We start from the raw sequence: 57,671 nt of genomic DNA, 5'->3' as shown, positions 1-57,671 counted from the left end.
CCATATCCCAAAGAGCCAAGATTATAATCGGGGATAATATTCCCTGTAAGAACAGGTACACTGCAAACGATTAAGTAAACTGTAAATATACACAGGATTGGTTTATAGTACTTATGAGCCTTAATACCGTTCATAATCAATAACAGCAACACAGATAAAATAAATATATAGAGGAGTCCAAATTTTTCCACAGGAGATTTAAAGATATAAAAAAATGGGAGATGTTTGAACATTAAATCGTAAATAAAACCAAACGGACTTGCATTCCCTTTTACAAAAAATAATACAAGTAATAATGTGCTAAAAATTGCTAGATTTAATGAATTTCTCGTTTTTTTACTTTTAACCATCAGCACGAAATAAATTATCATAAAAATAGGGACAAGAGTAATTAATCTCGCAAGCATGGTACTATACCACCACGTAAAGAAGTCCCATGAAGGGTTAATTCCAATCATTGTTGTAATAGAAAACATCCTGGCAAGGATAGGCCTATGCCCGCTTACTGTTGTGTTTAACCAAGAGTGCGCCCACGAGGCTGAATATATTTCTTTCGCGGTTGCTACTGCCCCAACAAAAAGGTTCAAAATCCACCAAAGATTGAATGCAATAAATGATACAATTACAATGCTATATTTTTTGAGTATTTCTAAAAGGATAAATTTTTTATTACGATAATAAGACACCATAACCATGGAAAACACAACTGAAATGTGTATTATTACCAGTATTGGGGGATTGCTATAAGTAAAGGAAAAACACGCTGATATAAGTCCAAAGAAAAAGAATAATTTAAAATTGCTATGATAGTACTTCAAGATAACCCATAAAAACATGGGCATTACAGTCACACCAAAAACATTCCATTGATTTATGCAAGTCAGATAATAAAGTACAAAAGGATTAAAAACATAAAAGAGCGCTATAGCAAACGAGGTAAAAGGAGTTGCTTTTATTGCCTTACATACTAAATACATGGCTAAAAAGGGAAAGAAATAAATTGAAAATATTAAAACAAAATTCGTGATAGGTATACTTCCTGTCAACTTTTCAATTAAGCAAAGCAAAAGAATATTAAGACCTGTCCCGCTCGGAGACATATTTTGTAAACCAACGCCATAGACGGGAAACCACATAAAAGTAAATTTGCTTAAATGAGCGGAAAAATCCAAAACATAGTCGCCTTCCATACCTAATATAATTGTATTGTTTATATAATAAGGGGCTAACGCGAGTGCTAGTAAAACTATGTATAATATTAAAAAGAAAATATATTGATTAGGTTTTATATTCATTCAGAATCTTTCCCCTTTTTATTCCTCTCGGCTATTTTTATACATATACCGCATAAAACTTCTGGAACTAGGTCTAACTTATCGTTATAATCACAAACAGCTGTTCCCATATCTTTTGGTTTTAACTCCTTCTGCCTAAAAAACAAAATAAATTCTTTTAGGCTTAACGGTGAATTTCTGCCAAGCCACCTAACGATTCTAAAACGGCTTATTCGATAAATAAATTTTGCTCTTGGATTTTTAATCAATTTTAGGCTTCGATCAGGATTATAAAAACAGACCTTTTTGACTTCTCTGAAATACTTGCTCAATAAACCATAGAATTGATGGGGCATGTATTCTCTAACGTGAAATGGATAAAACGGATCATTATATATCTTTTCACCCGGAGGAACCATTGCAAGTTTATTAGGTGTTGTACAAATAAAAATCCCATTGTTTTTCAATAGCCTATGTACCTCGCTTAAGAATTTTTCATCATTTTTCATATGCTCAATAGACTGCGACGATATAATAACATCAAATGAATTAGATTGGAATTTTAAATCATCACCTGACATTCTATAAAAAGTCATATTTTTTTCGGAAAATAGTTTATTTGCTTTGTCTACAACTCCTTGATCAACATCTATGCCAGCCACATGTTTAGCCACATCACTGAGATACAGATCTACATAACCTTCACCGCAGCCAATATCTAATACGTCTTTATTTTTGACATATTCTATACAAAGTTTATACGTTTCTTTCATAAGCGAGGGTAATGATTCAAATGAATCTGAAATAGGTCTTTCTCCTGTATTCATCTCAGCCCTTTCTTATAAGCTAACATTCTTATTCATATAACAACGCCTTGGTTGTTTTTTTATAAAAAGTCTTTATGAAAATTTTTAACCCCGATGATATAAGTCTTATCGTATACATCAGACTTTCTACAGACCGTATTTTTCTCAATAAATGCGCTGGTTTAACGATATAGGTTATTAAGCGATAAATAAGAAATCTTCTATAAGCTTTTTCTTGGATCCGTTTTAGTTCTTCGGGGCTGAAATTCTTCGTAGGCGTACCTCCGTCGTTGACTATCTTGTTCATTTCCTCGTATTTTTTTTCATCAAAGACGTTATCCTTAAAGATATGATCGAAATTAAGTAAGCCTTCTTTTTTGAAACAGTTGTAAACATCAGAAGTAACTAAAGGAGCAAGTAGATAAAATGTTGCAAAATCTGTTCCTGACTTTTGCGCAAATTTTATAGTATCCTCCATTGCTTTCCCCGTTTCATATGGAAACCCCAATATGTTTGTACAGATCGTCCACATACCTATTTTATTTGCGTACTCAATTATCTCCTTTGCTTGAGAAAGCGGAAAGGATTTACCTAAAAATTTCCTTGTTTCAGGATTACCTGATTCAATACCAAAGGTAATTCGATAACAACCTGATTTATACATTTTTTTTAAAATTGGTTTGTCTAGTGTCCAATGCGCAATCCCGTTAGGCGTTGTCCATCTTATATTCAATTTTCTATTTATAATTTCGTCACATATACTGCTCCATCTTTTTTTATCAATAGAGGCGCTATCGTCTAAAAATAAAATTTCCTTGACCCCGTAATTCTTATAAAGTAATTCCATCTCATCAACTGTCTTTTTTGCGCTTTTAGCTCTCCATGTTCTCCCCCAAACTGCTTTAACTGTACAATATATACAATTGCCAGGACATCCACGGCTGGAGATGATTCCAATAGCAGGATATCTCATCAAAAATGGCGTTGTATAAGCAACATTAGCGTATTGTTCGACATCTAAAAGCGAATAATCATTAGGCAGCTCATCCAGATCTTTAATTAATTCTCTATCTTTGGTCTTTAGAATACTTCCATCGGAATTATAGGCAAGTCCGCTTATATTTTTAAACCCATTGTTATTGGAAAGAATTTCATCGCATAATTCATGGAATGTTATTTCTCCCTCGCCCCTTACTACAAAATCAACGGTTGGTTCTTTTAACACCATATCGTAAAAAGCAGTAGCATGATTACCGCCCAGTACAACTTTTATAAAAGGATCTATTTTTTTTATTAATCTGGTTATTGATATGATATCAATATAATGCCTTGAATACACACATCCCAGACCTATTATCTTTGGAGCCTCATTTTTTATTATAGATATTATTTCTTCATCGCTAATTCCGCATCTTATCCTGTCATTTTTTACAATAATTTTATCGAAATCAAAGATTCCTAATTCGTATATTTTACAACTTATGTCTTTGTCTTTTAAATATGAGCCAAGACATAATAGATTTATTGGCAGCGTCGCCAATATCCTATCTGGAGATTTTGCATCTGAAGTAAAATACTGATTAAAAAGTAATACTTCCGCCATTGTTTTAAAGTTTTAGCTTTGGATTATATCCCAAAATTTTCATGGCTTTCTCAGAAGAAAAGCACATATCGCCTTGGGAATTCTGCGATATTAAGTTAATAATCGGCGTTACTGATACGAATCGCCGAAATCGAGAAATGACTTTAAAAGGATAAATCGGAATTCGAAAAGCAAACACTTTTTTACTCACTCGTTGAGAAGCAGCGCGCAAATAATTCTCTGCCGTGATATTCTCTCCTCCTAAAATATATTCTTCCCCGGCTTGACCAACTATCGCCGCCTGAATTATGCCCTCAACCAAATCATCAACAACGACATAATTAAAAATTCTGTCTTTAGAACCAATGAGACTAATCAAACCTCCTGGAATTCCTCCGCCTACCCTTCTCCACAAAAAATTTTGCCATCCTGTAGATTGAACCGGCGCTGAGGAAGAAAAATCCTTTAAATCTATAACTGCCGTTGGATAAACAATAACAACGGGTAAAACTTTCTTCATCTGACGGACGAGCGCTAATGCTTCTATCTTTGTCTGAAGATAATTGTCACATGTACAGGAGATTTTTTGAATCCATTTCTCATCTCTTTCAAGCTTTCCTGTTGCCTGAAAGGCCATCGCCGTGGAAACATATACAACCCTCTCAATACCTGAATTTATTGAAGAATTTAAAATTGTTTTTGTTCCTTCAACATTAATTCGTCGAAACATGTCTTTTCTTTTATCGTTAATATTCTGGTAAACAGCCAGATGGAACAAATAATCACATCCTTCAAGCCCTTTTCGAACAGTCTCTTCATCAAGAATATCTCCCTTAATAATTTGGATGTTATCAATCCCATCCCAAGGATAATCTTGCCTTCTTGATAATACTTTTACACAAAAACCAAGTGATGCTAAGCGAGCAACTAAAGAGTGCCCGATCTTTCCTGTTCCACCAGTAACAAAAACAGTTTTTTTATTCATAGCCATTTACATTCCTTAGTCCTCAATGGCCTGGGAAGTTCAAAATAAGAATTGCATTCTAATTTATAAGTGTTGCACTTCGCACATTCGGGAATTTGTGAGTAATCATCTTTTCGCATACTTTCCAATATCTTAAATGGCTTGCTCTTTTTGTTCATCAATATATCAAAGGGGCTTTTATTTATGATATTGCCCAGATAAAGAAAAGTTATTTTTTGGTTCCCGGAATAAAAACTAGGATCACATGGATAAATATCTCCATTAACTTTTATTGCGATTCTCCATAGAGGTTGAGTGCAGGGATATCTCACATCTGAATATTTGGACGTACATTCGCCTAAAAAGAAATTAGCCTGATTCATAATAGGGTGAACATAACACTTGTCGTTGTATCGCATTATGTTCGACCATCTCTTGACAGCTTTTTGAAATAATTTTTGATTATTGTCATAGTCAATATATTGAACGAAGACATTCGGCAGTTTTTTGCCACTTTTGTTACGCAAATTTATTAAATTTTCAATATTATGACAAACTTTATCATACCCATCCACACCCATATGTTGTTGATAACTTGAAGCGTTGATAGCATTTAAACTGACAGTAACTTCATCAATTCCCAAGGAAATAAGTTCTTTACAACAACGGTCATCAAGTGAAAGTCCATTAGTCACAAGTACGATGCCAATTTTTTTTGAAATATATTTAATGTCCTGAAACAAGTCAAATAAGCCCTTATATAAAAGCGGTTCACCTAAACCCATAGGCACAAAATAAATACGTCTTCCATCATTATGAAATTTCTTAATCTCCTCCATAACACGTTTGATAAGATCTTTTCCCATATCGCCAACATATAGCTGCCCCTTTTTAATAAGAGAGTCCCGAGTACAGATATCACACTTAGCATTACATCTGGTTGTCAACTCGCAGCTAAATCGTATCTCGTGCCTATGCAATCGAATACGAGTTAAAAATTTATATGGCAGAGAATTTAAAATCTTCTCTTTTGCAGCAGGAGATAAAAACCTGCGTATTTTCCCTATCATCTTTTATTGCTCACTAAATCTCCGATTACATCTTTGCCATCTACAGTAATTTTTGGCGATAAGAAAACTCCATCTAAATGACAGCCTTCTACATTACCGCCAAAATATGTGTCATTTCCAAAACCGATATGAGCTGTCCCTGTTTTTTTCTCATCTTCCAGCACTGACCGCCCTATAATAGCATAACTATTAGTACCAATTCCTACTTCTGCAACATTACGCAAGTACTCATCATTTTCAAATAATTTCTCGAAATTTTCTCTAGACTTGCCCTCAACTTTCACTACCCGGCCTTTATCTACGAAAACTTTTAGCGGTTTTTTCTCTAATCTGCCAAGTACATCAAAGCTAATATCGAAAACTATTTCTCCATAGGTCTCGCCTTCTGTTACTCCTAAAGAAATTTCGCCTGCCGGTAAATTCCCGCCAGACCCGGGCTTATCATAACACCCAGTCTCATCAAATACATCTCTAATTACTGCTGAAAGATTCGTACCTTGGTCTGTTTTTATGGTCAAAGAAGCTCCGAGCTTAAAGCTTTTCTTATAATCCGCTGTAAAAAGCCTGATGTCTTCATAATTAGCACATAACGCACCTTCCTTCATCATTTCCAATGTCAAATTATAACATTCCACTACCCGTTTTTTGCTCCGGTACTTGGCCTTTCTTCTCGCTGGAACCTGGTACCAGGACTGGCTGGCTGCCAGAATTATTACATCAAAATCTTCGATTAGCTGACAAACGTTCTCGGGAAAATCATGTTGAAGTTCCAGGGGTAGAGTTTCTACATTGACTTTTGAACATTTATCATAAAATACCCTTCTTATTACCTGGATTGCATCACTCTCCGCAAGCTCGTCCGTCAGTATAAGAACGCTTTCTTCTTTTCTTACTCCAATAGTTTTCAGAAAATTATAAGCTCCAGGGTATTTTCCTTTCATTGTTATCTCCGACGCTCTAAAAGCCTTTCAATAGAAATATTTTTATTGCGTAATTTGTCATAGGTTTTACCAATGGTAAAAATAGGAAGAATATCTATATGTATTAACCGCCCCGCTTTAAATTCCTCTATGAACTGTTCAAAGACCAAAGAGCCTTCCAGCCAGATTGCTGCCATAGCGCAAACTTCTGCCCCTGCCTTTTTTGCCAGTTCTATAAGTCCGAGCATGGTACTGCATGTGGAGATAACGTCATCAAATAGCACTATCTTTTTACCTCTAATGCGGGCAATGTTGAAATCATCTAAGTACAGAAGCTCTTTTTTTGCGGATGTTATTGATTTTATTTCCGTGGAAATGTAATTCTTGTCATACGGCTTGATGCTTTTCCTGGCGATGGCAAAATTTTTGTGACCCAAATTTCTAGCAACTTCATAAGCTGCGCCCAGAGATTTAGCTTCTGCTGTTAAAATACAATCTGCTTTAAACTTAGATATTTTTTCTGCCAGCTTTCTCCCAATTTTTTGAGTAAACTCTATATCTGTGCCGAAAGAGATATGCTCATTTCCAACAATCCAGGTCTCAGGAGCAACTTTATATAATGGACATAATCGCTTTAATCCATCTATATTTACTTCGTAATGCTTTTCATTTTTATATCGTCTTATTTTAATTAGTTTTTTCATCCAGCCAATTAAGCTCCATTCTGCAATTTAGACATAAAACTCGCCAGTAAGAGAAATAGTGTGTCAGCTTTTTCTTTTCCGATTTGATATATCTCTTCTAAATTAACAGGGTTGAAGCTATCCGGATTGGAAAGGTCACTGATGCAAACGATACCTAAAACGTCCATGCCATATCTGCGAGCTTCCAGAACTTCCGGCACCAGAGACCAACCAACAGCATCTGCACCCAGAAGTTTTAACATTTTTAATTCAGATCGGGTTTCAAAATTAGGACCAGTTAGATAGGCCAATACTCCCTTATGCAAGGTAATACCCAATTCAGAAGCGGACCTTTCTAACAGCCTGATTAAATGCGAAGAATATGCTTCATACATATCTGTAAATTGACCGGATGTTCTCCCTGAATCCCAAATCAAAGGGTTGACACCGGATACATTTAGGTGATCTTTGACAAGCATAAAATCACCTATGTTAAAATTCTCGTTAATACCGCCGGATAAGTTAGTGGTTATTAATTTTTTTACTCCTAATTCGGCTGCCACGCGCACGGGATAAGTAGTAAAACTAATTTCATAACCTTCGTAAACATGATACCTGCCCTGCATCACTAATACATCCCTGCCGTTTATTTTCCCGGCTATAAGATTACCGCTATGAGTAGGTGCACTTGTCTTCTTGAAATGAGGTATATCCTGATAAGGTATTTCGACTCTTATTTTCATCTTATCTGCTACTTTCGCAAAACCGGATCCCAATATTATAAGGATTTCCGGCACAGTCTTTATTCTATCTCTAAGAAAATTCAGGGTTTTCGTCATACTCATCCTATTTTAAACTTCCATGTGTTTTGAAATATGGATGTTCATCTATCCGTACAGGCTGTTTCATGTTTTTTATAGGATTAAGGAATTTCCCAATAAATTCCTTATCATAACTTCGCAAGCATAATGTTTTACTATGCACATTTTCGTTATAAAATTTTAACATGCGGTTCCAGATGATTGATAGAGATTCTTCGCGAAGATTACCAAACGAGATAGGATTAAAGGTACATGGCAGTACATCACCATACGGCGTAATATATATCTTCTCAATAAAAGCCGGACAGCCCGGCTTTAAGCTGAGATTTGCGCTGAAGTCTATTTTAATCTTACCATGTTTTTTGATTAAGCTGATTACTTTTATTGCGTTTTTTCCAGATAGAAACATTGAATCATTGCCTGCCCATTTTCCGATACTACCGCAATGGGCAATACAAAGAAAAATCGATTTGCTTTGCGCAAACTGAATCAGTTCATAGACTTTTTTAAAATTAAAATCTCCAAGTGTAAGACTAATACCAAACTTGACTTTTTCTTCCTTAGCCCACTGAATTGCATTCATAACTACCTGAAAATGACCCTCATGCCCACGAATTTTATCATTCTCCTCTGCAGAAATGCTTTCCAGACTAACAACAATACTGTCAATACCAATGGATGAATAATATTTTATTTTCTCACGAGTTAAATTAATTCCATTGGTTATTAAATTAACAATTTTATTTTTTGGCTTTAATGCGATAATTACATCGTCAATATCTTTACGAATGAGCGGTTCTCCTCCAGTGACATTTACAGAAATACATCCGAGTTTGTCAAGCTCCCTGCCAAGAGATTTATATTCAGAAACACTCATTCGGTTTTTCTCTTTTTCGCAATTGTAGAATTTTGCGCAAGAGCACATTATACAATTGGAATTACACATGAATGTTGTAGCAATCTCTGCTACTCTTAAATGGGGCTTTTTAAGAACAGCTCTATCGAACACGCCCCGCACAGCTCTGGGTAGCACTCCAAGTTTTCTTAGAGACAAAAAATCTATATATCCTAGAATAATTTCAAACATAATATTTACTTAAAAACATCAAGAGATTCTGGAGGCGTATTCTTTTTTTCAATTATTTTCCTGAAGAATTCGGGCTTTAAACTTGCAATCTTTGCTGCAATTAATTTCCATAGTGGCCCTACGAAAACCATTTCTTTTGGATTCTCAATTACTGACAGAACGCTCTGAGCTATAAGGTCTGGAGATATTATATCTTTAAATTTTCTAAAACTTTCAAAATTTGGGCTTTTCAAAAAATCAGTATCGACTGGACCTGGAAATAATATTGAGGAAATCTTTACATTTGTCTTCTCTAACTCATAACCAAGACTTACTGAATAAGCCAGGAGAGCTGCCTTGCTTGCACAATATGCTCCCTGATATGGAGCAGTATATATTCCTGCAATCGCACTAATATTTATTATATGCCCACTGTCGGCTTGCATCATACCAGGCAACAGAAGGCGCATAAGAATAACAGCTGCTGTGTAATTAACGTTCATTACATCAAGCTCTGAATCAAGCGAAATATCCTGCCAAAAACCACGAGCAGCTATTCCTGCATTATTAATTAAAAAATCAGGTTCACCAAATTTATTTTTAAATTCAAGCACTGCATCTTCTATGGCTTTTCGATCCCTCAAATCTGTATTTAATATCAAAGCTTCGCCACCAGCTGAATTCACACAATTGGATACCTCTTTAAGTTTATCTTCAGAACGAGCTATCAAACCAATTTTCATATTGTAACCGCTGAATAGTAGGGCTATAGCCCTACCAATTCCCTTCGATGCGCCAGTAATCAGCACAGTCTTATTTCGTAGTTTATCTATCAAAACTCCACCTGACATTGAACTTTTTCCCCTTCAAAATTGTAACAAATTTCCATCGGATCACTATTGTTATCATCATCTCTGCTTAGAATAAAAGGAATAGATCTATATAATAACCCCAACTTAAACATATTCTCATCGCTTATATTAAATTGAAAAACTTTTTTTAACACATATCCTTTATAACATTCGTTATTCTCTCTGATTTTCATCACCTCAACTTCTAGATACTGTTGTGATTTTAAAGAAGGAGCCTTAACGTACATAGCGACACCACGCCCAAATGGACAATTTACAATAACATGTTCATCATGCCCCACCCAATTAAGCCAGCCGCCTTTCGAAAGGGTAATTATATAAGGATAGATACTATGAAAAGCAAGAGGACAAATATTATCGGGTAATATATCGCCCAATACGAATTCTTTACCACCGCAAACCAAATTCAACTTTATCTCATTACAGAATTTACAAATATTTTTAAAATCTTGCATAAAACCTCCGATTACAACAACATCATTTATCTTCTTTAATAGTTACATTATATGTTACGCCGACACAATCAGGACAGTGCACTTTAATTGAGTGTAGCAAACCATTATTTTTCTTGGTATTTCTCATACGCCTTAAATATGGATATATAGTTGCAAACCCAGCAGGACACAATTCATCTTGCTTATCTACATTAAAGTAAAAGGTATCTCCCATGTGATATCCTTTTGGACAATCGGAACCTGTTTCAATAATCTCAATAGCAACTTTTCTAAAAGGACCATCCAATGGCCTATATATAACTTTACATAATTCTTCAACAAGCTCCTTAACCATGCGTATCGGCGGGATAAAAATATCTTCTACTCTAATCAATACTTTTATGCCGTTTGCTGCAGGACACCGAACAGTCATACTCCGCACTCCTTTTCCCCTTAACCATCCGCGCGTAGGCTTTCCGCTGTAAAGCACAGCCAGGCATCTTGGATAAGCTGTGTAAAAAAGTTCGCGGCATAAACCAGCAGGAGCAACCGCTGATGACGAATATACCTCTCCTATTTTCTTATGATATTTGCACTTTGTCTCTATATCAACAACTTCCACTGTGTACTTTATATCATCTATACAATATTTACAGTTCATGACTTTAATTCCTTTAAATTTATAGCGCAAAATTTGTTATGGCGTTGAACAAAGCGCTGGGATTAAGACCTGTAATAAGACTTTGCTCTATAGTCCCAAGCTCTTTACAAGCTACGCAGTCTAGATTTTCCAAATAATTCCAAGCTTCTTTAAATCCTACCTCATATAGATTTTTCCCATAACCCCATTTTTTTGAACAAGGGTATACATAACCGTCACTGGTAATAAAACATTGGCTTCTCCCAAGCTCACAGGGATAAAAACTGCCTTTTGGAATTTTGTGAAGGTCTTTCTTATAAATGATTGTCTGTCCTTGAAGAGGCCATTTTGATGCATATTCTACCGCCACGTCTGAACTAATTATAGGAAATCCTTTATTCCTTAAACTTTTATAACTTCTGTAGAAATTCATGGTTTCCTCTCTGGAAAGAAGAAAATCAGGATCCATCTTCTCTATTCCTGGCAGACCGTTCTCTGAATAGTTCAGTTTTATTTTCAGTCTGTTGCAAAAATCTGACAAAAACTCCAATGATTTACCCTGCATTGTCCTTTTGCATAGTGTCGCATGTACTCTTACGCTTAGACCGTTTGTTACAGCGTATTCAATCCCTTCAACGATTTTCTCAAAAGATCCTTTACCGCGACTTTTATCATTAGACTCTTTATTTCCATCCAAACTTATACAAAGATGATCTACTTTCTTTAATGCTTTTATCCTCTTCTTTACGAAAAAACCATTTGTGGTTATCTCCATAAACATTCCTTTATTACTGACATAATTAATGAATTCTTCGATATCATCTCTCATAAGAGGCTCGCCACCTAAAATGTTTATCCAGCGGCATCCAGCCTCATAAATTTGATCAATAGTGTTTTTTAACTCATCAATGGTTGGCTCGTGTACGTTTTTATCATTTAGAATATCCTTAGTGTAACAATAAAAGCATCTCAGATTGCAATATTTCGTTACCAAAAAGCTTGCTCTGACCGGAATACGCTTCTTGCTAAATTTACACTTCAACAGGCTAAACATTGCCTTACGCCCTCTAATAAGTGTCGTAAGCTTCGAACTCATATCCTTTACTCCTTTTTTACAGGTATCATCACAATCAGTTAAACTGTAACTTTAAGAAAGCAATAGCTGCTTTGCCCAGTTTCTTGACATCATCTATAGATTTAATAGCGCATAACTGCTTTTTGACCATACCTAAGCTAAAATAGGTTCTTCTGAAGGCTTCCTTTTGCTTCTTCAACAAAATTTCTTTTGTCAAACCATAGGGGACAAATACAGGATCCGCAGTAGAAATTATAAGTTTCTGAAAATTTGAGCGATCAAAAGTGCCATATTTTTCAGCTGTATTCCATAATTCAGTTCCTGGAAACGGAGTCATCAGGCTGAAAACTGGATAATGTGCTTTCAGGGACTTTGCAAATTTTATTGTTTTCTCTATTGTTTCAAGCGTTTCACCTGGATTCCCGAGAATAAAAAATGTTTTTAACACTATCCCTGCTTTTAGAACCGCCTCGCAGGATGATTTAATCTCATCCAGAGAGACCCCCTTCCCTATCAAACGAAGTACCTCAGGATCTCCGGACTCTGCGCCTATGGCGCAGATCCAGCAACCTGCTTTTCTCATTTCATTAAAAATGGTTTTGTCTTTTATGTTTGCACGCGTAGCAGAGTACCAGCTAACATCAAGATTTATCTTTTGTATCAGACCGCATATTTCAAAAACTCTCTTTTCTTTAAGAGTAAAGGTATCATCAACGAAACATAATTCTTTAACACCGAATTGCTTAACCAAATAATCTATATAATTAACCACGTACTCCGGACTATGATATCGCACTGTCTTGCCAAAAGGAGTCTCACAAAAAACGCAATTATATGGGCACCCTCTTGATGTTATCAATGTCATATACGGCGATCTCTTGGATTGCAAAGGATAAAATTTATATTTTGAAAGCGGAGGTAACAGATGAACGGCTGGAAATGGCAGGCTGTCTAAATCATCAATCCGTTTTCTCGGTTTGTTTATTATTATTTTGTCATCACTGGTCTTATAAGCCAATCCATCTATTTTGTTTAGCTCATCAGAATTACCTTCAATATGTTGAACTAATTCTAATAAAGTCTCTTCTCCTTCCCCTATTACGCAATAGTCAACTGCGGTTTCGGTTAATATCTCTTCAGGAAGAAAACTGGGATGTGGTCCGCCTAAGACTATTTTTTGTGATCTTTTCGTTTTTTTTATTTCAGAAACCAAACTAGATACAGAAAAGTAGTTAGATGTACTGTTATATATTCCTATTAAATCTGGAGAATCGCTCATAACGTCTTTGACGATATTGCTGAGACTGCTCCCTAATACATTAGCATCAATTATCCTTACTTCTTTGTATCCATATTTTATTAAATAGCTGGCCAAAGCGCATAAACCCAGTTGAGGCAGAAAAGAAGCTAAGTCGCTGTAGTTTCCATATGCTTCATCCAGAGTAAGCGGCGGATTTATTAAAGTTATTTTCATTTTTACTCTTTTCCTATTCGCATACGTTTTTCCTGAATTTGAAATAAGGATTGACAAATGTCAAAACTCTTCTAAAACCCTGCGCTTTAAACAAGGTTAACAAAGAAAGACTATAGTATAAATATTTATTAGTCGGAAACCTTTTTTGAATATCATTCTTTAGCATCCGTTTCAACCATTTGGCAGGCAGTAAATTAATCAATCTAAAAAGTAAAGCGTACTGAACCTGCTCTTTAGATTTCTTTTTATCAACGATGGTTCCTTTAAATGCCTGATCGCCAATCAGTTCATTTTTCATGATTTTAGAGAACTGCTCAGAGCCAATAAAACCATTATCATAGGAATACTTTGTAATATCGGAATCAGGATAATAATTAAGGAAATATATTGATACCCATTTTACTTTGTTATTGATAAAAAAATCCAAAGATTCTTCAATATGCTCTTTTGTCTCACCTGGTAAATTAAAAATATGGTCTAAGCTGTATTTAACTCCATGCTCTTCCAGATGGTTTATGGCTTTAGCAACTTGTTTTTTAGTTTCTCTTCTTCTTAGTACATTCTTTTTATATTCTTCATTTGCAGTCTGAAATCCCATACATACAACATTGCATCCAGACCCGGCTAATAATGACGCTACCTCATTATTTATCACCGCAGGAAAAGCTATGCAATTATAAGGAAGATTTATTTCTTTGCTATATTTCTCCACAAATTCCGATAACCATTTAGGTGTTGTAATAAAAAAATCGTCCCAGAAAGAGATCTCTTTATATGGCCATTTTCGCAAAGCTTGTTTTATCTCTTTAATAATAGAGTCCACGCTTCTTTTCCTGACTTTTCCAGCTCCTCCTCTGACCGTTAGTCTGGTATATTTCCCGGAAGAACAATAGCTGCAGGAATTGACACATCCACGGCTGGTTGACATATTCAACTGAAATGGAACACCTGGATATACTTCCTTATCATAAAACGGAAGAGCATCTAGGTCATCGACAAAGCTGGACATTTCGTTGTGAACAACAGTCCCTCCTTTTTCTCTGTAAACGATATTTGGCACATCATAATACTTTCCTAAAGCTATTTTTTCAATAAGTTCCACAATTACAGGTTCTGCTTCTCCCCTGAATACAAAGTCGCAGCAGGTATTCTCTATAAAAAAATCTGGACTCATAGTCGGGAACACACCTCCTGTTAAAATAGGAATATCTGTTCTTCTGCGAATGGCTTCAGCTGTGTTTTTATAGAACATGTAATTTGAGCTTAAAACAGAAAACCCTATAATATCAGGTTTCCTTCCAATTATCTCATCAGCTATCTTATTAAACGAATAATATTTACTGGGATTACGATAAATATCGATGCCTTTCATTTTAGAAAATGTGTAATATAACAACTCCACATCATGACCACTCTGTTTCAATACAGATGAAATAGATGCGATGCCAAAATTAAACGAAAAATTATCAATAAATAATATTTTCATAGTTTTAATCTGAAATTGTCTCTACCTTTCCGGTAAGATGCTTAAACAGCTGTTTGAAATACCATCCCATAATCCATTTTGCATAGTAGTCCTTGCGCACAAAAGAAACAAACACATCAATGACGATGATAGCAAATATCTGGAATGGGATATACCTGAATATGCGATATATCCCAGAGTTTATCAGAAAATTCATGATTCTCTGAGAAACAATAGGAAGTAAACGGAACATGATATGGTATGTCTTGAGTATTCTCATTCTCTGCGGCTCCATTGATGAGCCTGTTGATAAGTAGTTATTCTGAAGCCCCTGAACAATTTTTATTTCGTTTCCTTTGTTTATATAGCCTTTCAATATGGCCATTCTGGTAATATCAACGCTTGGCAAATACTGAAGCCAGAATACGGACGAACGTATGAGTCTGCGATATTTTGCAAGAGTTTTAAGAGCTAAAATCAGGTCGTCCTCCGACTCTCCCGGAAGACCCAACATCAGATCTGCGGAAAAATTAATACCTGCTTTTTCAATATTATCAAGCGCTCTGATAATCTGCTCGTTAGTCTCGTTGCGAAACAGCACTTTTTTTCTTACTTCGGGATTTAATGATTCAATTCCTATTTGAATATGATGACAGCCTGCCTTTTTTAATTTGACTGCCAGGTCTTTTTGAAACAACAGAGGATGTCCCATTATTCTGAAAGGCAACTGAATCTCTTCAGGATAACGCGCAAGAAACTCATCAAACCATTTGCTGTTACCTGAAAGTACATTATTTTTTATATCAACATAACGGATACTATAACGTTTTTTCATTGCCTTTAATTCGTCTAATACAGCATCAACAGATTTTTCTCTGAGAAAATGTCCTAATCCTTCTTCTTTTTCCCATTTCCAGAGAAAATTCTGCGTACAATAACTGCAGTGGGCAATACACCCCTTAGATGTAACAGTAAGGTAATAGTCCTTCATTGGGATAAACTTTTCATATATGGTTTTGTCTACAGCTGGAAAAGCTTTGGGGTCCATTAATAATCTAGGCTTGTTACGAATTACCTTGCCGTTTTTCTTCATCCACAAATTGGAAATACTTTCTGGCGATTCCTTCTTTTCAAGCGCTTCAAGCAATTCCATGAAAGGGGTTTCCCCCTCCCCTACAATCATGTAATCCACCTCGTCTCTACTGATAACTTCCTCCGAGCAGGAAGTAGGATGCATTCCACCCCATACAGTAATGCACATGTGGCATTTACGTACTTCACGTACCACTTCAAGACCCCATTGGTAATTATCGGCGAATACAGACATAGCAAGAATATCAGGCTTCTCCCTGATTATTTCTTTTATCATTCTCTTTTTTTCAGTGAACATACGGCTGAGAAAAGGAACGGAAAAATATTGCTTATCATCAAATAGTGAACGATCAAAAGCCACCTTAACTATATGCCCAGCCTCTTTAAGAACTGTCGAAAGATAGCTGACTGATATATTCTCAGCACCCATAACAGGAAAAATTATCTTCATATCTCCTTTTTCCTCAAGACGAATCTGAAGAGATTGCCCCGTTTAAATAAAAGATTAAACATAGCAACAAGCAAAGATTGTATTCTTTTATGTTTTGACAGCCATAGCCTATGAGAAAATGTTGAGTAGGTCTCAAGCAGGAGTACTTTATATCCTGGAAAGCATAGTTTGCAGAACTCATCCGGTATGAACCCGCTTTGTAAATCAATAGACTTATCATACTGCTCCAAAGGAGAGTGATACTCTACCATCTGAAGTATCTCTTCACGGCAGACGCCGGGAGCATTTGGATATCTGTTACGGAGCAGATCATTGAACTCACGCACGACTTCATTGCTAATACTTATACTTCCGCCTATTCCTTTATATAAAGCTGCTCCTGCATAAAACAACTTCTTTTTAAATGCTTCCTTATTTGGCTCATGGCTTCCAATCACAATTCCATCTTCTGCGAGAAACCTGTCAATGATATCTGCAAGCTTATCCGGATGAACAACATGATGAAAAACCGAGCTGGCAGTAATTATGTCAAATGTTCCATTAACATCATCTAAACTGGTTGTAAAGGAAAATCCGGGATATTTCCCAAGCGTTTTCTTAGCTTCCTCAAGTATGTTTTTAGAAATATCCATACATACAAAATCACTAAAATTGACCCCCATTGCGACAAATCTTTCACCCACAAAGCCATTGCCGCATCCGATATCAAGCACTCTCAGATCGCATTTTTTGTCCATTATAAACTTCGAAATACACTGATCCCACCACTGTGCGTCTCCGGCATAAATCTCAACATGGTCACAATGGTACTGCTCAGCTTCAGCATCATACTTCAACTGGTTGAATCTACTGACAAATGTTTCTTTCTCTGACTCAAGATCAGAATCCTCAAGCGCTTCAGTAAAGACCTGTCCTCTTGAATTATAGGGATATCGGATTCCAAGAAAGTATGCGACTGTACAGCAAATATCCATAATTGTTCCCGGCCGCTGTATATGGAATCCTTTTTTGATACCCTTCCCATAAATCAAAAAGGGCACATATCTTTCTGAATCAGCTATAAGATAGCTGTGGTCAATTGCCGCTATTCCATGATCAGAACATACAATAACCGCTGTATCATCTGACATGTTATTTGATTTCATCCAATCTATAAAATCTCCTATACGCTTATCAATCCTCTGAAGAGCTTCCTTGTATTGCCTAGACTTACTGCCGTAGGCGTGAGCAAGAAAATCCGCTTCGCTGAAATCTGCGACAAAAAGACGTATCTCTGGTCTATTAAGCATATCATCTTTAAGCCAGTCTACCATTATATCGTCGGAAAGATATACGGAATGGCGGGGCAATGAGACTATACGTGTCTGCCAGTACTTCTTGCAAAAATGTTTAACATGCATTGAACCGTATGCAATAGACGGGACAATATCAGGCAAACCCTCTGTTACAATTGATTGTCCGAAGTTGTTGCTGCGGACGCCGTGAACACTGGGAATAGTACCCGTAAATATACTTGCAAATGCAGGATTGGTTAACGCCCGATATACAGTCTCCAGTCCAAATGCATGGCTTGTACCCTCCTTGGTTAATCTGGCTATTGCAGGTAAATTTAATGAGTCAAAAACATCTTTTCTTACACCATCTATATTCAGAATCACTACCCGTTTAAATATCGGGTTAGCCCTGACATCCGGCTTATGGAACTTGCTGAAAAGGTTTTTGGGTCGCATTGAACGGGCAAGCAAAGCACAAAAAAAGAGAATTACTCCCGCTGCCCCAAGCAAGGTATAATCCTTTATTGCTCGGCATGAAACGGCTGCAGCTATACAAAAGGATACATAGAATGAAAAGAAGACACTCATAGAAAAAGAAACTGTTGTTGGAGCAACCGTAAATAATGAATTGTATATTTTTATAAAAGCAACTCGTATATCACGGGCAACTATTGAATCAGGTATGCCCATAAAAACAAACTGTATTATAAAAAACAGGGCTGTATTTACAATAAAAAGAGCCATTATTAATGACCCTGAAAGATCTAATACAATTCCAAGTATAATAAGTACAGGAATAGCAAGTATCACAAAACTGGGATAAAAATCAGCGATTTTTGCCGTAATCAACGCAAACAACAGAGATAGCACCAGCACTATAACATTGACTTTTCCCGGAAAAACGATGACAAAAGAGCTGATTCCTACAAGAATAAAATATGTATCAATCGTGTTAAAGAAGTATAAGATTCTAGCAAAGATGCTTTCAAGCTCTTCATTGTAAAATTTAGATATTATTTTCAAAGCAGAACTAATCCTATGCCTATTGTTGCCTATGAGCATGGTAAGACTTCACCAAATCGAAAGACTGTTTAATATGATCTTTAGTTGATGCGCCGATGACTAATGATTTTATGTTATGAAATGAAAAAAGATATTCATACGCTTCACGCAGAGAAATGGCTCCGGATGCAAGCGTTCCTATTGCTAAAATCTCGCACTTACCATCGTTTATAACTTCTTCACATGCTGCCTTGCTTGGATTCATATAAAATCCTTTTTTGTTAACCGATGTCATTATCAACGGGTAATCAATCCCTAACATCTGGAGTTTATTAAGAAGTTTTGGCAGATTTAGAGTCCCAAAACCGGGAATAACATTATATTTATCCTTTATATAAGAATAGTAGTGTGAAAGTATTTGGTCAAGGCCAAGGCCAAGCGCTAAATCAACAACTATGGTATGTAGAAATATGGCTTTTATTTTCAAACCTCTAAAAAAAGCCATCTCTAAATCTATTAATACTTCTAACATCTTGAGAATATCTTTTTTCATCAGACCTTTTCCGCCCTCAATTATAAGACTGGCTTTCATACCGAAGCTGAGCTGACTCAGGATAGATTTCATTAGCCCTGTTATTCCACCCTGCGTTGTTGCTCGTCTTACATATTTAGCAATATCAGGAATATTGGGGTAAATATTAAGATTATTCTGAAGAAGATCGTCGTTTCTAATAATATTAAGAATCCTTTCCACTTCTGCATGGGTTGATAACATCATGCCTTGCGCCCCTTGAGAGATCGCATATTCGATTATTTTTTTAATTTCGTTATCATCCTGAAACTTGATTGCCTTGAGTTGTCCGAGAGCTTGAGATAAATGATTAACGCCTGAAAATTGGTTATCTCCTAAAATTATATTGTCAATCCTTGCAGACATACTTATAATTCCTCCAAATCCATCGTTATTCCCTGACCATTCACGGCTGAAGACTTATAGATTGTTTCAATTATTTGCTGTGTAACACCCGTATGAGGCAGACTGTTTAAATGATCTGACTTGTGAGTTATACATGCGATGAATTCTTCTAACTGCAGAGTGTAAAACTCTTCGAATATTTCAAAATTTACGGGGGGCCTCAGGTCTACAGCGTACTGAACTGTCCATCCTTTTTTGTATGCCCCACCGCCTTCATTTAAAAACAATCTAACTTCGTCTGTTGTTACTATCACCTCACCTTTTGTTCCTATCAGATGTATTTTCATGCTGGGAACGCGGTAGTTTGGCACTGCCCATGAAGATTCAATCCATCCCGTCAGCCCATCATTGAAGCTATATACCGCGTGCACATAGTCCTCTACCTCTTTTGAATACCAATTAGATGTTCTTGCCATAATTTCATGAGGTTTTCCCAGATACCAGGCTAACATATCAATAACATGAGAAGTGGAATCTATGATGACTCCCCCGCCTGATTCGCTTTTCTTGAAACGCCATCCTCTCTCAGGCTTACGAATGTCTGAAGAGTACATTACACCGTTAAAAAGAATAATTTTACCGAGCAGACCGCTATCAAGTATTTCCTTTACCTTCTTAAAAGTGCTTCTGTACCTGTAACAGTAGCCTGTAATTATCATCAAATCACTATTTCTCAAACTTGCTTCCCTTAAGGTGTAAAAATCTTCTAAATTCTGCGCCGCTGGTTTTTCAAGAAATACGTGGCATCCATTCTCTATACAATCTATTGCTATCTTTGTATGTGTGTGAACCGGCGTAGATATTACGACAAAATCCAGATTTTCATTCATTAACATGTTTTTGTGGTCTTTATATGTTTTAACATGAGGCATTAAAGTCTGGATAGAACTCAGGATAAGTTTAGAGTTATCTACAATCGCAGCAAGTTCAACGTTCTTAAGTGAATTCAAAATACTGGTATGCAGCATCCCCATTTTACCAAATCCCACAACTCCAAACCTTAACATGATTAATCCCTTATTTTTTACGAAATCAGGTAAACCCCACCACTTTACCCTCAATTTAGATTTTATATCAAACAGATGAGGCTGTCAACGTCTAGTGTTGTAAAAATAAAGAAACCGAAGGAAGCATTGTCTTAAAAATTCATGTAGGAAAATCCTGGGGAACAACCACTATAGAACGTTTGCGAATCAAAGAAATAAAAAAGTCTGGCGATTAGTTCAAATAGTTAATTCTTTAAGCTTAAACCTTGTCTAAACCATTCTAAAAACAGACTAGGGTATTTCGGTATAGAGTAAACGATATTATTTTTCATTGCACATTCCCAGGTACAAAAGCAATCCCTTTTATTTAGAAACTTAAAAAAATCATAAGCTTTTTTTGTTTTTAAAACTTTATTTATATCGTAATTGAAATCGCATACATTACCAAAGTCAACATCCAACATCTCACAGGGGAAAATTCTACCGTCATTACCTATTTCTATAAGCTTTTTTCCTACCAAACAAGGTATTAAGCTCTTCTTTTCTTCTTTTGTTTTGGCGATTAACTTAAAGCAGACATTATCCAGTGCCCTAACTATGCTGGATCTTCTGGAATTGATTGCGTTTTGCTTTGCGATTGTCTCGGTCGCTTTCATATAGGTATCCAAATCAACTTGGTCTGCGCTTTTTTCCAATGTATCCCCGCGAACATAATTCAGGATCATTTCTAATTTTAATCCTTTAGTTATATAATCAACAATATCAAATATATTATCTCTGTTAAAGCTAGAATAAGTGGTTATAGCAAGTATTTTCAGGTTAGGGTAATACTTTTCTAGGTTTCTTATTTTATCTATAGACTCTAACACTCTCCCAAAGATTCCCGGTGCGTTTCTTATTGAATCATGTTGATCCCCAAGACCATCGATAGAAAAACTCACTGTAAGGTCTAAACCAGGACAAGTTCTCAGTATTTTTTTTATCTTGCTAACAACTGAGGTAACTGCAAAGCCATTGGTAATAAAATTTAGCATTTCTAAGTGGTTATTCTTAAAGAAGCTTTGAGTTATCTCCACAATGTCTTCTCTTAAACTGGGTTCTCCACCACTATAGGTCATGTATTTTATGTTACCCCAAGATTTAGACATCTTTTCAATCTCTTCTAAACTAAGATCGTCTGATACACCCTGTTCTTGTACCTTCTTCCAATTAAAACAATGTTTACAGCCAGCGTTACATTTAGCAGTTACGAAGAATATGACATATGCCGGAGTTTTTGATAACAAAAAAGTTATCTTCCTTAAGGTCGAACACACCTTTGTAAAATAATGCATTAATCCTGCTTTAATAACCCCTAGACCCATTGCAAAATACCAAAGATAAGTTATGGGGATTGAACGAATGAAAAAGAATAATCCTTTCTTTCTAGTGACGTAAATACCCTGATCAAGGTCAGAAAGAAGTTGGATTATAATGGTAGCTAAAAACAAAAGGAAAGTCCAACCTATAAACGACGAAATAAGAAGTTCTAAGATTCCAATTACCGAAAGCAGGGAATTAATGCCCTCTTTTAAAGTCCCATGGCCTCTATCGAGTTTGAAGTTTCTTTGAAGGACAAACCTTCCATAGACGTAACTTCTTCTAAATAACTTCTTAAATCTTGATAAAAAATTCTCAAAATTATGGTGTATACGAAATGAGGAGTCTAGAAATATCCTGTAATCGTGCTGTTGGATGACTCTTCCAATCTCATATTCTTCCCCGCCAGCTGACTTAAAAACGGTATTAAATCCTCCAATCTCAAAAAATACTGATTTATCAATTGAAAAGGACATTGAACGAACAGCTGTACTATATGGCGCCATTAAGCAAGCTACATAATTCCAGATTACTGCCATCAGTTCTGGAATATATCCTGGAGTCAAAGAGCAAGGAGATATTTGGCATTGGCATACTTTAATATCTGTCCTTTGGTGGGCTTTGGCAAATCTTGACAAGGTATCCCGCTCAACTTCCACATCTGAATCAAAAAAGACCAGTATATCGCCTTTGGCATTATTAGCCCCTTTATTTCTAGCATTGGCTACACCAGCATTTGTTTTTAGATCTACAATTTGACAGGGGAATTTTCTCGCTATCTCTAAAGAATCATCAGTACTAGCATCATTTACCACTATTACCTCAAAATCAGGGTAATCTGAGCCAAATATAGACCTTAAACACCCTTCTAGGTATTTCTGGTCATTATAAACTGGTACAACTACTGATAGCATTAGGTTTGTCTTCATTGAATTTCCTTACATGCTTTCATGAAATCAGGTAAAACTTATTCTAAAAATATCTGTCTTTTATTTTCTCATAGACATCTTCTGCCGAAATAAGTTTAAGACACTGATTGTTTGTACAATCACTCATCTTGTGGTTGTATGTGTTAAGGCAGGGACTGCAAAATAGATTCTTATAGAAAACTAAACTTCTATCTGACATCGGACCGTAAAGATTTGGTGTTTCCGGACCAAAGAAACCAACTATAGGAATTCCTATTGCCTCAGCGATATGCAACGGTCCGCTATCGCTTGTAATTAGACAGTCCATCTTAGATAGGACGTATGAAAATTCCATGATATCGAGCTTGCCGGCTGTAACATGAACCCCTCTTTTGTCCGGGAGCGATTCATAAAAAGATATTACTACAGGCAAGTCCTCTTTTCCGCCGACAAGATATATCTGCAGATTATTACAATCCTGCTGGATTAAACCAATCAGCTTTCGAAAGTTTTCCTCAGGCCATCGTCTTCCCATGAAAAGATTACCTGCATTAATATTTACCGCAATTTTTGGGCGATTATCCTTTAGTTCCGGAAATTTTTCCATAACCGAAAGTTTCTTCTCTTCAGGAACATTAGGCGCTAGCAAACTAATATCTTCGGGGTTTTTTATGTGAAGAGCATCCAAAAATTTAAGAAAGATCATCCGAATATGACTGGAATGGTCAAAGACAACCGTGCAGGAATAGCAACGGTTTCTTCTGGGGAAAAAACTCTTAAATCCCAAAGAGTATATACTACCCGATATTTTAGTTATTAAGGCTGAAAAATACGCGAAGAAGTCCATATCTATTACCAGTGAATATTTTTGTCTGTAGGACAGGATGAATCGAATTGTTTGTTTGAAAAAATTTAAAATTCCCTTTCGTGAATCCATTACATGTACATTTCGAAATAATCCAAGACTCTCAACTATCTGCTTATTATCTGAGAATGTGAGGATATCCAGCGCTACGTCAGAATATGACTGCTTTAAAGAGTGGAAAAAAGGTGTTGCCTCCAAAATGGAACCAAACCCCCAGAATTTTATTATTAGAATATTTTCAAAATTCGCATTTTGGGGAATTTGTTTTGGAAAAGGGGGTAAAAGAGTGATTAACTGAACTAATACCCTCCCCACGAATTTATCCAGAAGTGCAGCCAGTCTGAAATTCATTTTCCTCGTATTATTCCGTTTTAGTCTGTATGAACACATAAGGCAACTTAAAAATCAAACACAAAAACACAAGAATCCAACCAAGAAAAGTTACGACAAAACCTATATTGCTTGAAAGCGGCTTGTACTCCATCCACAAAAAATGCTTGCCTTTATTTAACTTTACTCCTATAAATCCTAGATTTGCTTTATGTATCTGAATCTCTTTTGCGCCTAAAAAAGCTCTCCACCCCTTTAAAGCAGCTGTATTATAAACAAACCAACTATTATCTTTTCCGCATTCTACCTCAAATACCGCCTTTGAACCAATAATTTTTACTATCTTTACCTTATTATCTGTAGCGTTAATATATGGCACATCTGAATAATCCTCAGATTCTGATGACTCTATTAAAACTGACCTCCACATATTATCCGGTATGCTGGACATATGATGTGAAAAATTATATATCAAATCTTCTGAAAGAGGCCACTTATTAAAATAACTGTATTTTTTTAGATTTACTAAATTTTCACTCGGCTTGATCACTTTTACCCACCTGGCAATATATGCCTTGCCATAGGATTGAGTGTTCTCTAAAACTCCCATCTCATAATGCTCATTAAATCTGGGTGTAAATCTGTAAGATTCTGGCAATCTCAAAGGTATAAAGCCCATCTTCTTAAGATTATCTACATCGAAAAGAGCTCCGGGCCCTATATGCTCCTTCTCACTCATCCTAAGATAATATTTAAGGTACATAACGTAATCCACGCCATAAATGTTTAAAAGTTTTTTAATATCCGGCATATTTTTTAACGCCATCGGCGTTAATTTTTTCACATCCTTCATTTTTGGTCTGCCCAGAGTATCGGAAAAATTCTTTGAAATAAGGTGTTTTAATTCTATTGGCCAGCAATGATAGGCTGTTTCTCCTGGATGCCTGTTAGCTAAAAGATCAGGGTAAAGGCTCTTTAAATGGAAGCTAACATCTATTGAGGGAAAAGCCGGACCAAGACCGTAGAAAAGCCCTGCTGACAATTCAGAATTTTTGCCGACCGGCAATAATGTAGACTGAGTACTTCCCGAAGTGTTGACTATAAGATTGTATTTGTCAGGGAGATAAAACTGAACTGCATTATAGGTGTCAACTATTAAAGGCGCCCAAGCTGCGGGAGATGCCCCAATTACTATCTGTATCGGACCATAATTCATATAGAAATTATCTATCTCAGGGGCAATTGCTTCAAAAAGTTGGAGCTGATTAGTATAATTTTTATCAAGAATATTTTTGATCTTTTTATAATAATCCATAGTTTCTTTATAAGTTTCTTTCGAAATGATTTTTTTAAGATACAATTCCGTCTTGTCTTTTTTTGTTGCTTCAACTTTTTGGTTAAATTTATTTAGCTTTCGCTCTAAATATTTGAAACTCGCTTTGTCATGCTGATTGTTTTTTAAATACGTAACAGCAGTGCGAAAGGAGGTATATATATTATCCTTTGATTTTAGTTGTTTATTATTTTTTTCTATTACTAATTTAGTAACACGAGCATCAATGGTAAAAAATGATAAGAGCGCAACAGAAATAAGCATTAATTTAATCAAACATTGCAGGTTAATATCTTTAAACCTTATTGATGAATAAATCAGTAAATATATCCCAGTTAAAATGCATATATCCAAATATATTTTCTCAGGGTGCTTCGGAGATGATGGTAAGAAGTACACAAATATCAGATTCAATATATATACAATGAAAACTATGTTAACAATCTTTAGCCTTTTTAATTTAAGCATATAATCAAGCCCAATCATAGCTCCCACTAAAGCAAAAAAGAAATAAAATATATTCATTCTGATAAAATCATGAACTCTAAGACGACCTGTAAATCTCATTAATTCTGATAACCATGAATGTGTTCCAATAGCCATGTTTATACCTAAAAAAAGCAGTGTCGCCAGAAAAAAGAAAGAATTCCCTATTGATGCATTCTGACTGCAACCTGCTCTGTTCTTGAATAATTTACTTAAAATATGTAAACAAAAAATAATAACTGCGCTATAAATCATTAACATCACAAACTGGCTTGTAAAAAAGAATATTGGCGGATTAGCAATCGGACTAACAAGCCGGGTTGTTATTACATTCTCCCTGATTCTGAAAAAGAAGGTTGACCAATGTACTAATGATGAGTCCCAAGGCAGCCCTGCGTAAGGGTTAGAATCATACAAAGCATATTCTCTTCCTATCAATGAGTTAAACAGAGGTATCAATTTATAGGACAAACTTACCATATGAATGATTGGGAAAATTGCTATATTTATAAAAAATTGGGGGATTGACTTTAGCTTGAAAGGATTTCTCTTAAATAGAAGAAACGCTAAGTAAATATTATATGAATTGCAGAAAGAGAAATAGAGAAAATTTATCTCAGGATGAGAGCTCAGTGTGTATTCAGAAAGACTTGCCACCAGCCCTGCCAGCCCTATACCACTCAATATACCTATAGCAGACTTATTTAGCGAGTAAGCACGATTAAGTAAAAATAAAACCCATGGAAGAAAGAGAAATGGAACCTGATGAATAGAATACTCTGTGCTGTTAAAAGACAAAAATGCTGCATTACCAAGAATAAATCCCAGTCCGCCTATAAATGAAGGTGAAAAGGATAATCTTAGTCCGTAACGAAGCAAGAGATAACATCCATAGGAACCAAATACATATAACCAAAAAAACATAAACTTGATTGAAGCATATTTACCCAGCGTATCTACTAAAGGAATATCAAACAATAAAACAATTAATGAGGATAATTCGCTGATCATGTAGATACCCTGTGAATAGCCGCCAAGCTTGCCCTGCTGTGTAAAATTACCTATGAAATCATATGCCTTTGCATTCTCCCATTGATGCTCGAAATTTAGAAAAAAATCAATCCTGCCCCATGCATCAAAAAAACTTGTATGATAAAGAGGTGAAAGACTTTTGAATGTTACTAGAAATACACTTGCTAAAATTATTAAAACAATAAGCGGCTCTTTTATCTTATCGTAGAACTTTTTATTCCGGCGAATCTTTAAAAATATAATAACTGTTGAAAATATCCAAAACAAACATACAGGATACAGAAGTTTAACATTACAGGCCGATAGCCAGAACGCAGTGAAAGGTAATGAACAAACCAATAGATTATTTGCTATTCCCTCTCTTTTTTGATCAATAATTAAACTAATTAAACTCAGCCCCAGCCACAAAACACAAAAAATCAATAAGAATTGCATGATGGAGATACCATACCAGCTCAGAGGATAACAATATATTAATTTGCTGGAAGCTACTGATAACTGTTTAATCTTGAACCACAGTCCGAATATTGTAGATGAAACAAGAATTATAATGAAAGAACTGAGCAACGGCCTCTTTGCCAGCCTTGAGTATATAGCCTGCCACTTTGAACGGATAATATTAATACCACATACACACTGTGTTAATCGATTTTGCATAAGTCCTATCATTATTCTATTTCATAAATTCGCCAAATTATTTTACCATCAAGACCTTTTATATCAAAAGGAATAGATTCAGGATGAATCTTCATAAAGATATTTCTCCAGGCTTCGTCAGAATACTTAGCCCACATATGGTCATCGAGGTAAGCGAAGCAGTAAAACATTTTATCGCTATTTTCTTTGAGAGTGGATTCCATTTGCACCCACTTATTCTTATCTTTATTGTCTGTACTCTGATGTATTCCAAAATCCGTTAAATTGATAATTTGAGGAATATTCTCTGTAAAAAGACGCATCATCATATTTGCATCGGGCAAACCGACAGCACTTGTAATGATTATTTTTGTCTTGTCAGTATAGCCTTTTTTAGAAAAATGTTGATAAATCTTATAGTGGGCTCTATAAGAACTATAAAAATTCTTGCTTGGAAGATATCTAAAAATTATAAAAGATCCTATTCCCATAGAAGAAACGGTTAATAAAATTGCTAAGAAATAAATTGACTTACTTTTTGATGTTATTTTTATTTTCTGACGCAGAAGAAAATGCATCCACTTGCTTTCTCTTTTTCTATACAAAAACGCACCCACTACAGGCACTGAACTTGCTGCCAGAATAAAAACAGGGGGGAGTTCTCCAAAAATGTTCTTCTGCCTTACAAAAATAATAAAACTATAAATGGCGAAATAAGTCAGAAACCAAATGAAGAAAAACACATCTTTCCGTTTCCTGCTGCGAATATGAATAAAGCAAGCAATTGCAAAGAAAAGAGAGATTAGGTAGTTATAGACCATCGGAATTGATGGGAGAGAAGCGCCATGATGCCAGTCCTGGGTTTTCCCATTAATAAACACACCTTGAATATGGTGCCTAGTGTTCAGAACCAGCTTACTCCAGTCAAACAACATAATTCCATGTATTGTGTGAGATGCCGTTGGTCCCCAGGAAATGTAATTTTTAATATATGTAATAAGTGGATTAAAGGATAAATTCAAATAAGAGGAGTGAAAATAATTTAAGGCAGCTCCAGAAAAGATAGCGATTAATGCGATTATAAAAAAGTGCCCAATGTAACAAATCCTTCTTTTTGTAACAACGTTATATATACAAAAAACAAATATTATTATGGGAATTAAGAAAGAACCAACATGAAAAAATAAGAAATTAATTCCCATAACAAAGCCTGAGATAAGCATGAAATACCACCTATTTCGTTCCATAAACAGCAGAAAAAAATAGATGGTCAGCAAACTGAAGAACAAGTTATATGGTTGAGCTGGGTCAGCGCTAAAATTATAAAGAACCCATATATGCGGAGAAAATGCCATCAATATACTTGAAATCAATCCGACCAAAGGACCATAGAATAAATCAGCAATTAGAAAAACAAGCAAAGCTACGCCTATACCCATACATGTGGCCAATAACTTATTTGCAAGCCATAAATTAATGCCTCTAAGATGAAATGTTTTATAGAAGAAATGTGTTGGAAGATTAAAAAAATTATATAATCCCCAATTAACAGAGTACTCTTTTTGGTTATTGAATATTTTTTCAATAAAAGGATCTTGTTCTTTTTCAACCATTTCGCTCCAATGTTCATGACGAGTTTTTTCTTCATAATCAACAAAAAAAGCTGTAAATGAGGCGCCGGCAGCATTTAGATTCAAAGCTCTATATCTAACAAAGCTGACTCCAGCAGCAACTACAAGAGCGAGCATAAAGCAGATATACCGTCTTTCTATTAAATTTGTCTTTTGCTTCATAATCCTTTTTCTTTATTTTCTTGCTTCAATATATATTGACCCGGCTATTTCAGAAATAAGCGGAATTGATTCTGCAAAGTCACCTATGTCTTTCATAAAGGGGACCAAACCCTTTGGAGTCTCTGGATGCAAAAAATCAAAAGTTTTAAGTTTGATATCACGAAATCCGTGTTTTATTAATTTTTTCTTCAATAGCCAGCGAAAAAAAGCTGCCTCATCAGGAGAATCCCCGGCTAATTTTTTAAAAAGTGAAATATTCTTCTGAACAGCAATTTGGGGATTCATCATATTAGGTTCAGTGAAAACCAACAAGCCCTCTTTCTTTAAAACTCGGTAAAATTCAGCTAAAGCTTTATCTACTTCAAGATGATGTAATACTGAACTTCCTATAACTATATCAAATAAATTATCTGCTAAGCCTAAACTGGATGCATTCTGTAACAAAAAGGTAATGTTGCCAATACCAACATTGCTTTTCGCAACTTCAATCAAATCATAAGAAATATCAATTGATACTATCGTTGCCTTTTTATTCTGAAGCGACTTTGTCAGGTAGCCTATTCCACAACCCACTTCCAGCACCTTCATCTCGGGCGTAACATTAGAAACGAGCATCTCAACTCTACGCTTCCATCGTTCTCTACCAGCAGGAGTTTCCCAACCCCAAACTTTACCAGCAAAGTTAACTATTTTTCTCCCATGTTCAATTTCGTTTAGAATACGCTGATCCATATAAACAATATTCTATTGATTTTTTAACATTAATCCACTATTAAACTTTATATTTGTTCCTCATCTGAGAAACTGATATCCTGAAATATATTGAAGCAATGTCATTACATCAAAACTGTAAAAAAGACTCTTCTCAATAGTAAAAATCGAGGCGCATTGGTGACAGTCCAATTTTTTATAATAATTCCATGCCTTCCTCAGGCCTAGTTCGTAAACATTGGGAGGATTAACCTCTTTACCCCATAGCGGCAAACAGGGATAGGCACTACCATCACTATCAATATAAATATTGGATGATGCCAAAGCGCATCTAGGTATTCTCAGTTTAGAAAATTCCTTTGCCTCACTTTTTGAAAGGATAGTGTTATCTACTGGCCAATCTTCCATAATCCTAATACATTCCTTTATCACTCTTGCTGGGGTAGATATTCGCACTCCCGATTTTTTCATTTCGTAATATCTCTTCAAAAATGCTATAACATCTTCTCGACCCAACGAAATGTCCTTCTCAGCTGGTTTTGTGAAAGCTGTTATATCGCAATATCCATAATTGATCATTACATCGTACTTCTTAGATAAAGCTGACATATGTTCTAAAGTGCATATTGTTTCTGGAATCAAACAAGAGTGCAACCTACACACAATACCATGTTCTAAAGCAAGTTCCAGCGCTGCAATTGCTTTTTTGTAAACACCCTTACCTCTAATGCTATCATTAGTATGTTCATCTCCATCTATACTTATTACAAGCTGATCAACAGGTAGTAAATCATTGATTTTTTCCTCTACATAGGTCCCATTGGTGTACAATAGGCAATACCTGTTTCTTTGTTTGATAGCCTTTATTATTTCGCCAATATCTTTTCTTAATAAAGGCTCTCCTCCAAATGGAACAATAACCTGAGCTCCTAGTTTACAAGATTCATCAATCAAGTATTCCAATTGTTCAAAAGTTGGTTCTTTGGTATTCGCGATTTTTTCTTTTTTGTCTAATGGATAGACAAAGCACATTTTACAATTTAAATTGCAGTACTTAGTGACCAGAATTTGAGATGTCAATGGTCTTCTAATACCAAGAAGATTATACATCCACATTGCAAGCCCGATTCTAGCTCTGGATACTGATTTTGGTAACATATCTATTCCCCCATTAGAGATTTGGCACCCTTAAGAAATTTTACTTTAGTCAATGCCGCCAAAGATATCCGCAACATTCTAGTGCCATTGAATAGTACATTTTTCATTTTAGTATATCCATATGTTCTATCAAAGTAATGGACTGGAAGGTCAATGATTTTTAGATTTAATTTTGTTGCGCTAAATAAAAGATCGTAATCTCCCCATAAATCATCAGCTCCCCAATGACCGATGTATTTTTTCATTCGAAAATAATCATCTCGCCAAAAAACTTTAGTCCCACAAAGCGTATCTTTTATCCTTTGGTCCAAAATGTAAGAAAACAGCAAGCTAAAGAACTTGTTCCCTAATATCTTAGAAAAATTCATAGCACCTTCTTCCATAGGATAGATTAGACGAGACCCATTTATAAATTCTCCTTTTCCCTCAACAATTGCCTCAAAAAAATAAGTCAATTCCTCGGGAATAACAGTTAAGTCTGCATCAAGTATCATCAATATATCACCTTTAGCCGCTTCAAAACCCGCCCAGACATTTTTTGACTTGCAGATACCGGGCCCATAAATCAATTTTATGTTTTTATTAGAATATTTTCCCTTAACCCGCAGAATTTCTTCAACAGTTCCGTCTTGCGACTTATCGTCACAAAAAATCATTTCTGTGTGTTTACCAATTTGAGGTATTCTCTGCACGATATTTTCAATATTATCCTTTTCATCTTTACATGGAATAACAACAGAAACGGAATAATCCCTATAATTTTTTCGGCTTACAACCTTTCTTACGACGAATACATGGTCCAGGCATAATCTTTGCAATAAAGGAAGTCTTGCAACTATATTATTTAAAAAATTTGCAATAACAGGAATATAGATCGGACAAAGAATAATATTAAAACTTTTTACAATTTCATATCCCGTTAAATACAACAAGTTTTCCATATCGCAAGCAGATAACCAATTCTGAGTAGGCTGTTTTATCTTAAGTCTCAACAGATTGGCCAAATTTATTAAAGGCTGCCATAAAGCATTATAATTTATAATTATTATTCTTGTCTTATGGTCTACTGCGTCTTTAAATCCACTCAATAACTTTTGGACATCTACAACATCTCCAAGTGCATTCACTAAAAGAACATACTCAAATTTCTGTTTTATATTAATGTTTTCTAAATCCTGTACCTCAAAATCAAGATGTTTGTATCTATCCTTTGCAACTTGAACCATATTGATACTATAATCAAGACCGAGACCATATCTGGGATTTACAGCATCAAGATAATACCCTGTTTCACATTTAATTTGTAAGACTGAACTCTGTGGCTCAACAATAAATCTTAGAATCTTTTTAAAATAATCATAGTAGTACTTATTTTTTTCTATCCAACTATCTCTTTGAGAAGCTACATTATCATAACTTTCAGTTATAAATTTTTTCCGTAATTTTAACAAATCCAACGAATTGAGTTTTTTTGAACTTGGGCTTTTATTTGACATGCTTTTATATTTTAAAAACTAATTTTTGTTCATATTAATTTATAGTCTTTGATAAAATCTTATTAGAGATAAATTTTGCCCTTTTATCCCAATCCCATTCCTTAATTATCAAATCTCTTGCCTCGTCGGAAACCTTTAAATAATAACCTTTATTCTCCAGAAGTTCAATAATCTCCTTAGCGAATTTTTTGTAATCACCCTGTGCCACTTTAACCATCCCTCTAGGATAATAAGTCTTTAATGCCTCCAGGTCAAAGCCTACTCCTGGAATCCCCCATGCCATAGCTTCTGCAGCTGCCATGCCACCACTATCATAGATTGCTGGATGAATTACTATTTTACCTTGTTTAAAGATTTTGTATTTTTCTTCTCCATCCTTAAACCCCAATAAATCAATATTGCGCTCCAGGTCGCTGCGTTCAATTCTTTGTCTGATCTCATTCTCCAGAGGACCGCTTCCTATCATCGCAAGTTTTGCTGCTGGCTTCCTTTCGCAAACCAAATTCCAAATATCTATAAGTTCCAAAACTCCCTTCTGTGGATGGAATCTTCCTATAAAAACAGCATCATACTTTCTTTCTTCAACAGGTATAATCTTATTAGAATTTAAATATTTTTCGGAAGGATATATATCCACTCCACCTCGAATTACTATGATTTTGTTTCTGTCTCTTTTTTCTGTTACAAATTTTTCGACATCTGGTTCACTCGTCACAAAAACCATATCCGCAAATTTTTTGACAATCCAATAAACAGGCAGCTGCATTAACCAATAAAACAGCCCAATTATCCATCTTTTACCTTTGTAAGGAGAATCTTCCTGCCATGGTTTGGGGGCAAAGAGGTAAAATCCTGCAATCCACCTTGCCTGCTTATTTTTTATCTTCATTATAAACGCAGGGATTGAATCCGGCCAGAAATCAGAAGAAGAATATATAATAGCCGGTAATTTTAAATTGCATCTCAAAGATTTCATGCATCCAATAATAACACGTGAAAAATAAAGTATAGGGAATCCTGCTCGCTTAAACCTTGCAGCTTTCCAAATGATATAATTAACTCCTGTTAAATGATTTTTCCTGCACATTTCAAGCCCTTCTTCCCAGACAAAAATGTTTATTTTATGCCCCATTTGTGCCCATCGTCTTGCGCACTCAATAAATATATTATCCCCTCCGCTTAAAAGAGGTCCTAAGGCAGCATTAGCAATAATATTAATCGCTGAAGTCTTACTCATACTTTGATTTCCTGCTTAACCCACCAGCTTAAGCTTGCTCGGTATAGAGAGTCGCAATTTTTGCAAAGTTCTATTTTGCATCCCTCCCCTCTTAAATGAAGTTCTTTTATTCTGCTCAGCTTGTCAGAATTCCAGATTTCCCTGATTGTCTGTTTGTTCAGGTCTCCGAGTTCAATGGAACCATCATAATCCTTACAACAAAGGACTACTTTCCCATTGCTCATAACCGTAGGCGCACCCCATAGTATGGGGCATGGATAGAGACGCCCCTTATGAACCTTTGAGAAGGACTTTTTTGTGAAGCAGAAATCATCCTCTCGCCGAGAGTCGGCTAATGCCATAGTGAAGTGGTCTGCACCCGTTAAAATTTGCGCCAGTAATTTGGACGCGTGTAAATTATCCTTTGTCACTATTGTGGAGTGAATGATGATCTGTGGTTTAGCACTGTTTTTTTCCCGACGGCAATCTATTAGTTCTTTAATATTGGCACAGGTCTCCTCAAAATCAGCGCCAACTCTTATATGCTCATAAGACTTCTTTTTGTCACTATCAACACTAAAGACTATCCAATCAAGTTCGCTTTCCAAAATTCCCTGAATTTTATCAGGTGTCAGCAGAGTCCCGTTTGATGTAAAACCTACTTTTAGCCCTTTTTCTTTTGCATAGCTGATTCTTTGGAAGAGTAAATCATCCAATAGCGGCTCACTATACAGGCTTAAATTTAGTTCAGTGAAACCATTTTTAGAGACATCGTCTACAATTCTCTGAAAAAGGCTCATTGACATCTTGGTTTTGGGACGGGTCATTTTTGGATATGGACACATTATACATTTCAAGTTACAAATATTGTAGGTCTCAATTGCGATTTGTTTAGACGGCAAAGAAAGTTTTTTAGAAATCACTGGAGAATATAGGCGTTGGTATGCTTGTACCAACAGAGGCAAATTGACAAGGTGCATTATTCCATCTATTATCCATGGTTTTTCAATGGACGCCTTAATATATACAAACGATGCGTATTGAGACAGTTTCAAAAACATGGTTTTTTCGCAATCATTATTTGTCCTTTTGGCATTAAACCCAGATAGCTTCCATTCCACTTATGCTTGATCGCCTTAAACCCTGTTTTGTCCAAAATGTCTTTTAGTGTCGCTTTTGTAAAAAATCTTATATGAGGATTAGTTGGATAAAAATATTTTCCCCAAAAGAAAGCTGCTACAATTATTTTTTTCGCCAGATTAAAATCCGTTGTTGTAATTAAAATACAACCACCTGGTTTTAAAATTTTATTGGCTTCTTTAAATATCTGCTCTGTATCCATTATATGCTCAACTACCTCCACCATTGTTATGAAATCAAAGCTCTCTTTAGAAAAAGGCAGTGTTGCCTGAGAAACAACTTTAAACTCAATTTCAGGATATTTCCTTTTTGCCTGAGAAATAGCATTTTGAGATATATCAACCCCTGTTATTTTTTTAACTTTACTGAATTTACTCAAATAAGAAGTAAAAGTTCCATCTCCGCATCCTATGTCCAATACATTCCCATAACAATATGGTTTTGCTATATCCGTGATTTTTATAAGATCTTTTTCGTTCCACGAAGGAGGTGAAGCAGCCACCCCATTTTGTCCAAAACTTCTTTTCCAATATCTTTCATAATAATCCATAATTTGTCCTATTTAGTTTTCTTCTGAGCTATTACTTCTATTGCATAATAACCAGGTATGGGAAACATACTTATTTTTCTCAAAAACTCTACTGGTTTAGTAGCAGGTATTGCATTCCAAAAATCGTTTCTAAAAAGCCCAAAGACCCTTTTTAGTAAGGGATCTATCAAAGGAAATTTCAGTCTTGGCGTTTCAGCCTTTAATATAATAAACCCATACTTATTTAATAATTTTAAAAAACTACTTAATGAACCGTATTCCTGCAAATGGGACGGCTCTAAAACAGATTTGCCATTTTTATCCTTATAAAAATACCATGCATTCCGAGTTTTTAAGACAGTAGTAATTAAAAAATATCCTTTGTCTTTCAGAATTCTTCTAACTTCTTTTAAAAGCTTATCATCATCTACATGTTCAATAGTCATAGTACTAGCAACAAAATCCAAACTTTCGTTACCTAAAGATGTTTCTGTTACATCTTCCTTAAGAATAGTTGCTTCAGGAACCATTCTTTTTAAATAGGTTACAGCAATATCCGAAAAGTCAACAGCTATTAGTTTTGCCGTGGTAATCTTTGAAATATTATATAAGAGTGTACCTCCCCCTGCACCTATATCTGCTACTGTTTTACTATCTCGCAAAAGTTCCTTGGCAAAACTCCATATTTTTTTATCGTATATTACAAATTGTACCTCTTTGGGAGAAAAAAATGCGTTCTTTTTATATTGAACTTCAAAATGCTCTTTTTCGCTACTGGTACACATTACTCACAGCTTCTTTCTATCAGGAATAATAACTTGCTGCAATAACCGCAGCATTTTTGTTGCTGAAATATTTTTCAGCATAAGGACGACAATTAGCTGTTAATTGTGACAAAATATCCGGCTGATTATAAAAATATTCAACTTCTCTCTTTATATTTTCTCCCGTAGGTTCAATGAGCCTGCCGACGGATAAATCAAGAATATACGGGATAGCCCCCTTATTTGCAGCGATTACAGGAGTACCACACGATAAAGACTCAATAATTACCTTGCCAAAAGCCTCCTCATATTGTGAAGGTACTATTAGAATATCGGCTGATTGATAATAAGGAATTAGTTGAGATCCGTAAACACCCTTTACTAAAATAATATTTTCATGCTGCGATGCTGCTTCCTCTATAACTTCAAGTAAAGGGCCATGATCACCAATAAAAACAAAATTTATTTTTTTATCCATCTGTTTTGCAACCTCAATTAATATCTCCACCCCTTTTATCCTGATTAAACGACCTATAAAAAGAACGATGAACTTTCCCGCTAAATGTATTATCTCTTTACTTTCTTTTTTATCCATGGGTTTATATAATTCTAGATCAGTCCAAAGATAGTAGACATCCATTTTGTTCTCTGGTAAACCGATACAAACTAATTCCTGCTTTGAGAAATCAGCCAAGGGTAGAATTTTATCAAAACCAGAGAGTAACCATCTCACCCCATCCGCAAACAAAGTGCCTCTCCGTAAGTTATAAACCGCACAAGTGCTCATTATCAATCTTTTTTTAAAAATCTTTCCCATAAATTTGGTAATAAAGGCAGCAACTAAACCATGGGCATGCAACACATCAATCTTTCTGTGGTTTCTAATCAGGAAGGAAAGAACATGGGAAAAAAGACAGGGAGTTAAATAAAGAAATTCTAACACAGGGTATGATTCCAGTTTATGAAACCAGTTATGACCAAACCAAAGAATTCTACGAACTTCCAAATTTTCTTTTTTTTCATATTTTTTACCCTTTATTCTAGTCGTAAGAGGCTGATAAGTGAGCACATATACCATGTAATTACGCTTTCTCAGATACTCACACAGATCACTTAGATAGGCTTCCACTCCTCCGACATTTGGTCTAAAAAAAGGTGAGATTATTAATATGCTTTTCCTCTTCATTAGTTTTTCAGCCTCTTTCTTTTAAAATATATCTTAATCCTAACATAAATCTCAGGAAATACACGCTTAAGAATAAAACGGGATGAGAAAAGAACCTCATCCATTTCCCTCTTTCCATAAATACCCCAAAATATCTGTAGCAAAATCCCAGTTGTTTTCTTATTGTCCTATCATTCTTTCCCCATTTATTAATATATTCATCAAATGTCTTAGCATAATAAGATTTTTTATTTATATATCTTTTGAGATTAAATTCTCCTTCGTTATGATAAATAGGTGAATCTACAATACTGACTTTACCTATTTCTTTAATCCTTCTATCAAAATCCCAATCTTCAGGACCAGTTAGAGTCTTATCAAATCCGTCTATTTCCAGAAATTTATCCCTGCGGACAAATCGAACGCAATCTATTACTGTTGCATTGTAAAAACTTCTTTCAAAATCCCTTACTTTTATCCAGAATCCTTTGCCAATAATCCTCTCCGGAATATATAAAGCAATACACCCTTCTTTTTCGCATTTTTCTACACATTCAGATACAACACTTTCAGACAATATCATATCGACATCCAGATATAAAACATATTTACCGTTTGCCCGTTCTATGCCAAAGTTTCTCTGAGCGGAGCGTTCTGGGCCCCCGTTGAATAGTTGCACATTCAACGGGGTAAACCATTTTTTAAACTCTTCAACTATTTCTTTCGTTTTGTCTGTTGAGTTATTGTCCACTACGATTATTTCAATTTTGTCCTGAGGATAAGTCACATTTCTAATTGACCTTAAACAACTCTCTATATTTTTCTCCTCATTTTTAGTTGTGATAACTACTGAAACATCCATTAAATATGTCTGTCCTTATTTTTTTCTTTTTTATTTTCTAAAATCCGTTAAATGCCCAAGAACTGATTTTGCTGCACGTAAAATAAAAATTATATCATCAAAGTCCCTTATAGAAGTTATAGTTCTGAATATAAAACCTGGGGTTATAAAAGACTTGTAAAGTCCCTGCGTAAATTGTTTTACATCAGCATCTGTGAGGGGTGTCTCCATTACAGGTTCCTGCATGTCATATCTGTTCCAATCCAGAGTTCTCAGCTGATTGCCTTTTTTGCATTCGTCAAAAAGAGGCGTTCCTGGATATGGTATTACTATTGTTGCTTGCAGTGTATTTACATAGCCCTTGCGAAAAAGCTCCTTTGCGAGTTGAATTGTCCTTAATGCATTTTCCTTGGTTTCCCATGGATATCCTATCATTGTTGTAAGATGCGGATGCAGTCCTGCTTGCTTAGCCATTCTTACGCCTTCTGTTATTTCTGGAACCTTGAGGTTTTTATGTATCCTATCAAGTGTTTCCTGTCTTGCAGATTCCAAGCCGTAGAGTATAAATCTGAAACCGGCTTTCGCCATTAAATCATAATCTTTTTGCTTTAGTGTTCCAAATCTCATATTGCAGTTAAATCTTATTTTTTTATTGTATCCCCTCGCTATCATTCCCTCGCAAAACTCTTTTAGCCATTCTCCTGCAGGGAATGTTCCTGTATCATCCATAATCTCTTTTATGTGATATTTCTCAATCAATATTCCTATCTCATCCAGAACATGCTCCGGCTTTCTTGTTCTAAAATTCGGATAGAGTGTGGTCCATGAACAAAACTTGCACTTCCCCCACCAGCAGTCTCTTCCTGCCATTATATAAGTGCCGGGTGTTCGTTTATAATTTCCGTTCTTATATGCATATAACTGCCACTTTGTTAGATCTCTGTCAATAAAGGGAAGAGTATTTAGATCATGATCAAGCCTGAACTTGCCCGTATTTTTTATTTTATCGTTATGCCTGTACCAGATGCCTGGTTCCAGTTCAGTGGTGAGTTTTTCCAGAACCTTGCAAAGATTGAGGAGAAGGAAATCGTAATCTCCACCAGTTAGAATAAAATCAACTTTACATTTCTCCATGCTTTCTTCAGGCAATGCAGTCACATGGTCGCCGACAAGGACAGTTTTGGGTTTTGAATTTTGAGTTTTGAGTTCGTTGATGATTTTCCAGTGCTGTTTGACTACTGGCGTTTTCGTCTCCATCATTATTAAATCCGGATTTTCTTCAGCAACAAAATTTAGAAATTCTTTATACGTCTTTTTCTCGGCTATTCCGTCATACCAGATCACCTCATATCCAGCATTCTTGAGCATGGTTGCCGCATAGGCAGGAACAATGGGATAGATGTAGGTAGGACTGTGAAACCATTGAAACTGTCTGTTCTGGGAAAGAAGTGGAACCAATTTTTTATCTCCTTTGCGGCTAAGCGGCGGATATGCAATAACTATTTTCATTCTTCTTCCAGCCTTCTGGAAACTAGTCCTTTTATAAAAAAGATCCCGTAGGCAAAATGCGTAGAGATAATTCCCGGAAATACTAAAAGATTTCCGGACTTTACTGTTTCAAATGCTACTGAAATCAGATATATGCCAAGTATAATAAAATACATAGCTTTAAAGAAAACACAAAGTCCTGTAAAGAATGCACCTGTTACTATTCCAGCAACAAGCAATGAAGGAACAAAATAGGAAAACCTTTTAGACGTCTCCGGGAATCTTTTAACAAAATAGCCTCTGTGTTTAGCATAGTTCGCAATCTGTTTAAGATGTTCTTTAAACAAACGTCTTCTATGGTGATATACTAGGGCTTCAGGTTCATAGATTATTTTCTTTCCTAATTTTTTTGTTATCTCCAGACATAAAACGGTATCCTCTCCAGGCCAGAAATTAGTATTGAATCCTTCCAATTTTTCGAAAACACTTTTTCTTACAATCAAATTACATGACGGAAAGTCTTCTACTTCTTTTCTTGTTCCTTTGATATATCTATAACTATATTCTCCGCTAACAAGTTTAGATGAATATACCAATCCGCTGGCTTTTTGCATGGCATCGTCCTTATCAGGAGTTACAGCAGGCCCACCAACGGCCGCTACTTCCGGGTCAATGAAATTCCGAACTGCATTTTTTAACCAACTCTTTTCAGGATAAACATCATCATCTATGAATGCAACAATTTCTCCTTTAGCTTCTTTAACTCCCATATTTCTCTTCATTGCAGGTCCCGTCTCGCCTGTAGGAATAACGGAGACATTTTTGTAACTTAGGCGCTCTTCTTTATCCGGCAGGAATATAATCTCGAATTCCGGATAGTCAAGATTGAGACAGTTTTCTATACACTCTGACAGATATTCAGAGACCTCTTTTGCAGCTACTATTATTGAGACAAAAGGGTATTTTGAATCAGCTCTTTCTTTCATAAAAAATCAATCCGAAGTTTATCAATATAAGCAGTACTCCGCATATTAAAAGTATGTATATAACCTGTTCTAATGACTTGTGAAACATGCAAATTAAGCCAACCTGAACTATTGTCATAATTACAAGCGCAATAATAAAACTAATCTTATGTCTCGCTATATGAAAGCTGTTAATCACTCCTATCAGCGCATATGGAAGCATAGCAAGTCCAAAAATCCATAGGAGATTTACATTGCCAATATATCTGCCGCGTGAAATCAATCTCAATAGAAAATCAGGGAATAAAAAAAAGATTAGTATGCCCGCCAGACAGAGAAATGCCGTAGATATAAGTGCTTTTTTCAGGATTGATAGAGTATCCTTATTGATTGTATGTGCTTCAGCCACCATTGGGAACATGACTAACACTATCGCTCCGGGCAGATACAGGACGCTTTTTCCAAGCACGGATATTGCTGCATATTGGCCTGCGATATTCGCAGAGAAATAGTGCTTCACAAGTGTCATGTCAATCATTGTCAATACTGCGTAAAAAGAAATCGACATAGCCACTGGGATACAAAAAAACAGCATTTCTTTCTTGTATTTCTTTACTGATTCAATCTTTACCTTTACAATATCTCTTATTACTTTACTAAATATCAAAATCCCTGTTATGCTAGCCACTACAGAAGCAAGAATTGCTCCATTCAATCCAAATCCCAGCCATACAAGCAGAGCTCCGCTTCCAATCCTTGATAAAGGACCTAAAATTTGACCTAAAGCGATATAATTAAATTTTTGAAGCCCTGTTGCTGCAGCAAAAAATAAACTTAAAATACCGGAGACAAAAAGTGAGAAACTAACTATTATTACAGGAGAAGTATGTTCTAGCTTATAATAATCCATAATCTGGAATCTGGCTGCAAAAATTAAAATAGAGACGATAATTCCTGCCGGAATAATATACTTGGAAGACTTTAAAATAATCCCTTTTATTTTCCCTATTTCGCTTTTGCCTTTGAACCCTGCAATATACTTTGTGATAACCAAGGCAACAGTTCCTGTTCCTATTGAAGTTATTACTGTAAATGAAAGCAATGCATTCATAGCGCCAAAATCAGCGACGGAGAGATTTCTTCCCATAAAGAATTGAAAAAGATATTGAAAGAAGTTGCCTGCAATTGATGCAATAAAAAGTAATGCGCTGTTTTTATACAGAGAGTCCTTTTTAATGAGTGCTAACATAACACCACAACAAGGGGTTGAAACACCTTGTTCACTTATTCTCCCATTATCTGAACAATGACATATTCTCGTTGACCCAATCAGACAGTTTCTTTACTCCAGTTTCTACATCTATTTTAGGCTGCCATGCAAGCTCTTTTCCTGCTTTCTCAATGTTAGATACAAACACAGGTTGATCACCGGGCCGCCAATCACTGAAACTGTATTCTATTTTCTTATTCAAGAATCTCTCAAGAAAGGAAATAAGTTCAAGCAAAGACATCTTATTATTAGGGCCACCGCCTATGTTATAGATTTTCCCGGAAGCAGCTTCTATATTCTCTATAGCTTTTTCATATGCATCAACTAAATCATCAATAAACAGTACATCTCTAACCTGTTTCCCGTCTCCATAAATCGTAATTGGCTTATCCAGAGATGCAGCTATAGTAAACCATGCAACCCAACCTTGATCTTCTACTCCAAATTGTCTGTATCCATAAATACAACTCTGTCGCATAACAACAGTCCTTAGTCTGTATATTCTGGAATAATCTCTAACATATTGATCAGCTGCGCCCTTTGAGCAGCCGTAAGGAGAATGAAAGTCTAAGATTCTATTCTCAGAGATTCCTTCTGGCAGAGATTCGTATTCATATCTGCCATTTCTTTCAATCACTTTTATGTCAGTCATTCCTCCATAAACCTTGTTTGTGGAAGCATAAATAAATATTGGATTAAGCTTATTTTCTCTTACTGCTTCCAGAAGATTAAATGTTCCAAGCACATTTATCTGGAAATCTTCTCTTGGCTCTAGAACAGAAGTTGCAACTGCTACCTGCGCAGCAAGATGCAATACCACATCAATACTATTTCTATCTGCGAAAATCTTCTTGACCTTTGCATAATCCCTGATATCGCAATCTATGAACTCAAATTTTCCCTGCTGTTTAAGCCATTCAAAATTTTCCTTAGAACCCTTTCTTGACAGGTTGTCCAGAACCACTACCTCATACCCTTTATCCATAAACCGTTTTGCTGCATTACAGCCAATAAATCCAGCGCCGCCAGTTATTAGTATTTTCAATTTTTGTACCACTCAATAGTTTCCCTAATTCCCTTTTCCAGACTGTAAACTGGTTTCCATCCTAGAAGCCTTTCTGCTTTGGTGCTTGATAGGTATTGGTTGTTTATTTCTCCCTTGCTTTTACCTTTGCCTTTTATAATAGGATTCAAAGACTTGCTTCCGGAAACTGCAATAATTTTCTTTACTAAATCCAATACTTTTATCGGATTATTTGATCCAAAGTTGAATGCTTCACCTTTTATGCCCTTTTTATCAGCCTTTTCTGCAGCAATAAGATACGCATTAACTGCATCGTCAATATAGATATAATCTCTCAGCGGAGTTCCATCACTCCTGATAATGGGATTTTTATTCTGGAGAATAGATCTAATCGTATCCGGGATAATTCTTGAGAAATTCAGATCTCCGCCTCCGTAAATATTAGCACATCTTGTTACAACAATCGGCATATCATATGTGCAGGCATAAGTTCTTGCGAGTATGTCAGTACATGCCTTTGATGCGTCATATGGATGGAGTGCATTTAGCGAATAGGACTCTTTGTATGGTAAATCCTGCTGCTCTCCATAAGCCTTATCACTGGATGCTATAACTATTCGCTCTAGCCCTATGTTCCTTGCTGCCTCAAGAATATTCCATGTGCCCCTTATATTGGATTCAAATGTAGAAATAGGAGACCTATTTGCAATTCCTACTATTGTCTGCGCTCCAATGTGGAAGCATGAGTCTATATTATGCTCATTAAAGATACGAGTTATAAGCTGGTAATCTATAAGATCGCCTTTTACAACAGCTTCCAAACTGTTATAAACATTCTTCATATTTGTCAGGACTGAGCCAGGGATCCAATCTCTAATCAAAACCACTACTCTTGCGCCGGATGTAACCAATGCTTTTGTGAGCCACGAGCCTAAAAACCCGTTTGCACCTGTAACAAATACTCTTTTATTCTTCCAGAATTTCCTATCTGTTTCTTTACTCATACTTTCTCCCATAATATGTTTTTAACAGCGCTGCGAATTATATTATATTAAGCATGAAATAGCAATTTTAAAAGCAAGGCAGATAAATCACGATATTCATCGGGATAGAGTATTTCTAAACGGTGTTTAATAACAATTTTGTTGACAAATAAGAAACTATGTTGTAACATGCAAAATCATGAAAGAAATTAATTTAATAACAATAGGTCTGCAGATTCGTCGCATTAGGAAAGATAAAAATTTGAGTCTGCAGGAGATAGCAAATAGAACCGGCCTTTCAAAAAGCCTTTTATCTAAAGTAGAAAATTTTAGAACCATTCCATCACTGCCGGTTTTGTTAAGGATATCAAATGCTTTGAATGTCGATATGGCTGAACTTGTTAAGGGAATAAATAAAAAACACAAGCAATCTTATATTATTGTAAGAAAAAATGAGAGGAAAATAATTGAAAGAGAAAATGCCAGAGGATTTATATATGAATCATTAATAATAACGGAAAATAAAAAAACTTCATTATTTGAATCCTTTATTTTAACCTTAAAGAAGGGTTCAAAAAGAAAACTTGTTTCAACTGATGGAAACGAGTTCCTTTTTATATTAAAAGGGAAAATAGAATTTGAATATGGAAAAAAGAAAATACTTTTAGGAAAAGGGGATTCAATATTTTTTGATGGCAGAATTCCCCATGTGCCTAGAAATATTGGACAAGGTGAAGCAAAAATTCTGGTAATTTATTTGTTGAATTAAATGAGTTTGAACTAAAGCATAGCTGTTACAACGCGAAAGAGAAGGTGGTTAAAAAATGTTAAATAGAATAAGGAAAATTTGGGGAAGCAAAAATTGTTTTACTTTAATCGAACTTTTGATTGTAATAGCGATCATTGCCCTACTTGCATCAATGCTCTTGCCTGCGCTGTCAAAAGCAAGAGAGATGGCAAGAAAAGCAAAATGTATGAGTAATCTAAAGCAGTTAGGGTTGGTCTTAATAATGTATGTAGATGATAATGATGGATATGGACCACTTTTTTATAATACCACTCCAGGCCGTACTTGGGCAATGACACTTGAATACACAGGTTATCTAAAGGATTACAAGATATGTTATTGTCCTACTGGGAAAAAGAATGAAGGATACACCTATCCTGATGATGCCTATAGGGGTGGCTATGGAATGGTAATACCAACGGATGCGAGTGACTATCGATGGATTCAAGGAACTGGTATCGGAACAATCTTTAGAAAACTAAAGTCTCCTTCTCAGTACCCTGTGATTGGTGATTCTTTCAAGAATGATGCAGGTGATTATTGTCAATACTATAGAATAGACACCACTGCCTATTTTACGACGGATACTCTACACCACTTATTTAATCTCTGCCACAATGGAATGGGTAATATGCTCTTTGCCGATGGGCACGTAGAATCTCTTTCTAAAGAAGGGATAGATAAAATAAATGCTCTTGATGATTCAGTTTTTACAGGAGAAATCGTTACATATACTCCATAGAATAAGTTTAATGAGCTATCAGAAAAGAAAAGTTATGTTAAAACCACAAATCTTAACAAACAAAAGACAAAAAAAGGAAAGGAGAAGATACAATGAAAAAAACTTTTAATTTAGTTCTGGGGCTGTTTTTTAGTGTTTTATGTTTTAGATCTGCGCTAGCTATAGGTATTGATCCAGAAGATATTCTTTTCTATGCTCCATATGATGGTAAGGCCGAAGCAGAAATTGCTATAGGTAGTCCTGCCGCAGAAGTTAAAGGTGAGGTAGATTACATAGAAGGTAAAAAAGGCAAAGCCATTGTACTTGGCGATGCAAAACTGATTTATAAAGCAGCAGAAAATCTTAATCTGGATGCAGGCACTATCAGCATGTGGGTTAAACCCGTCAACTGGGATGGAAAGAAGGAGATGTTTCATTTTCTGTTTTATGCCATAGCTCCGGATGAAACCATCCTGATTATTTACAAACACTTCAATCCAAAACTCGGTCTTTTGTTCCTATGCGGACAGAGGACGGGTTTAAAAGATGGGAAAAGAATGCATGAATATGCCAATACGCCTGAAGACTGGGTAAAAAATGAATGGATGCATATTGCTTCAACGTGGAATAAAAAAACAGAGATCATAGAGCTATACATAAATGGAGAACTTGTAAAGGGTATTAAACTCGATGCTGAAAAATTTCCAAATGTCATTCCAGAACAATTTTCGATCAATAATACGCTCTACGGTCCGAAGGACTCCAAGGAGATAACGGCCTATGATGAACTGTGCATTTTTAAAAGAGCTCTCAGCGCTGATGAAATAAAAGAGCTTTATTTAGGTTCCACCTCGGTTAAATCTCAATCGGTAGATAAAAAAAGTATTGAAGCTTCTGTATTTTCAATCCCATTTGTAACAAATGCTCCGGTTATTGATGGGAAAGTGTCCTATGACGAATGGAAAGCAGCTGCAAAAGTTACAGGCTTCTGCAAGGTTGAGATACCTGAGCTTTTAATGAAGAAACATACTACAGTATATGCATGCTATGACAATGAAAAACTTTATTTTTTATATCTTTCCCCTGTCAAAAAAGAATTGCTAACATTGGCCAAGCAACGTGACGGACCGGTATATAATGATGATGCGATTGAACTTTTTTTAATTCCAGCGAAGGAATTAAAGGAAAAGTACTATCAGTTCATTGGCAATTCTATAGGCGCCCATTATGACGCATACGGCGGAGACAAATCATGGAATGGTAAGTGGGAATATGCAACTGATATTTACGAAGGAGTATGGATAGCAGAGTGTAGTATCGCATTTTCAGAACTCACAAATAAGATGCCTTTAGACAGCTCCCAGTGGCTTTTTAATTTCTGCAGGGATTGGCAGTTAGATGCAACAGAATTTTCATCCTTTTCTTTTTGTGCGCAGGGTCTTTTTGCTGAAAGGTTTGGCACAATGGTTTTTACTAAAAAAAAACCGTATCTGCGTCTTGACATAGATTACGACAGTCTTCTTACAAAAAAGTTCAACTGCTCTACTACAATTCTGAATCCGGACAAAAAAAGCATCCAAAAAGCCATCCTTTCCATTACTGCGCAGACAGTAGACGGCAAAGCGTTTTTCTCTGAAGAAAAGAAGGTAAGCCTTTCACCAGGAGAATCGAAAAAAATAGATATCGAAAAGAGCCTTGCAGGTCTGTCCGCAGGAATTATCCGTATAAAACTGGCAGGGGAAAGCGGTCAAATATTTTTTGATCACTTCTTACCAGTTAAATATCCTGAGAAACTAATCATGACGTACAATTTCAACAACAAAGAAAAGCTTCTTTTGGTTGACGTGGATTGCACAGGACTTCTTGATGAAAATACAGGAAATGCTATTGCAGCTATTAAAGATAAAGAAAATAGAACCTTGCATTCTGGGATTATGCCTCTTGATTTAAATACAATGAGCGGCAGATGTCAGCTACCTATTTCCGGGATTACACCGGGGAATTATTATTTAGAGATAATTGTTAGGAATAAACTCGGGGAATCTATTATTACACATAAAGAACCTTTTGATTATATCGGAACCCCTAAATGGCTCACGGAAAAAATAGGTATTATTAATGAAGTACCAAAGCCCTGGACAGCGCTTAAAGTAGAAGAAAACATTGTTAAATGCTGGGGTCGTGAATATTACTTCAGACAATCACCTTTTCCTGAAAAAATTACTTCTCAGAAAGAAGAGCTGCTTACCTCCCCGATCAATCTGCATATGACCGTAAATGGGAACAATATCTCATTCGATAAAGCCGAAATAAGTTTCGAAAAGAAAGAAAATGATATAGTAATACTGGCTGCTCAGCAGAAAACCAAAGATGTAGAAATGAAGGCTCTGACAAAAATCGAATATGACGGTATGATGCGGATTGAGTTTGAGATCATACCTTTAAGCAGCGCAGTAACCATCAACAGTATGGTTTTTGAAGTCCCCTTAGGGAAGGATACGGCAAAACTTATCTTCGCGCACAAACATGAAAGAGATCATATTGCAGATGCGATCCCGGAAGATTTTGCTTGCAAGTTCTATCCATACGTATGGGTTGGAAATAATAATACAGGGCTCGCATGGTTTGTAGAATCCGATCAGTACTGGGAATACAATGGTGAAGATAAAGTAATAGCTATTTCCTCAGAAAAATCATCCAGATACTTAAGAATAAAAGTCATTAACTCTTCTTTCCCTTTGAAAAAAACAGTAAAGTACGTATTCGGGCTTCAGGCTACACCAGTAAAACCTTTTAACAGAAATTTTCGGTCATGGCGTCCGCAAATGGGAAGAAATGCAAATATAGGCCATCCATGGAATATTGACAAAAGTATTAAAAAATATTTCGAAGCTGATCCAGTATACGGAGGAATTTGTACCTTCATCCCCAAAAGTATGGAGGCTTTTAGGAATGAAATGAATAAATGGGAGAAAAAGGGAATTAAGATGTCGCTTTATGCAGCGCCAAATATAATCTCTTCTGAGGCAACTGAATACAAGATGTTTAAGGACAAATGGAGAAATCCATACGGCCCATATCAATTCGCATGTGCGAAATCTACATTTACGGATTTTACTATGTGGGAAATCAATAATTTTGTCAAAGAAGGGAATCTGAAAAGCGTATACGTAGACTGTTGTAAGGCTTATGCATGCGGTGGTACAAAACACGGATGCGGATATTACGACAGCTCGGGATCTCTCAGGCTTACATACCCGATTTTTGCCCTAAGAGAGTACATGAAACGTCTGTATATAATACTGCATCATTTTCCTAAAGAAAGTGAGGATAATATACTCTGGGTACATCAGTCCGGTGCTGTTACTGCTCCGGTAATTTCATTCTGTGATTTTTATTTTTGTGGTGAAGAAGTTGAACATGAACTTGCAAAAGTACCTAATTACATCAAACTTTATCCGCTTGATAAATGGCGGGCTATATATGGTAAACAATTTGGAGTTCCTTCAGCCCTGATGCCTAATTTCGGAAGGCTCACATCCAACGATCACAGGTATAATATAGAAAAAAATGCTACATTTCTGACACTCGTTCTCCTGCACGATACACTGCTCTGGACTAGCTGGTGCCACGAAAAATATGTACATTCCATATATAAAATGCAGGATGATTTTGGCATTCAGGATAATGATATTGAGTTTTTACCATATTGGAACCAAGAAATTGTGAAGGCAGATTTTCCTGAAAAGATTAAAGTAAGCATATACAAGAAACCTTCAGGAAGCATGATTGTCATAGGCAATTTAAGTGAAAATGATAAAACAGTTAATTTAAAAATTGATTTTGATAAATTAGGTCTGACAGGGGGAAATATATCAATAAAAGATATGATTGAAAATAAAGATATAGATAAAGAAAACATCAATATCTTTGTGAAAAAGGAAAACTTCAAAATCATTATAGTAAAGAAGGAGTAGAAAATCACAATAAATATCCATTCAAGAAACCAGTTGCATATAGGTTCCATTTGAGATGTCAACGGCTCACGAAGCTATAAGGATAGCAGTAATTCCGTAACTCGCTAAAATTTTACATAAGGAATATTTACTACAAAACCGATATGATTATTTTATTTGCACTTGGCAGCCTGTTGTTTGCTGCGTTGAATGATTTAGTATTCAAATTTTATGCGCAGAAACAGCGTTCCAGAGGTATTTATGTGGCTGTTATCGGAATGGTCTGGGCGTCTGTATTTATGCTAACTGCAAAAAAAATCGGTTGTAGCGAGAATTTCAGTATTACTTTAATGTGGGGATTAATATCAGGATTATTCTCTGTCATTGCCAACATCATGCTTATCGAAAGCATGACAAGCACTGAGGTAGGTATATGCGCCACCATCTATCGACTTAATCTTGTGCCTGCCGCGATTTTTGCCTTTATCTTTTTTAAAGAGAATATTTCTTTGTGGAAGATTATTGGCATTCTATGTGCATTGGTATCAGTTCTTGCTTTTACGCCAGCGTCAGAACATAAATATAATATTAAGAACAGACACTCAGGATTCTTTCTTGTAATAGTTGCAGGCCTACTACGTGCAGGTATGGGGCTCTCTTACAAATATGGATTATCGCAAGGCGCTGACAAGTACTATCTTCTGGCCATTAATGGCGGTATCTGGATAATTGGGGGATTGACATATCTGATAATAAAAGAAAGAAAATCCCTGTATACACTAAAAAAACCCTTTACCTATGGGATTATCTCAGGAATACTGGTATGCGGTATTGCCTTTTTTATGGCGACAGCGCTGCAATATGGGGATGCAAGTATTGTCCTGCCAATAACCCAACTCAGTTTTATTGCAACAAGCATTATTGGAGTCTTTGTTTTAAAGGAATCATTTAACATGAAAAAGATCATAGGGCTTTGTAGCGGTATTTTGTGCGTTCTTTTCATGACAATAAGAAACTGAGGAGAAATGAAATGACTAAATCTTCAAAATATGACTTTCACATTCACACAAAATATTTAGGTTGTGGAAATTCCACGATGGAGGTCTCTTCTATTGTAAATGAATGTGAACGTTTGGGAGTCACCTCCATGGCGATAACGGACCATCTGAACTCCCTTGATAAGTTGCAGCTTCATGTTCCTATCCGAAAAGATATTGAAAAATTAGATACGAAGATAAAGGTCTATTTTGGTGTGGAATTGAATTTTACTGGATATAACCAGGAATTTGCTTTCAACCAGGAAGTCAAAGAGAAATATGGATTTCAGTTCGCAATAGGTGGGATACACTCCACATATCTTAAGGAGTATGACTTAAATAAGTTAGTTGATATTCAACACAAACATCATTTGAAGACGTGTCAGGATCCCCTTGTTCAGGTGTTAGTGCATCCATATTGGTTTGGCAAGGGTCAATTTGACAGAAATGGATGGACATGGTTCAATTCAATGAAAGCTGTTCCCGAGACCTATGTGCGAGAGCTTGGACAGGTCGCAAGAGAAACAGGGACGGCTATAGAGATAAATGGGTGTGCCAATCTGAATAATCCAGCATTTAGCGAAGAGTATGTAAAAGAATATTTTGATTACCTTTCAATTCTTGCAGAGGAAGAAGTTATTTTCTGTTTGGGGTCAGATGCTCATGACATCAACGAGCTTGCAGCGATTCAAAGTACATGGCAAGTTATAGAACGACTTGGCTTATCTCAAGATCGAATCTGGCAGCCTGAATGTAAACCTATGGTCGGTGGGACGGCAAGAGATGTTCCTATCTCATAAGTGATACTATTTTTTTCGCAACATCTGAGGGGGATAGTTTAGAAGTGTCTATTATATAATCTGCAGCTTTTTCGTATTTTTCTTTTCTTTGTATGAGAACCTCTTCTATTTCATCTACAAAGCTTTTTCCCTCTGTTAAAGACGGCCTATGTTTTCCATGTCTTATCCTTTTTACAATTGCAGGAACATCTGCCTTAAGCCAGAAAATTTCCCCATTTTTTCTGAGATTTTTAAGATTCTTACCACGCAGGATTACTCCGCCACCTGTATCAATAATGTAGTTGTCTATATTGGAAACCTGTTCTGCAATTTTAGATTCTAAATCCCTGAATTTATTCCATCCAAATTTCTCAACAATCTGCGGAATTGACATGCCTGCTTTTTTTGTGATTTCCTCATCCATATTAAGTACAGGCAGTTTCAATTCTTTACTCAGCACTCTTGCAACGCTGGACTTACCAGTGCCTCTATAACCAATCAGAACAATATTCATTATTTGTTTTCTAAAAGAGATGCAGAGTCTTTATCAAGAATAAGATAACACTCCTTATGATCACGTAAAATTGATGCGGGATATTGCGGACTTATTTCTTCATCCATGCAAAGGTGCACAGCTTCTGCTTTCCTCCTGTCCGGCACCGTACAGAGTATCATTTCTGATTTCATTATCTGTTTGACACTCATCGATATTGCCTGTTTAGGAACATCATCTATTGTTTTAAACCAACCCTCTCCCATTTGTTGTTTTTTACATTTCTCGTCTAATGTTACGACAATATAGGGCTTTTCTTCCTCAAAATCAGCAGGTGGATCATTAAATGCCAGATGACCATTTTCTCCTATGCCTACAAAGGCAACATCTATCTTATACTTACTTATAATGCTATTTAATCTTTCCACTTCTTTCTCAAGATTTTCTACATCCCCATTCAAAAAATAATATTCATTTATACCTGTTTTATCTATGAATCTTTCCTTTAAATATTTTCTAAAACTTGCAGGATGTTCTATCGAAATACCCACATATTCATCGAGATGGAACATTCTAACCTTGCTCCAGTCCAGACCATGCATTGAAGTCAGACTTTCGAAAAACTCAAACTGAGAAGCTCCTGTTGCAGCTATAATATTTGCTTCTCCCTTTTCTTCAATAGACTTCTTAATAGTATTACACGCTATATTGGCAGCTTCCCTGCCAACTTCTCCCTTATCTTCTTTAATTATAACTTTCATCTATTTAATCTCCCTTATTTGTAATTATTTCAGGTTTTCTAACAGAACCTTTTTCATCACTTTGATTGGGGCTGTTTTGCCTGTCCAAAGCTCAAACTGCAACGCTGCTTGATAGACGAACATATCAATTCCTGATACTACAACACATCCAGTCTCTTCTGCATCTCTAATAAGACGTGTCTTAAGAGGGTTGTAAATAATATCAAAAACTGCAAGTGAATCTCTTAACAACCTTTTTGGAACAGGAGTATTATCAGTCTTTGGATGCATTCCAACAGGCGTGCACTGTATTAAAATATCAACATCTTGTATCCGCTTTTCAAGAGACTTCTCATTTGTAATGAACCCCATTAGATATTTACTATCTAACGAACTAAACCCTTTAACATCTTGAACTAATTTATCTAGTTCATCCTTTATGATTCCACCAATTACAAGAGATGCGGGTTTTTCTTTCATAACAAGTGTAAATGCAATTGCTCGCGCAGCACCGCCAGAGCCTAAAATTAAGATTCTTTTACCTTTAATATCAAGACCCTTTTCTTTTAACGAACGTACTGCTGCAGTTCCATCGGTGGTGCATCCTTTTAGATTCCCGTTTTCATTAACAATGGTATTGACTGAGCTTATTTGCATTGCAACTTCATCAGTCTCATCAAGATATTTTATTATCTCTACTTTATGTGGAATTGTAACGCTTATGCCTTTTATGCCTAGTCCTCTTATACCTGCTATTGCAGAGGATACGTCCCGAACTCTAAATGCAACATAAACATAATTAAGTCCAAGATGATCAAACGCTGCATTATGTATGGCAGGGGATAAGGAATGTTCTATAGGATTCCCAATAACAGCACAAAGTTGAGTTTTTGCATCCATGCACCCTATATAGCATAATGTTCGGCAGATATCAACTTGAAGACGATCATTAATTTAGTAAAAGAAGAATATTCTTTACGAATTTTCGTTTTTAGATATAATTCTCAATGTAATAAGAAACTTAATTATAACAAAAACCGAAAGGAGAATTATGAATAGTACAAAAACCCGTTTAACGTATCGTATCTTTTTCGGACTTTTTGCATGTGGAGCCATAGTAGGTTTTTTATCGAATCCTGAAGCTAGAACATTCCTTAAATATGGTTTTATGTTATATGGTATTTTCCTATTTATTCATATAGCAGCGACTGGGAAAATGCCGTTTACAAAACAGTAAAGGATAGATGATAAGACGAGGTAGTCTGGAAATGTTGAGATATGGCTAATTTATATGTTACTAAAAACTTAACAGGAGGATATAGGTATGAAAGTTAGTATCAATAAAGAAGATTGTGTTGGATGTGGGATATGCGCAGATGACTGTCCTGATGTCTTTGAAATGCCGGAAGACGTTGCTGCAGTTAAAGCAGAAGAAGTGCCGGAAAATCTAGTTAGTGCAGTAAAGGAAACTGCTGAAAACTGTCCAGTTGATGCAATCATTATTTCAGAATAAAAAGTCCCCCTTTGAAGGGGGGGGCAGGGGGATGTAAGTTGAAAAAATACGCAAGATTCTCAATTGATGGCGGTCCCTCCAAATATGGTTTAGTTGAGAATGATGTTATTATAGAAACAGACGGCGATATTTTTAGCAGTTTCAAAGTTACTGAGAAAAAATACAGTATTAAGAATGTAAAGATACTGGCTCCATGTTTACCCAGCAAAGTAGTCGCTGTAGGGCTCAATTACATAGACCATGCAAAAGAACTTGGCATGAAAGTACCTGACGAGCCTGTTTTATTTATGAAACCAAGCACTTCTGTTATAGGTCCGGATGATAATATTATATATCCAAAAATGAGCAGGCGCGTAGATTATGAAGCAGAATTGGCAGTAGTAATCAAGGATAAAACGAAAAATATTCAGCCTGAAGAAGCGAACGCCCATATATTTGGATATACTTGTTTAAATGATGTCACTGCGCGGGATCTTCAAAAAAAAGACGGGCAATGGACAAGAGCTAAATCATTTGATACATTCTGCCCTATAGGCCCATATATTGTAACAGATATAAATCCTGATAATCTAAAAATAGCACTTTTCTTAAACGGACAATTAAAGCAATCATCCACTACAAGCAACTTGATTTTCAATGTTCAAAAACTTGTAAGTTTCATCTCAAAAGTCATGACCCTTTTCCCAGGAGATATAATAGCTACAGGCACTCCCTCCGGGATAGGCCCCCTGAAACGCGGAGACAAGGTAGAAGTAGTTATTGAGAAAGTCGGAAGATTAAGGAATTTTGTCTCTTAACTTCTTATGATAACTGTGTGCAAATCTGTGAGCTTCATCTCGAATATGTTGTAATAATTGCAGAGGCTTTGAATTCCTTGGCAAAATTATAGGATTTGATTTGCCTCTTACGAAAATATGCTCCTGTTCCTTTGCTAGAGCTATTATGGAAATGCCATCTATACCTAATTTACTAATTTCATCTGCAGCTGACGAGAGGTGTCCTCTTCCGCCATCTATTAAAATTAAATCCGGCATTTGACCACCCTCATGCAACAGACGGGAATATCTTCTGTGAACTATCTCTCGCATCATAGCATAATCATCCACGCCACATGCTTGTTTTATCTTAAACCTTCTCCAGTTATTTTTATCCGGCTCGCCTCCTATAAAACTGACCATTGCGCCCACGGCTTCTTTGCCGCTTATATTAGACACATCAAACCCCTCAATTATATACGGAGTATTAGGGCTTTTTAGTGTCCTCTTCAGAGATTTTAATATATCAACCTTCTTTTTCTCAAGAAAGTTTGACTCTAATTTTACCCTTGCGTTCTTACTGGCCATATTCAGAAGTTCAAATCTAGTTCCCCTTTTTGGAACATGTACGACTACTTTACGCCCAATCTTACTTTGCAGCCAATCCTCTATAATAGATTTGTCTTTAACATCAAAAGGAACATTTATTGTTGCGGGGATAAAACCAGTTTTAGAATAGAATTGTTTGATAAACGATTCCAGTATCTCTGTATCTGAAAACATATTATTAGGTTCCAGCAAGAAGTTCTCTTGACCAATTAACTTCCCCCCTCTAACAATAAGCATACATACGTAAATAGCTTTTTCATCGCTTTTTGCTATTCCAATATAATCATCATCCTTGACAGAATGTAAATTCACTTTTTGTTTCTCTGTAATTTTTTCGATATTTTTTGCTTTTTCTCTGAGCTTTGCTGCTAATTCGTACTGCTGATTCCTGCTGGCCAGTTTCATTTGTTTTTTTAGAGAGCGAAGAACCTCGTTCATTCTGCCTTCTAAAAACATTCCTACACTATTGACCAATTTTTGATACTGCTCTCTTGTAATCTTCCCTGCACACGGAGCGCTACATTGTTTCATATAATAATTAAGACACGGCCGTTCTAATTTATGAGAACCTAACTTCTTATTGCAGTTTCTAATGGGAAACAGGTTTCTGATTAATCGGAGAGTTTTCTTTGCCCCTGTAACGTCAGTATAAGGTCCATAAAAGACTGCCTCTTTATCCGTAAGGTCTCTTGTAAGACAAATCCTTGGGAACTCCTCATATTTACTTATCTTTATATAAGGATATTTTTTGTCATCTTTCAATCTGAGGTTAAATTTGGGTTTGTATTCTTTTATTAAGTTGATTTCTAGATTTAAGGCTTCTGCAGAAGATTTTGTTACAATATAATCTATATCTGCAATCTCTTTAACTAATTTCGAATTTTGAATTGGGTAAATTGGGGAGGTTTGAAAGTATGATCTAACACGATCCTTGAGCGATGCAGCCTTGCCTACATATATGACTTTCCCATTTTTATCTTTAAAGATATACACTCCGCAATCAGATGGGAGTGCGTGTATTTTCTTTTTTGTAAAAATTCTTTATAACCTCTACTACTTCTTGAGAAGTGTCTGCAACATGGAAAATATTTGTATCTTTTTGAGAAATATACTTTCGTTTGATGAGTTCTCCATTAATCCATTCAACCAACTCCCTCCAGTATTCTCCTCCTACCAGAATTACAGGAAAAGAGTTAATCCTTTTGGTTTGTATTAATGTAAGCGCCTCAAAGAATTCATCCATTGTTCCGTAACCACCTGGAAATACAACATATGCAGAAGCATACTTAACAAACATTACCTTTCTGCAAAAGAAATATCTGAAGTTAAGAAGAGTTTTGACAAACTTGTTTGGCTTTTGTTCTCGTGGTATTTCAATGTTCAGTCCTATTGATTCTCCGCCTGCCTTAAATGCGCCTTTGTTAGCAGCTTCCATTATCCCGGGCCCGCCGCCGCTAATAATAGCATAGCCTTCTTTTACAAGCATCGCTGCTAGTTCTTCAGCTATTTTGTAATATTTATCATTAGGTTTTACTCTTGAAGAGCCAAAAATGCTTACAGCTTTGCCTACTCTGGATAATATCTCAAATCCCTCTATAAACTCTGCCATTATTCTGAAAACGCGCCATGTATCATCAGATTTAAAATTCTCTATATTCATAATAATTGCCTCTTTTCTTTACATTTAAGATATCACATTGCACTAATAAAATCAAAGCTCTATTGACCCTAGAATCGCTATTGGAAATAAATTGGTGTGGAAAGATATTGAAAAAGCCTCGTTGGCAAGCGATAATAGGACTCACAAAACTAAAACAACCACTTAACCAACGAGGTGAAACAATGGTACAACAAACAGTACT

The 57,671-nt window shown here is 35.8% G+C and carries 51 protein-coding genes (1 of these 51 running past the window's edge); 8 read left to right on the top strand and 43 right to left on the bottom strand.

What is annotated here, in order from left to right:
- The 37 genes from KKC91_03350 to KKC91_03170 all read right to left on the bottom strand — a co-directional run.
- Positions 1-1,295, bottom strand: the 5' portion of a protein-coding gene (locus KKC91_03350; GenBank protein ID MBU0477588.1) for a hypothetical protein. The gene continues 451 nt to the left of window position 1, outside the view; only the first 1,295 of its 1,746 coding nucleotides appear in the window; its start codon is at positions 1,293-1,295; its stop codon lies beyond the left edge, outside the window.
- On the bottom strand, positions 1,292-2,101 hold the full coding sequence (locus KKC91_03345) for a class I SAM-dependent methyltransferase (GenBank protein ID MBU0477587.1): 810 nt from the start codon (positions 2,099-2,101) through the stop codon (positions 1,292-1,294). The genes KKC91_03350 and KKC91_03345 overlap by 4 nt, the downstream gene beginning before the upstream one ends.
- A 28-nt stretch (positions 2,102-2,129) precedes the next feature.
- On the bottom strand, positions 2,130-3,683 hold the full coding sequence (locus tag KKC91_03340) for a B12-binding domain-containing radical SAM protein (protein ID MBU0477586.1): 1,554 nt from the start codon (positions 3,681-3,683) through the stop codon (positions 2,130-2,132).
- Positions 3,684-3,687: 4 nt separating this feature from the next.
- Positions 3,688-4,647, bottom strand: a complete 960-nt coding sequence (locus KKC91_03335; protein ID MBU0477585.1) for an NAD-dependent epimerase/dehydratase family protein — start codon at positions 4,645-4,647, stop codon at positions 3,688-3,690.
- Positions 4,644-5,696 carry a radical SAM protein gene (locus KKC91_03330; protein ID MBU0477584.1) on the bottom strand — a complete coding sequence of 351 codons (1,053 nt, stop codon included), beginning with the start codon at positions 5,694-5,696 and terminating at the stop codon, positions 4,644-4,646. Before KKC91_03330 ends, KKC91_03335 begins: the two co-directional genes overlap by 4 nt.
- The gene (locus KKC91_03325) at positions 5,693-6,637 is read right to left on the bottom strand and encodes an aminopeptidase (protein ID MBU0477583.1); all 945 of its coding nucleotides are present in this window, start codon (positions 6,635-6,637) and stop codon (positions 5,693-5,695) included. Before KKC91_03325 ends, KKC91_03330 begins: the two co-directional genes overlap by 4 nt.
- Positions 6,638-6,639: 2 nt before the next feature.
- Entirely contained in the window at positions 6,640-7,320 is a 681-nt protein-coding gene (locus tag KKC91_03320; protein ID MBU0477582.1) for an adenine phosphoribosyltransferase, read from the bottom strand.
- An 8-nt stretch (positions 7,321-7,328) separates the two neighbouring features.
- On the bottom strand, positions 7,329-8,138 hold the full coding sequence (locus KKC91_03315) for a purine-nucleoside phosphorylase (protein ID MBU0477581.1): 810 nt from the start codon (positions 8,136-8,138) through the stop codon (positions 7,329-7,331).
- A gap of 7 nt (positions 8,139-8,145) precedes the next feature.
- Entirely contained in the window at positions 8,146-9,207 is a 1,062-nt protein-coding gene (locus KKC91_03310) for a radical SAM protein (GenBank protein ID MBU0477580.1), read from the bottom strand.
- Between the two features lie 5 nt (positions 9,208-9,212).
- Positions 9,213-10,022 carry an SDR family NAD(P)-dependent oxidoreductase gene (locus KKC91_03305; protein ID MBU0477579.1) on the bottom strand — a complete coding sequence of 270 codons (810 nt, stop codon included), beginning with the start codon at positions 10,020-10,022 and terminating at the stop codon, positions 9,213-9,215.
- Positions 10,019-10,513, bottom strand: a complete 495-nt coding sequence (locus tag KKC91_03300) for a hypothetical protein (protein MBU0477578.1) — start codon at positions 10,511-10,513, stop codon at positions 10,019-10,021. Before KKC91_03300 ends, KKC91_03305 begins: the two co-directional genes overlap by 4 nt.
- Before the next feature lie 22 nt (positions 10,514-10,535).
- Entirely contained in the window at positions 10,536-11,153 is a 618-nt protein-coding gene (locus KKC91_03295; protein ID MBU0477577.1) for a hypothetical protein, read from the bottom strand.
- Between the two features lie 19 nt (positions 11,154-11,172).
- A complete protein-coding gene (locus KKC91_03290; protein MBU0477576.1) occupies positions 11,173-12,228 on the bottom strand; it encodes a radical SAM protein in 1,056 nt (351 codons plus the stop codon).
- A 34-nt stretch (positions 12,229-12,262) separates the two neighbouring features.
- Positions 12,263-13,681 (bottom strand): B12-binding domain-containing radical SAM protein, encoded by a 1,419-nt coding sequence (locus tag KKC91_03285; protein ID MBU0477575.1) that lies wholly within the window; start codon positions 13,679-13,681, stop codon positions 12,263-12,265.
- A gap of 13 nt (positions 13,682-13,694) precedes the next feature.
- Positions 13,695-15,167, bottom strand: a complete 1,473-nt coding sequence (locus KKC91_03280; GenBank protein ID MBU0477574.1) for a B12-binding domain-containing radical SAM protein — start codon at positions 15,165-15,167, stop codon at positions 13,695-13,697.
- A 4-nt stretch (positions 15,168-15,171) separates the two neighbouring features.
- A complete protein-coding gene (locus KKC91_03275) occupies positions 15,172-16,689 on the bottom strand; it encodes a radical SAM protein (protein MBU0477573.1) in 1,518 nt (505 codons plus the stop codon).
- Entirely contained in the window at positions 16,686-18,986 is a 2,301-nt protein-coding gene (locus tag KKC91_03270) for an alkaline phosphatase family protein (GenBank protein ID MBU0477572.1), read from the bottom strand. Before KKC91_03270 ends, KKC91_03275 begins: the two co-directional genes overlap by 4 nt.
- 19 nt (positions 18,987-19,005) lie before the next feature.
- A complete protein-coding gene (locus KKC91_03265; GenBank protein ID MBU0477571.1) occupies positions 19,006-19,902 on the bottom strand; it encodes a hypothetical protein in 897 nt (298 codons plus the stop codon).
- Between the two features lie 2 nt (positions 19,903-19,904).
- On the bottom strand, positions 19,905-20,948 hold the full coding sequence (locus KKC91_03260) for a Gfo/Idh/MocA family oxidoreductase (protein ID MBU0477570.1): 1,044 nt from the start codon (positions 20,946-20,948) through the stop codon (positions 19,905-19,907).
- A gap of 224 nt (positions 20,949-21,172) precedes the next feature.
- On the bottom strand, positions 21,173-23,215 hold the full coding sequence (locus KKC91_03255) for a glycosyltransferase (GenBank protein MBU0477569.1): 2,043 nt from the start codon (positions 23,213-23,215) through the stop codon (positions 21,173-21,175).
- 43 nt (positions 23,216-23,258) lie between these two features.
- Entirely contained in the window at positions 23,259-24,410 is a 1,152-nt protein-coding gene (locus KKC91_03250) for a glycosyltransferase family 9 protein (GenBank protein ID MBU0477568.1), read from the bottom strand.
- Between the two features lie 10 nt (positions 24,411-24,420).
- Positions 24,421-27,897: a YfhO family protein gene (locus KKC91_03245; protein ID MBU0477567.1), complete on the bottom strand. Its 3,477-nt coding sequence runs from the start codon at positions 27,895-27,897 to the stop codon at positions 24,421-24,423.
- Between the two features lie 11 nt (positions 27,898-27,908).
- Entirely contained in the window at positions 27,909-29,669 is a 1,761-nt protein-coding gene (locus KKC91_03240; protein ID MBU0477566.1) for a glycosyltransferase family 39 protein, read from the bottom strand.
- Positions 29,670-29,681: 12 nt separating this feature from the next.
- On the bottom strand, positions 29,682-30,401 hold the full coding sequence (locus KKC91_03235) for a methyltransferase domain-containing protein (GenBank protein MBU0477565.1): 720 nt from the start codon (positions 30,399-30,401) through the stop codon (positions 29,682-29,684).
- Between the two features lie 60 nt (positions 30,402-30,461).
- Positions 30,462-31,538, bottom strand: a complete 1,077-nt coding sequence (locus KKC91_03230; protein MBU0477564.1) for a radical SAM protein — start codon at positions 31,536-31,538, stop codon at positions 30,462-30,464.
- Positions 31,539-31,540: 2 nt separating this feature from the next.
- Positions 31,541-33,034, bottom strand: coding sequence for a glycosyltransferase (locus tag KKC91_03225; GenBank protein ID MBU0477563.1), 1,494 nt, complete (start codon positions 33,032-33,034; stop codon positions 31,541-31,543).
- Positions 33,035-33,068: 34 nt separating this feature from the next.
- Positions 33,069-34,271 (bottom strand): glycosyltransferase, encoded by a 1,203-nt coding sequence (locus tag KKC91_03220; GenBank protein MBU0477562.1) that lies wholly within the window; start codon positions 34,269-34,271, stop codon positions 33,069-33,071.
- Positions 34,268-35,371 carry a radical SAM protein gene (locus KKC91_03215; GenBank protein ID MBU0477561.1) on the bottom strand — a complete coding sequence of 368 codons (1,104 nt, stop codon included), beginning with the start codon at positions 35,369-35,371 and terminating at the stop codon, positions 34,268-34,270. The genes KKC91_03220 and KKC91_03215 overlap by 4 nt, the downstream gene beginning before the upstream one ends.
- Positions 35,302-35,940 carry a class I SAM-dependent methyltransferase gene (locus KKC91_03210; GenBank protein MBU0477560.1) on the bottom strand — a complete coding sequence of 213 codons (639 nt, stop codon included), beginning with the start codon at positions 35,938-35,940 and terminating at the stop codon, positions 35,302-35,304. Before KKC91_03210 ends, KKC91_03215 begins: the two co-directional genes overlap by 70 nt.
- 8 nt (positions 35,941-35,948) lie before the next feature.
- Positions 35,949-36,704: a class I SAM-dependent methyltransferase gene (locus KKC91_03205; GenBank protein ID MBU0477559.1), complete on the bottom strand. Its 756-nt coding sequence runs from the start codon at positions 36,702-36,704 to the stop codon at positions 35,949-35,951.
- A gap of 19 nt (positions 36,705-36,723) precedes the next feature.
- Positions 36,724-37,869, bottom strand: coding sequence for a glycosyltransferase family 4 protein (locus KKC91_03200; protein MBU0477558.1), 1,146 nt, complete (start codon positions 37,867-37,869; stop codon positions 36,724-36,726).
- Positions 37,870-37,876: 7 nt separating this feature from the next.
- Positions 37,877-38,710: a glycosyltransferase gene (locus KKC91_03195; GenBank protein MBU0477557.1), complete on the bottom strand. Its 834-nt coding sequence runs from the start codon at positions 38,708-38,710 to the stop codon at positions 37,877-37,879.
- A 30-nt stretch (positions 38,711-38,740) separates the two neighbouring features.
- Entirely contained in the window at positions 38,741-40,198 is a 1,458-nt protein-coding gene (locus tag KKC91_03190; protein MBU0477556.1) for a B12-binding domain-containing radical SAM protein, read from the bottom strand.
- The gene (locus KKC91_03185) at positions 40,195-41,163 is read right to left on the bottom strand and encodes a glycosyltransferase (GenBank protein ID MBU0477555.1); all 969 of its coding nucleotides are present in this window, start codon (positions 41,161-41,163) and stop codon (positions 40,195-40,197) included. The genes KKC91_03190 and KKC91_03185 overlap by 4 nt, the downstream gene beginning before the upstream one ends.
- On the bottom strand, positions 41,147-42,391 hold the full coding sequence (locus KKC91_03180; GenBank protein ID MBU0477554.1) for an oligosaccharide flippase family protein: 1,245 nt from the start codon (positions 42,389-42,391) through the stop codon (positions 41,147-41,149). The genes KKC91_03185 and KKC91_03180 overlap by 17 nt, the downstream gene beginning before the upstream one ends.
- A gap of 46 nt (positions 42,392-42,437) precedes the next feature.
- Positions 42,438-43,457: an SDR family NAD(P)-dependent oxidoreductase gene (locus tag KKC91_03175; protein ID MBU0477553.1), complete on the bottom strand. Its 1,020-nt coding sequence runs from the start codon at positions 43,455-43,457 to the stop codon at positions 42,438-42,440.
- Entirely contained in the window at positions 43,454-44,440 is a 987-nt protein-coding gene (locus tag KKC91_03170; protein ID MBU0477552.1) for a GDP-mannose 4,6-dehydratase, read from the bottom strand. The genes KKC91_03175 and KKC91_03170 overlap by 4 nt, the downstream gene beginning before the upstream one ends.
- Before the next feature lie 178 nt (positions 44,441-44,618).
- Here KKC91_03170 and KKC91_03165 point away from each other — a divergent pair, with 178 nt between their 5' ends.
- The 5 genes from KKC91_03165 to KKC91_03145 all read left to right on the top strand — a co-directional run bounded on the left by KKC91_03165 (position 44,619) and on the right by KKC91_03145 (position 51,720).
- Positions 44,619-45,188 carry an XRE family transcriptional regulator gene (locus tag KKC91_03165; GenBank protein ID MBU0477551.1) on the top strand — a complete coding sequence of 190 codons (570 nt, stop codon included), beginning with the start codon at positions 44,619-44,621 and terminating at the stop codon, positions 45,186-45,188.
- A 55-nt stretch (positions 45,189-45,243) separates the two neighbouring features.
- On the top strand, positions 45,244-45,948 hold the full coding sequence (locus KKC91_03160) for a prepilin-type N-terminal cleavage/methylation domain-containing protein (GenBank protein ID MBU0477550.1): 705 nt from the start codon (positions 45,244-45,246) through the stop codon (positions 45,946-45,948).
- A gap of 92 nt (positions 45,949-46,040) precedes the next feature.
- The gene (locus tag KKC91_03155; protein ID MBU0477549.1) at positions 46,041-49,904 is read left to right on the top strand and encodes a hypothetical protein; all 3,864 of its coding nucleotides are present in this window, start codon (positions 46,041-46,043) and stop codon (positions 49,902-49,904) included.
- Between the two features lie 143 nt (positions 49,905-50,047).
- A complete protein-coding gene (locus KKC91_03150; protein ID MBU0477548.1) occupies positions 50,048-50,902 on the top strand; it encodes an EamA family transporter in 855 nt (284 codons plus the stop codon).
- Positions 50,903-50,913: 11 nt separating this feature from the next.
- Positions 50,914-51,720, top strand: coding sequence for a PHP domain-containing protein (locus tag KKC91_03145; GenBank protein ID MBU0477547.1), 807 nt, complete (start codon positions 50,914-50,916; stop codon positions 51,718-51,720).
- Here KKC91_03145 and KKC91_03140 read toward each other — a convergent pair.
- Genes KKC91_03140 through KKC91_03130 form a run of 3 tightly spaced genes read right to left on the bottom strand, consistent with a single transcriptional unit; the run spans position 51,710 to position 53,832 of the window.
- Positions 51,710-52,213, bottom strand: a complete 504-nt coding sequence (locus KKC91_03140) for a shikimate kinase (protein MBU0477546.1) — start codon at positions 52,211-52,213, stop codon at positions 51,710-51,712. The two genes, KKC91_03145 and KKC91_03140, sit on opposite strands and share 11 nt — an antisense overlap.
- Positions 52,213-52,953, bottom strand: coding sequence for a glucosamine-6-phosphate deaminase (locus KKC91_03135; protein ID MBU0477545.1), 741 nt, complete (start codon positions 52,951-52,953; stop codon positions 52,213-52,215). Before KKC91_03135 ends, KKC91_03140 begins: the two co-directional genes overlap by 1 nt.
- A gap of 24 nt (positions 52,954-52,977) precedes the next feature.
- Positions 52,978-53,832, bottom strand: a complete 855-nt coding sequence (locus KKC91_03130; GenBank protein ID MBU0477544.1) for a shikimate dehydrogenase — start codon at positions 53,830-53,832, stop codon at positions 52,978-52,980.
- A 151-nt stretch (positions 53,833-53,983) separates the two neighbouring features.
- Between KKC91_03130 and KKC91_03125 the strand changes: the two genes are divergently transcribed.
- From KKC91_03125 to KKC91_03115, 3 genes are all read left to right on the top strand, one after another.
- The gene (locus tag KKC91_03125) at positions 53,984-54,169 is read left to right on the top strand and encodes a hypothetical protein (protein ID MBU0477543.1); all 186 of its coding nucleotides are present in this window, start codon (positions 53,984-53,986) and stop codon (positions 54,167-54,169) included.
- Positions 54,170-54,256: 87 nt separating this feature from the next.
- Positions 54,257-54,445, top strand: coding sequence for a ferredoxin (locus KKC91_03120; GenBank protein ID MBU0477542.1), 189 nt, complete (start codon positions 54,257-54,259; stop codon positions 54,443-54,445).
- Positions 54,446-54,483: 38 nt separating this feature from the next.
- Entirely contained in the window at positions 54,484-55,242 is a 759-nt protein-coding gene (locus KKC91_03115; GenBank protein ID MBU0477541.1) for a fumarylacetoacetate hydrolase family protein, read from the top strand.
- Here KKC91_03115 and uvrC read toward each other — a convergent pair.
- From uvrC to KKC91_03100, 3 genes are all read right to left on the bottom strand, one after another.
- A complete protein-coding gene (gene uvrC, locus KKC91_03110) occupies positions 55,222-56,802 on the bottom strand; it encodes an excinuclease ABC subunit UvrC (GenBank protein MBU0477540.1) in 1,581 nt (526 codons plus the stop codon). The genes KKC91_03115 and uvrC overlap by 21 nt on opposite strands.
- Positions 56,803-56,809: 7 nt before the next feature.
- Entirely contained in the window at positions 56,810-57,469 is a 660-nt protein-coding gene (locus KKC91_03105) for a TIGR00730 family Rossman fold protein (protein ID MBU0477539.1), read from the bottom strand.
- Positions 57,450-57,671 (bottom strand): hypothetical protein (locus KKC91_03100; GenBank protein ID MBU0477538.1); only part of this gene is annotated, 222 nt, incomplete at its 5' end. The genes KKC91_03100 and KKC91_03105, both read right to left, overlap by 20 nt.

It is taken from the genome of bacterium, from assembly GCA_018812485.1.
Lineage (GTDB): Bacteria > JAHJDO01 > JAHJDO01 > JAHJDO01 > JAHJDO01 > JAHJDO01.
This window is presented reverse-complemented; position numbering and strand designations above follow the sequence as displayed.

Excerpts from the sequence above, each read along its gene's own strand:
- KKC91_03165 (MBU0477551.1), top strand. The coding sequence starts at position 44,619 with ATGAAAGAAATTAATTTAATAACAATAGGTCTGCAGATTCGTCGCATT.
- KKC91_03225 (MBU0477563.1), bottom strand. The coding sequence starts at position 33,034 with ATGTCAAATAAAAGCCCAAGTTCAAAAAAACTCAATTCGTTGGATTTG.
- KKC91_03105 (MBU0477539.1), bottom strand. The coding sequence starts at position 57,469 with ATGAATATAGAGAATTTTAAATCTGATGATACATGGCGCGTTTTCAGA.
- KKC91_03260 (MBU0477570.1), bottom strand. The coding sequence starts at position 20,948 with ATGTTAAGGTTTGGAGTTGTGGGATTTGGTAAAATGGGGATGCTGCAT.
- KKC91_03345 (MBU0477587.1), bottom strand. The coding sequence starts at position 2,101 with ATGAATACAGGAGAAAGACCTATTTCAGATTCATTTGAATCATTACCC.
- KKC91_03250 (MBU0477568.1), bottom strand. The coding sequence starts at position 24,410 with ATGAATTTCAGACTGGCTGCACTTCTGGATAAATTCGTGGGGAGGGTA.
- KKC91_03195 (MBU0477557.1), bottom strand. The coding sequence starts at position 38,710 with ATGGATGTTTCAGTAGTTATCACAACTAAAAATGAGGAGAAAAATATA.
- KKC91_03125 (MBU0477543.1), top strand. The coding sequence starts at position 53,984 with ATGAATAGTACAAAAACCCGTTTAACGTATCGTATCTTTTTCGGACTT.
- KKC91_03160 (MBU0477550.1), top strand. The coding sequence starts at position 45,244 with ATGTTAAATAGAATAAGGAAAATTTGGGGAAGCAAAAATTGTTTTACT.
- KKC91_03320 (MBU0477582.1), bottom strand. The coding sequence starts at position 7,320 with ATGAAAAAACTAATTAAAATAAGACGATATAAAAATGAAAAGCATTAC.
- KKC91_03145 (MBU0477547.1), top strand. The coding sequence starts at position 50,914 with ATGACTAAATCTTCAAAATATGACTTTCACATTCACACAAAATATTTA.
- KKC91_03280 (MBU0477574.1), bottom strand. The coding sequence starts at position 15,167 with ATGAAAATATTATTTATTGATAATTTTTCGTTTAATTTTGGCATCGCA.
- KKC91_03335 (MBU0477585.1), bottom strand. The coding sequence starts at position 4,647 with ATGAATAAAAAAACTGTTTTTGTTACTGGTGGAACAGGAAAGATCGGG.
- KKC91_03135 (MBU0477545.1), bottom strand. The coding sequence starts at position 52,953 with ATGAAAGTTATAATTAAAGAAGATAAGGGAGAAGTTGGCAGGGAAGCT.
- KKC91_03180 (MBU0477554.1), bottom strand. The coding sequence starts at position 42,391 with ATGTTAGCACTCATTAAAAAGGACTCTCTGTATAAAAACAGCGCATTA.
- KKC91_03325 (MBU0477583.1), bottom strand. The coding sequence starts at position 6,637 with ATGAAAGGAAAATACCCTGGAGCTTATAATTTTCTGAAAACTATTGGA.
- KKC91_03230 (MBU0477564.1), bottom strand. The coding sequence starts at position 31,538 with ATGTTACCAAAATCAGTATCCAGAGCTAGAATCGGGCTTGCAATGTGG.
- KKC91_03255 (MBU0477569.1), bottom strand. The coding sequence starts at position 23,215 with ATGAAGACAAACCTAATGCTATCAGTAGTTGTACCAGTTTATAATGAC.
- KKC91_03140 (MBU0477546.1), bottom strand. The coding sequence starts at position 52,213 with ATGAATATTGTTCTGATTGGTTATAGAGGCACTGGTAAGTCCAGCGTT.
- KKC91_03120 (MBU0477542.1), top strand. The coding sequence starts at position 54,257 with ATGAAAGTTAGTATCAATAAAGAAGATTGTGTTGGATGTGGGATATGC.
- KKC91_03285 (MBU0477575.1), bottom strand. The coding sequence starts at position 13,681 with ATGAAAATAACTTTAATAAATCCGCCGCTTACTCTGGATGAAGCATAT.
- KKC91_03150 (MBU0477548.1), top strand. The coding sequence starts at position 50,048 with ATGATTATTTTATTTGCACTTGGCAGCCTGTTGTTTGCTGCGTTGAAT.
- KKC91_03300 (MBU0477578.1), bottom strand. The coding sequence starts at position 10,513 with ATGCAAGATTTTAAAAATATTTGTAAATTCTGTAATGAGATAAAGTTG.
- KKC91_03295 (MBU0477577.1), bottom strand. The coding sequence starts at position 11,153 with ATGAACTGTAAATATTGTATAGATGATATAAAGTACACAGTGGAAGTT.
- KKC91_03130 (MBU0477544.1), bottom strand. The coding sequence starts at position 53,832 with ATGGATGCAAAAACTCAACTTTGTGCTGTTATTGGGAATCCTATAGAA.
- KKC91_03185 (MBU0477555.1), bottom strand. The coding sequence starts at position 41,163 with ATGAAAGAAAGAGCTGATTCAAAATACCCTTTTGTCTCAATAATAGTA.
- KKC91_03205 (MBU0477559.1), bottom strand. The coding sequence starts at position 36,704 with ATGTGTACCAGTAGCGAAAAAGAGCATTTTGAAGTTCAATATAAAAAG.
- KKC91_03210 (MBU0477560.1), bottom strand. The coding sequence starts at position 35,940 with ATGGATTATTATGAAAGATATTGGAAAAGAAGTTTTGGACAAAATGGG.
- KKC91_03155 (MBU0477549.1), top strand. The coding sequence starts at position 46,041 with ATGAAAAAAACTTTTAATTTAGTTCTGGGGCTGTTTTTTAGTGTTTTA.
- KKC91_03310 (MBU0477580.1), bottom strand. The coding sequence starts at position 9,207 with ATGTTTGAAATTATTCTAGGATATATAGATTTTTTGTCTCTAAGAAAA.
- KKC91_03220 (MBU0477562.1), bottom strand. The coding sequence starts at position 34,271 with ATGAGTAAGACTTCAGCGATTAATATTATTGCTAATGCTGCCTTAGGA.
- KKC91_03170 (MBU0477552.1), bottom strand. The coding sequence starts at position 44,440 with ATGAGTAAAGAAACAGATAGGAAATTCTGGAAGAATAAAAGAGTATTT.
- KKC91_03190 (MBU0477556.1), bottom strand. The coding sequence starts at position 40,198 with ATGAAAATAGTTATTGCATATCCGCCGCTTAGCCGCAAAGGAGATAAA.
- KKC91_03290 (MBU0477576.1), bottom strand. The coding sequence starts at position 12,228 with ATGAGTTCGAAGCTTACGACACTTATTAGAGGGCGTAAGGCAATGTTT.
- KKC91_03200 (MBU0477558.1), bottom strand. The coding sequence starts at position 37,869 with ATGAAGAGGAAAAGCATATTAATAATCTCACCTTTTTTTAGACCAAAT.
- KKC91_03265 (MBU0477571.1), bottom strand. The coding sequence starts at position 19,902 with ATGTCTGCAAGGATTGACAATATAATTTTAGGAGATAACCAATTTTCA.
- KKC91_03275 (MBU0477573.1), bottom strand. The coding sequence starts at position 16,689 with ATGAAGATAATTTTTCCTGTTATGGGTGCTGAGAATATATCAGTCAGC.
- KKC91_03340 (MBU0477586.1), bottom strand. The coding sequence starts at position 3,683 with ATGGCGGAAGTATTACTTTTTAATCAGTATTTTACTTCAGATGCAAAA.
- KKC91_03245 (MBU0477567.1), bottom strand. The coding sequence starts at position 27,897 with ATGCAAAATCGATTAACACAGTGTGTATGTGGTATTAATATTATCCGT.
- KKC91_03330 (MBU0477584.1), bottom strand. The coding sequence starts at position 5,696 with ATGATAGGGAAAATACGCAGGTTTTTATCTCCTGCTGCAAAAGAGAAG.
- KKC91_03315 (MBU0477581.1), bottom strand. The coding sequence starts at position 8,138 with ATGACGAAAACCCTGAATTTTCTTAGAGATAGAATAAAGACTGTGCCG.
- KKC91_03240 (MBU0477566.1), bottom strand. The coding sequence starts at position 29,669 with ATGAAGCAAAAGACAAATTTAATAGAAAGACGGTATATCTGCTTTATG.
- KKC91_03235 (MBU0477565.1), bottom strand. The coding sequence starts at position 30,401 with ATGGATCAGCGTATTCTAAACGAAATTGAACATGGGAGAAAAATAGTT.